Below are 56,481 nucleotides of genomic sequence, written 5' to 3' on the forward strand. Positions count from 1 at the left end.
TCGTAGCTCGTAGCTCGTAGCTCGTAGCTCGTAGCTCGTAGCTCGTAGCTCGTAGCTCGTAGGCAGCATACCCCCAGCCCTTTTCGGGTCCAGGGGGTTCTTACCGCTTATAGCTTAAGGCTTACAGCTCCGGGCGAAGCCCGGTTACAGCTCCCGGCGAAGCCCGGGGGTCAGCCCAACGCCAGCCAGAAGCCGACTCCCACCATCAAGGTGCCGGCAATGCGGTTGAGCAGGCGCACGTTGCGGCTCTTGCCCAGCAGGTGGCGCAGGGTCTGGCCGCCGGTGGCATAGGTGACCAGCGCCAGGAACTCGATGGTGAGGATGAGCGCGATCAATATCGCCAACTGCCCCGCCAGAGGCCGGGACGCGTCGAGAAACGGCGGCAGCAGGGCCACGAAGAAGGCCCAGCCCTTGGGGTTGGCCACCGCCGTGACGAACCCTTGCACTGCCAGCTCGCGGCGACCCGCCGTGGCCTGGGTATCCAGGTCTTCGGGAACCGCCATGCGCCCCCTGGAACGCCACATCATCACGCCCAGATAGATCAGGTAGGCACCCCCGAGCCACTTGAACACGGCAAAGATCTCGGGCTGACGCAGCATCAGCGTCGCCACCCCCGCCCCGGCGGCGGCCGCCACCAGCCCGACCCCGGCGAGCTCACCGAGCATCATCCACAGGGTCCGCCGCACCCCCTGGGTCATTCCCAGCACCATGGCCAGCGTCATGCACATGCCGGGCGTCAGAGAAACGAGCAGAAACGTCGGCACGAAGACCGAGAGAAGGGAAACATTGAGCATGTCCATATCCTTATGGCCCGGACAGGAGCCCTGTAGAAGCACTTGCTTCGAAGAGGGTGTTTACAAATTACTGCGCTCGACCATACTGCGTTGAAATTCGGCTCGAAATGCTCATTTAGTACGGATAAACTCCGCATTCTCGCCTAATTTCGCCTTGTCTGGCCGTCGCTCGTGACTTTTGTAAACACCCTCGAAGGAAATACTGAACAAATCGCCCCCGTTACGGCGATTCGCCCCAGCGCGGCATCAACCGGTGCGTTATCCCCAGTTGGTTGAGGATCCGCGCCACGATGAAGTCGATCATGTCCTCGACGTCACGCGGTCGATGATAGAACCCCGGCGCCGCCGGCATCACTACCACCCCCTGGCGGGTCAAGGCCAGCATGTGCTCCAGATGGATCGCCGACAAGGGCGTTTCCCGAGGCACCAGCACCAGGGTACGGCGCTCTTTCAGGGCCACATCCGCGGCGCGCTCGATGAGGTTGTTGCTGGCACCACAGGCAATGGCCGAGAGCGTGCCGGTGGAGCAAGGGCAGACCACCATGGCCGAACTGGCGCCCGAGCCGGACGCCACCGGCGCCATCCAGTCCTCGCGGCCGAAACAGCGAATCTGGCCGGGCCGTGCGCCGAAACGCTCGGCGAGCGCCTTCGTCAAGCGCTCGGGTCGTGCCGGCAGCTCGCTGTCCGTCTCCGTGGCGATGACCATATGGGCGGCCTTGGAGATCATCACCCAGACCTCATGCTCGGCAGCCACCAGCACCTCGATCAAGCGCAGCCCGTACTGGGCCCCGGAAGCACCGGTGATGGCCACGGTGACAGGTGGTTGAAGCTCATCGGCCATGGGAATCCTCCAGCGCGGCCAGCAGTCGTTCGTGAATGCCGCCGAAGCCCCCGTTGGACATCACCACGATACGATCTCCGGCCCTGGCCTCGACGACCAATGCGGCCACCAGGGCGTCCAGGTCGTCGTATTCACGACTCGGCGTCGAGGCAGCCTCGATCATTGGCGCCAGCGACCACTCCAGTTCCGGCGGCTGGTACCAGTAGGCCAGGTCGGCACTCGTCACACTGGCGGCGAGACGCTCGCGCAACGAGCCCAATCGCATGGTGTTGGACCGAGGTTCGATCACCGCCAGCAGCCGCCCGCTGTCTTCAGCGGCACGCATGCCGTCCAGGGTGGCAGCGATCGCCGTGGGGTGATGGGCGAAGTCATCGATCACACGAATGCCCGCGACATCTCCTCGCAATTCCTGGCGGCGCCGAGGGGTCTCGAAACGAGTCAGCGCCTGGCTCCCTCTGGGCAAGGGCATTCCGAAGGCATGCGCGACAGCCAGGGCGGCCAGTGCATTGCTGGCGTTGTAGGTACCACTCAAGGCCCAGTCGACCGTGGCCTGCTCGTCGCCATGCTCGACCCTGAAGCGACTCGCATCACCGCGCTCGAGCACCAGTCGCCAATCGCTGCCCGGGGACTGCCCGAAACGCTCCACCGGTGTCCAGCAGCCCGCTTCGAGCACGCGATCCAGCGCCGGCTCGTCGTCGGCCACCAACAGCTTCCCCTTGCCGGGCACGGTGCGCACCAGGTGATGGAACTGGCGCTCGATGGCCGCCAGGTCGGGAAAAATATCGGCATGGTCGAACTCGAGATTGCCCAGCACGGCGATCTCGGGACGGTAATGGACGAACTTGGAGCGTTTGTCGAAGAAGGCCGTGTCATATTCGTCGGCCTCGACCACGAAGGGCGCATTCCGCGCCCCCAGACGTGCCGAGATGCCGAAGTTGCGCGGCACTCCCCCGATCAAGAACCCCGGCGACCACCCTGCCGACTCCAGCAACCAGGCGACCAGGCTCGCCGTCGTTGTCTTGCCATGCGTCCCGGCCACGGCGATGACGCGACGCCCTGGCAGCACATGCTCCGCCAGCCACTGAGGGCCCGACACATAGGGCACGTCCAGATCGAGCAAAGCCTCCACTTCGGGATTGCCGCGCGACAAGGCGTTGCCGACCACGACCAGGTCGGGGCGCGGCTCGAGATTGTCGGCCCGGTAACCCTCCATCAGGGTGATGCCGGCTTCCTGCAATTGCGTGCTCATGGGGGGATAGACGCCCGCATCGGAGCCGCTGACCCGAACCCCCTGCTCTCGGGCCAGCAGGGCCAGGCTACCCATGAAAGTGCCACAGATGCCGAGGATGTGAAGGTGCATGCCGTCTCCGCAGGAAATTCGTGCCAGACTGCGACTGCCTGGCGGAAAGCGGCAGACTAGCATGGCACCCGCGCCCCCTCCAGCCATCGCGGGGCGAGCAGGGCGAGGCCATGGGATGCAGCGACCCGGTCGATGGGCTAGAATCCCCGCTTGCTCCGAACCCTCGGCGGCGCCGACATGCGACAGGAACGTCGCCGGCCGCACGCCCTCGATGCGACATCAACAGGATAGCTCCATGGCTCAGCACAACGCCTTTTATGCCCAGTCCGGCGGCGTCACCGCCGTGATCAATGCCAGCGCCTGCGGCGTCATCGAAGCCTGCCGTCGCCACGACGACCGGATCGGCAAGGTCTACGCCGGGCACAACGGCATCATCGGCGCCCTGACCGAGGACCTGATCGACGTCAGCCAGGAGAGCGACGAGGCCATCGCGGCGCTGCGTCATACCCCGGCCGGCGCCTTCGGCTCCTGCCGCTACAAGCTCAAGGATATCGAGACCCACCGCGCCCAGTACGAGCGCCTGATCGAGGTCTTCCGCGCCCACGACATCCGCTACTTCTTCTACAACGGCGGCGGCGACAGCGCCGACACCTGCCTCAAGGTCTCTCAACTCTCCGAGAAGATGGGCTATCCGCTGACCGCCATCCACGTGCCCAAGACCGTGGACAACGACCTGCCGATCACCGACAACTCGCCGGGCTTCGGCAGCGTGGCCAAGTACATCGCCACCTCCACTCTGGAAGCGTCGCTGGACATCGCCTCCATGTGCGCCACCTCCACCAAGGTGTTCGTGCTCGAGGTAATGGGCCGCCACGCCGGCTGGATCGCCGCCGCCGGCGCCCTGGCCGGCCAGGGCGAGGGCGACCCTCCTCATCTGGTGATATTCCCCGAGATCGATTTCGACCGCGCGGCGGTCATGGCCCGCGTCGAGGAATCGGTCAAGCACTACGGCTACTGCGTGATCGTGGTCTCCGAAGGGGCCCGCTATGAAGACGGCACCTTCCTGGCGGACTCCGGCAACACCGACGCCTTCGGCCACCGCCAACTGGGCGGCGTGGCACCGACCCTGGCCGGCATGATCAAGCAGGACCTCGGCTACAAGTACCACTGGGCGGTGGCCGACTACCTGCAACGCGCCGCACGCCACCTGGCCTCCAAGACCGATGTCGACCAGGCCTATGCCGTCGGCGAAAAGGCCGTGGAGCTGGCACTGGACGGTCAGAACGCCCAGATGCCCGCCATCAAGCGCACTGGTGACGCACCCTATGCATGGACCGTCGAACCGGCGCCGCTGGCCGACGTGGCCAACCGCGAGAAGTTCATGCCAAGGGATTTCATCCGCGAGGACGGCTTCGGTATTACCGAAGAATGCCGCCGTTACCTCGCCCCCTTGATCCAGGGCGAGGACTTCCCCCCCTTCGAAAACGGCCTGCCGAAGGTCGCCAAGCTCGCCAAGCACCGCGTCGAACGCAAGCTGCCCGAGTTCAAGCTATAAGCTTGCGAGCTACGAGCTACGAGCTGCGAGATTCTCGTATCGTGGCTCGTGGCTCGTGGCTCGTGGCTCGTGGCTCAACGCAGCAACCAGGACAACACCAACAACAGCAACAGGATCCCCGCCACCCCCTGCCAGAAGAGGGCAGGCTCGCGAGATGACACGCGCTCCTCCGAGGCGTCGTTCGTCTCCTTGGCCGGCCCTCGCAAGGCATGGAGAAACTCGGACAGCCGACGAAACCGCAGGGCACGCTGAGGTGCCAGAGCTCGACGCAGGGTATCGTCCAGTGCCGGCGACACCTCGGGATTGAGGGTCCGAGCACTGCGATAGGTCATCTGCTCCAGGTCGGTGTGTCGCAACAGGTCCTTGGTCGGCAACGAATAGGGCAGTTCACCGGTGAACAACCAGTACACCGTGGAAGCCAGCGAGTACTGGTCACTGCGCCGCCCCACCTCGTCGTCCAGTGCATACTCCGGGGCACTGTGTTCGGTCAGTCCGACCTGACGCACCAGAGTGCGCGAGCGCCGGTGGCCATCGACGTCGCGCAGATGGCAGGCACTGAAATCGGCCAGGACTACCTGACCGTGCTTGTCGATCAGCACATTGTCGGGATGTACCTGCTGGTGCAGCAGGTCGCGGTGATGCAGTGCCTGCAGGGCCTTGCCCATCTGGATAGCGATATCGAGACGCTGCGCCAGACTCGCCTGGGGGTGGCGGCGCGCCCAGGCAGTAAGCGTCTCGCCTTCGACATAGGCCATCAGGTAATAGAGAAAACGGCGTGGCCGAGAGGGCTCCATGACCTTGACCACGAAGGGCGAATGCACCCGCTCCACCACCCACTGCTGCAGCAGGAAATGCTCCAGATAGGCATTGCGAGTGGACAGTTCAGGACTCGGCGCCTTCATCACCATTTCCCGGTCGCTGCGCAGATCACGCACGCGATAGACGCGAGACTGCGCCGTCCGCGACAGTACCGACAGCACCTCGAGACCATCCAGTCGCTCTCCCACCGACAGCTCCGGTGGAATCGGCAGGTCGCCATAGACCTTGCCGGGCCTGTCCTCTTCCTCTTCGGGCAACTCGTCGATGCGCACCAGCTGGAAGCAGAACTGGTCGCCACCGTAACCACGCTCCTGGGCGCGTTCTCGAGCGGTCTGGGCCAGCCGCTCACAGGCGGCATCCAGGTCACTGGCGTCCTGGCGGATCAAGCCGACGTAATCGGACGGCATCAGGGTGCCCTGTACCGCCTGGGTGGTGAACAGAAAGATATCGCCCTGCTTGAGGGGCAGTCGCACGTAATCGATATCGATGCTGGCATCCATGCCCAGCGCCCGGGACGGATAACGATACCCGCCAAGGTCAGTGACGTGATCGCGCGAGAGCTGCTCGAACTCGGCGCCACGCAGACGAAACACCAGGGTATCGCCCATGTGGAAGAGATGTGCCTCGCGCCCGCGATAGACCATGGCGGACAACGAACTCACATAGCTGCCATCGCTCACCTGGCGACTCTGACCGAAGCACCAGCCATTGAGCGAGCGCAACACTCGATTGGCCGACGCCTTCACGTCCCAGTGATCGGGCGTCGAGAAGTAATCGGCCAGAAAGCCGCGTACGCTGATGTCACCGGCTTGCTTGGCCAGGGTATTGCGGGTGGTGGAGTCGCTGATCAGGGCACAGGCACCCTTGGTCGACAATTGCAATGCCTCGGGCGTGAGGACCGACATCGAACTGCGATGCCGGCGCCGCTCCGGCGCCACAAAGGCCTGACCATGACTCAGAGACAGTTGCGCGGATGCCAAGACATTCTCCTCGGGCTCGCAGCGACTCGCCGGACATACCGGCGGTTCAACAGGGGGCCATCATACACGTCGTCCGCGACGCTGGCTCGCCCATCAAGGCCGTAACATCCTCGACACCATCCGGGGGGATTGGTAATCGCCCCGGTGGCTTCGTATAATTCGCCGCATTTGCTCCACTCGACCCGGACACTCGCCAGAGAAGGACCCCCTCATGAACTTCGATAACATCCCCGCCGGCAAGGATCTGCCCAACGACGTCTACGTGGCGATCGAGATCCCCGCCAACCATGCGCCGGTCAAGTACGAGATCGACAAGGACATGGGCGCGCTGCTGGTCGACCGTTTCATGGCCACGCCGATGTTCTATCCGGCCAACTACGGCTTCATCCCCCACACCCTGGCCGATGACGGCGATCCCCTCGACGCCCTCGTGGTGACACCCTATCCGGTCACCCCCGGCAGCGTGATCCGTGCCCGCCCGGTCGGCATCCTCAACATGACCGACGAGGCCGGCGAGGACGCCAAGCTGGTATGCGTGCCGCATCCCAAGCTGTCCAGCCTCTATGATGACATCCAGGAAGTCACCGACCTGCCGGAACTGCTGCGTCAACAGATCGCCCACTTCTTCGAGAACTACAAGGATCTCGAGAAGGGCAAGTGGGTGAAGGTGGAATCCTGGGAAGGCGCCGACGCCGCTCGCAAGGCCATCGAGAAATCCGTGGCCGCCTACGACAAGGCGTGATCGACCTGATGGCGCACTGACGACGAAGGGCCGCCCGAGGGGCGGCCCTTCGTCGTCGAGTCGCCCTTTTCTCTCTCAGCCTTCACTCGACCGAGTGGCAGCGCCCTCTTCCACTCCACCATCAAGGGCCCCGGATTCGCTCGAACCGGATTCGGCCGCTTGCGTCTCTGCCGGTTCCCCACCGTCTCCCATGCCCTCACCCGGGCCGGGCAGCTCTTCGGCCAGCTCGCGCACCAGATCTCTGGCCCTCAATACATGGCTGGCCATCACCAGTGAGTGGTTGGCGAAGATGCCGAACCCCGAGCCGTTGAGCACCACCGGACTCCAGAGGCGACGCTGGCTACGTTCCAGCTCGACGGTCAAGGCATCCCAGCGTTCGGACAAACCGGCCGCTTCCAGCACATCCGCCTGATCGCGACGCACCGCCGCCAGCAGATGACGCAGCGCCCAGGCCTGTCCCCGGGCCTCGAAGAAGACATTATCGACTCGATACCAGGGGGTCGACTCAGGCAGCGACGCCGCCGGCACCCCCAGTTCGGCAAGCCGCTCCTTGTCGCCGACGCTGGCGGAGAGCCGTCCGCCGAGGCCGTCGAGTGCCTCGGCGACGCCTGACAACCAGGTAGCGAGCCCCTGCCCACCGTCACCGAAACCGGCGCTTCCGGATTCCTCGAACCGCATCAGGTAGGCATCGAGCTCATCGAGGGCCTGGCGTAGATGATGCTCCGTGGAGGGATAAAGCCAGTCACGGCCATCGCCGCGCAGGCTGGTCGCCGCCGACTCGGGTGCCTCGGTCGAGCCATTCGCCATGGCCGGCATCGCCGCCACCAGGCCACGTGCCTGACGGAGTACGCCGTGTTCCCAGGCCGGCATATTGTCGAGCCAAAGGCCCGGCGGCGCGACATCGTTGCGCAGATAGCCCCCTGGCTTGTCGAGCAGGGTCGCCAGGGTGGTCCGAAGGCCCGCGACGGTCACCGCACCGCGCGCAGCCGTACCGCTCCCGCGTTGCTCGGCAACGGCCTGTTCCACATCGAAGTTCGCCGGCGTCCGGCTCCACCACACGCCCAACGCCAGCGTCACCACCAGATACAGAGCCAGAAGCACCAGCAATGGCTTCCAGATCCAGCCATACTGTGGCCGCTCAAGCACCTCGACCTTGCTGCGTCGACGAATCGAGCCCTTTCTCGCCAATCCCATTTGCGTGTTTCCCTGTCGTAAGATTATGGAGATGAACGACCATGGTCATGACGCCATGCCGGTCGACTGCGTTTGAGCATAGCGGCACAATCTCGGAACCCCAAGCCACATCATGAGTCTCAACCGCGCTACCCATGTCTCGGAGAAAGGAAACCCCGTGTCACAGCTTCGCTGCTTCGCCGGCCTCATCCTGCTGCTGCTCCCCTTGATGGCCCAGGCCGACTGGTTCTCCTCGGACGATGAATCGGACTTCCTGCCGGTCATGGAGGCCTTCCAGCCCAGCGTCTGGCATGACGGCGACACGCTGAAGGTCGGCTTCGAAAACGCCGAAGGCTATTACCTGTATCGCCATCGGTTCGATATCGCCACCCGAGACACGGACACCACCCTGGGCGAGTTGAAGCTTCCCCCGGGCGAGCCCAAGACCGACGAGTTCCTCGGCGACGTCAATGTCTACTATGATCGCGTGGTCCTCGAGGCCCCGATCGATACGCCTCGGCAGGGCCCTCTGGACCTGGCACTGACCTTCCAGGGGTGCGCCGACGCCGGGCTCTGCTATCCGCCCGAAACCATCGAGCTCCAGGCGCCGGAGGGCCAGGCGCCAGCTGCCTTCACGGATTGGCGACCGCCATCGCAGAGCGACGGGGCAACGCCACGCGCCACCACTCCCGAGGGGGGCGGCGCAACGGCGAAGCAAGCGCCACGCAGTGAAGATGGCCAGTTCAGCGCCCTGATGCACGACGCCAGCCTGCCTCTGGTGCTGGGACTCTTCCTGATCGCCGGCCTCGGCCTGACCTTCACGCCCTGTGTGTTGCCGATGATACCGATCCTGTCATCGATCATCGTCGGCCAGAACCCCAGCCGTCCTCGCGCCTTCGCACTATCGGCCAGCTACGTGGCCGGCATGGCCGCCACTTATGCCGTGGTGGGCGTGCTCATGGGCCTGTTCGGTGCCGGCCTGAATCTTCAGGCCCGGCTTCAGTCGACACCGATACTGACCCTCTTCGCCGCCCTCTTCGTGCTCTTCGCGCTGGCCATGTTCGGCACCTTCGACCTGCGCCTCTCCCCTCGCCTGACGCGCCGACTCGATGCCTGGCAGGACAAGGCCCAGCGCAGTGGCCCCATGGGACTGGCACTGGCCGGCGCGCTCTCGGTCCTGGTGGTATCGCCCTGCGTCTCCGCTCCGCTGGCCGGCGCCCTGGTCTTCATCTCCTCCACCGGCGATGCCCTGGTCGGCGCCGCCGCCTTGCTTGCCCTGGCCCTCGGCATGGGGATTCCCTTGCTGCTGGTCGGCACCTTCGGCGCCACCCTGCTGCCACGCACCGGTCCCTGGATGAACGGTGTCAAGATCGCCTTCGGTATTCTGTTGCTGGGGGTAGCGATCTGGTTGATCGAGCGCCTCCTGCCGGGCACTGTCGTCCTGTTGCTGTGGGCCGCTCTGGCCACCGGCACGGCACTGGCACTGGGCGCCCTGAGTCTCGACCAGCCCCAGGGCTGGCCGCGGGTTCGACAGACCGCCGGCCTGTTGCTGCTGGCCTGGGGCATCATCCTGGTGATCGGTGCCTCCAGAGGCGCTCAGGACCCGTTGCGCCCTCTGGCTCCGGCTCCGGCCACGACCGCCCTGTTGCCATCATCGGCCGGCCAGACCGCTCGCCAGGACGTCACCGTCGTCGAGACTCTCGACGGGCTGCAGAAAGCTCTGACCACCACCGACACGCCCGCCATGGTCAATGTCACCGCCGAGTGGTGCATCTCCTGCACGGTCATGGAACGAGAGGTCTTTCCCGCTCCCACCGTGGTGGCCGCCCTCACGGACTTCCGGCGGATCGATGTCGATGTCACCGAAACCAGCGAAGCGAGCCGCGAGCTGCTCGACCATTTCGGCCTGTTCGGCCCGCCGAGCCTGCTATTCTTCGATGGCAGCCGCGAACTGCGCGAGGCGCGAATACAGGGCGAAGTCGATGCCCCCGACCTGGCCACGCACCTGAACGAAGTGGCCACCTGGTTGCAACGAGACCAGGCCGCATCAGGCACCGTGAAAGCACTAAACGAACAGCGTTCGTTGCTGGCTGGACAACCACGCTGATTTTCGGCAAACTTCGCTGACATCAGCCATCGCGGCTCCTGGAGACGGTAAAGCACGCCAATTTGCCGCGATCTATTCAGAAATCGCCCGGGTTGACAGCGCCGGGCGGCCCCAGAACCCACCGATCGAGACAACGTCATGGATATCCGTAAGGTCAAGAAGCTGATCGAGCTATTGGAAGAGTCGAACATCAGCGAGATCGAGATCCAGGAAGGCGAAGAGTCGGTTCGCATCAGCCGTCACCCCAACGGGACGGAACAGCCTCAGCCCGCCGCCCCCGCCTGGCCGCAACCGGCCGCTGCGCCAGCACCGCAACCGACCTCGACACCGGCGGAACCCGCCGCCGAGGCAGACGCGGGCCCCGGTTACCAGGGGCAGGCGATCCTTTCTCCCATGGTCGGCACCTTCTATCGGGCACCGGCACCGGGCGCCAAGGTCTTCGTCGAACTCGGTCAGAGCGTCAAGAAAGGCGAAACCGTGTGCATCGTCGAAGCGATGAAGATGATGAACCAGATCGAAGCCGACCGTGACGGCGTGGTCGAAGCGATCCTGGTCGAGGACGGCGAGCCGGTCGAGTTCGAGCAACCGATGGTCGTCATTTCCTGATCTTCCCACAACACTGGCGGATTCCATCATGCTGGACAAGGTTCTCATCGCCAATCGCGGCGAGATCGCCCTGCGCATCCTGCGCGCCTGCAAGGAACTGGGCATTCGGACAGTCGCGGTCCACTCCAAGGCCGACCGCGAGCTGATGCACGTACGCCTGGCCGACGAGGCCGTCTGCATCGGCCCCGCTTCTTCGGCCCAGTCCTATCTCAACATCCCGGCGCTGATCAGTGCCGCTGAAGTCACCGATACCAGCGCCATCCACCCCGGCTACGGTTTTCTCTCCGAGAACGCCGACTTCGCCGAGCAGGTCGAGCGCTCGGGTTTCACCTTCATCGGCCCGACTGCCGAGACCATCCGCCTCATGGGTGACAAGGTCAGTGCGATCAGTGCCATGAAAGAAGCCGGCGTCCCGACGGTTCCCGGTTCCAACGGTCCGCTGGGCGACGACGAAGGCGAGATACTCGCCACCGCCCGACGCATCGGCTACCCGGTCATCATCAAGGCCGCCGCTGGCGGTGGCGGCCGCGGCATGCGCGTGGTGCACACCGAAGGCCACCTGCTCTCAGCGGTCAACGTGACCCGCACCGAGGCGCATTCCTCCTTCGGCGACGGCACCGTCTACATGGAGAAGTTCCTGGAGAATCCTCGCCACGTCGAGGTCCAGGTACTGGCCGACGGCCAGGGCAACGCCATCCATCTCTACGACCGGGACTGCTCCCTGCAGCGCCGTCACCAGAAGGTCCTCGAAGAAGCCCCTGCCCCCGGCCTGGACCAGCAGGCCCGCCATCAGGTCTTCGAGGCGTGCCGGGATGCCTGCATCAAGATCGGCTACCGCGGGGCCGGCACCTTCGAGTTTCTCTACGAGAACGGTGAGTTCTTCTTTATCGAGATGAACACGCGGGTACAGGTCGAGCACCCGGTCACCGAGATGGTGACCGGTGTCGACATCGTCCGCGAACAGCTGCGCATCGCCTCCGGACTTCCGCTATCGATCCGCCAGGAAGACGTTGAGCTGTCCGGTCATGCCTTCGAGTGTCGTATCAACGCCGAGGACCCCAGGACCTTCATGCCGTCCCCGGGCCGGGTCACGCTCTATCACCCGCCCGGTGGCCTCGGGGTGCGCATGGACTCCCACGTCTACACCGGTTACTCCGTGCCGCCCCACTACGACTCGTTGATCGGCAAACTGATCACCTGGGGCGACGACCGCGAAACGGCACTGATCCGCATGCGCAACGCCCTGGACGAACTGCTGGTCGAAGGCATCAAGACCAACACCGACCTGCACAAGGACCTGGTCCGCGATGGCTATTTCCAGCAGGGCGGCGTCAACATCCACTACCTGGAGAAGAAGCTCGGGCTCTGAGGAAACCCTGATTTATGGCTGCGCTCGCGGCATAAATCAGCGCTTTCCCAAGCTCGGCCGATACTCCACCGGCGCGGGGCGGCCAACGCCGCCTCGTCGTCGTTTCCCACCACCGCGCCAATCACCCGGGAGTCCCCATGCCCTGGCTGCAACTCAAGGCCCGCATCGCGCCGGAACATGCCGAATTGCTCGAGGAACTGTTGCTGGACGAAGGCGCCACTGCCATCACCCTGCAGGATGCCCAGGATGAACCGCTCTTCGAGCCAGAGCGCGGCACCACCCCGCTATGGGACGAGACCGTACTCACCGGCCTCTATGATGACCTCGAGGGACTCTCGGCCATGCTCGAGCGCCTGGCCGCCGCCTGGGCGGAGGCCATGCCGGGTGAGCCTTGCCCCGAGATCGAGCATGAACTGCTCGCCGATCGCGACTGGGAGCGGGAATGGATGGCCGACTTCGAGCCCCTGCGCATGGGCAAGCGTCTGTGGATCGTGCCGAGCTGGCACCAGGTGCCGGATCCGCAGGCGGTCAACCTGCTGCTGGACCCCGGCCTGGCCTTCGGCACCGGCACTCATCCCACCACCGCGCTATGCCTCGCCTGGCTGGATGCCCTCTCCGTGGACGGCACACTGACGGATCGAGACGTGCTCGACATGGGCTGCGGCTCCGGCATCCTGGCCATCGCCGCCCTGAAGCTCGGCGCCCGCCACGCCACGGGCACCGACATCGACCCTCAGGCCCTGACCGCCAGCCGCGACAATGCCGAACGCAACGGCATCGACGAACCGGCATTGCGCCTCGAATATCCCGAGTCGCTCGAGGCCGAGGCGAGATTCCCGCTGGTGGTCGCCAATATCCTGGCCGGCCCCCTGGTGGAACTCGCCGACGAGATTGCCGAACGCGTTGCCCCCGGCGGCCGACTGGCTCTGTCCGGCATCCTGGAAACCCAGGCCGATGAGGTACTCGCGACCTACAGCGCGCGCGGCCTGGTGATGGATGAGCCGGAGGTGCGCGAAGGCTGGGTGCGTCTGACCGGACGACGTTCGACCTGAGTGGCCTTCACCCAGAATGGCGGGGGGCGTATGATGTGTCCCCCCTTTCAAAGCAGCCGATCGAAAGCATGTCCGACGCCAGCCCACTGCCACGCATTGGTCGCCATACTTTGCCCAACCGGGCCATTCTGGCCCCCATGGCCGGCGTGACCGACCGCCCCTTCCGGGCGCTCGCTCGTCGCCTGGGCGCGGGCCTGGTAGTGGGCGAGATGGTGACCTCGGATCCTGGCCTGTGGCATACCCGCAAGTCGCGGCTGCGCATGGACCATCGCGGGGAACCCGGCCCTCGAGCCGTACAGATTGCCGGCGGTGATGCCGCCATGCTCGCCGAGGCCGCTCGGCTCAACGCCGAGATGGGTGCCGAGATCATCGACATCAACATGGGCTGTCCGGCCAAGAAGGTCTGCAACAAGGCAGCCGGCTCGGCCCTGCTGCGCGACGAAGGCCTGGTCGCCGAAATCCTCGAGGCCGTGGTCGGCGCCGTGGACATACCGGTGACACTGAAAATCCGCACCGGCTGGTGCGCCGACAGCAACAATGGCGTGCGTGTGGCGAGGCTGGCCGAGTCGGCGGGTATCCAGGCGCTCGCCGTGCATGGCCGCCATCGCCAGCAGCGCTACGGGGGCGAAGCGGAATACGACACCATTGCCGCCATCAAGTCGACCGTGGATATTCCGGTGTTCGCCAACGGCGATATCGATTCTCCCGAGAAGGCTCGCCACGTCCTCGACTATACTGGGGCGGATGCGGTGATGATCGGTCGCGGCGCCCAGGGAAATCCCTGGATCTTTCGCGAGATCGACCACTACCTGCGCCATGGCCGACGAATGGCGCCCCCCGACGATGCCGAGCGCGTCGCGGTATTGCGCAGCCACCTGTCGGCCCTGCATGACTTTTACGGTGAGCACATGGGCGTGCGCATCGCGCGCAAGCACATCGGCTGGTACCTCGCCGGTGATGCCCGCTTCGACGACGCCGCACGCAAGCACCTTCGTGCCACCTTCAACGGCCTGGACAACGCCGACGACCAGTGCCGCTTCATCGACGAACTGTTTCGTCATGGTCCCGCCGACACGAAGTCAGAGGTCGTTCGGGACATGACATCGGATGGAACCTGTGCCGCATGACCAGCAGCCAAGCCTTTACCCAGTCCTCCGCGCTGCCTGAGATCGAATCCCGGGCCTCTCGCGACACCGCCAATGACGGCGCTCCCGCGCCCGGCGACGATATGCTCCTGCGTGATGCCGTGGATGCCGCCATGCGCCGCTACTTCGCCCACCTGGATGGCTGCGAGGTGACCGACCTGCACGCCATGGTGATCGCCGAAGTGGAAGCCCCTCTGCTCGCCTCGGTACTGGAGCACGCCCAGGGCAACCAGACCCGTGCCGCCGAGATGCTGGGGCTCAATCGGGGTACCCTGCGCAAGAAACTCAAGCACTATGGATTGATCTGAACACGAGGGCGCCCAGGCGCCCTTGCTTCTTTTCCCGTCACGCTCCCATGCCCGCAACAGAGTGATCTTCATGGCCCAATCCACTTCCTCCGTCGCCCCGGTACGTCGCGCCCTGATCAGCGTGTCCGACAAGACCGGCATCGTCGACTTCGCGCGCGGCCTGCGCGACCGAAACGTCGAGCTGCTCTCCACGGGCGGCACCTATCGCCTGCTGCGCGACAATGGCGTTCCCGTCACCGAGGTTTCCGAGCACACTGGCTTCCCGGAGATCATGGACGGCCGGGTCAAGACACTGCACCCCAGGATCCACGGTGGCATTCTCGGCCGGCGCGGCCAGGATGACGCCGTCATGGCCGAGCACGACATCACGGCCATCGACATGGTGGTGGTCAACCTCTATCCGTTCGCCGCTACCGTGGCGCGGCCCGACTGCACCCTCGAGGACGCCATCGAGAACATCGACATCGGCGGCCCGACCATGGTGCGGGCCTGCGCCAAGAATCATGCCCATACCACCATCGTGGTCAATGCCGACGATTACGGCCGAGTCATCGAGGAACTTGACCAGGGCGGTATCGGCGAGGCAACCCGTTTCGACCTGGCCGTGAAAGCCTTCGAGCACACGGCCGGCTACGATGCGGCCATCGCCAACTACCTCGGGGCCCGCGCCGAGGGTGGCGAAGCAGGCTTTCCGCGCACCTACAACCTGCAGTTCCACAAGAAACAGTCCATGCGGTACGGCGAGAACCCGCACCAGGCCGCCGCCTTCTATGTGGACCCCGCCAGTCGTGAGCCCGGCGTTGCCACGGCGCGCACCCTGCAGGGCAAGCCTCTGTCCTTCAACAATGTCGCCGATACCGATGCTGCCTTCGAGTGCGTCAAGGGTTTCGACGAGACCGCCTGCGTGATCGTCAAGCATGCCAACCCGTGTGGCGTCGCCGTCGGCGAGAGCGCCCTGTCGGCGTATGACAAGGCCTTCGCCACCGATCCGACCAGCGCCTTCGGCGGCATCATTGCCTTCAATGTCCCCCTCGACGCCGACACCGCTCGGGCCATCATCGACCGCCAGTTCGTTGAGGTGATCATCGCGCCCGGCGTGGAGGCGGCAGCCTGCGAGATCGTCGCCGAGAAGAAGAACGTGCGCCTGCTCGATGTCGCCGAGCACTGGCCGGGCGAACGCGAACGAGGTCACGACCTCAAGCGCGTCACCGGCGGCCTGCTGGTCCAGGACCGCGACCTGGGCATGGTCGGTCGGGACGATATCAGCGTGGTCTCGGAGCGTGTACCGACGGAGCAGGAAATGCGTGACCTGACCTTCGCCTGGAAGGTCGGCAAGTTCGTCAAGTCCAATGCCATCGTCTACGCCAAGGGCGGCCAGACCATCGGCGTCGGTGCCGGTCAGATGAGCCGGGTCTACTCGGCCAAGATCGCCGGCATCAAGGCGGCCGACGAAGGCCTGTCAGTGCCCGGCTCGGTCATGGCCAGCGACGCCTTCTTCCCCTTCCGCGATGGCATCGACGCCGCCGCCGCATCCGGCATCACCGCCGTCATCCAGCCTGGCGGCTCCATGCGCGACCAGGAAGTCATCGACGCCGCCAACGACGCCGGCATCGCCATGGTGTTTACCGGAATGCGGCACTTCAGACACTGACGCCTGCGGCGAGCCGTAAGCCGTAAGCCGTAAGCCGTAAGCCGTAAGCCGTAAGCAGATCGTAAAAAGCCCCATCGGACATACTCGATGGGGCTTTTCGCTTTTCTTACAGCTTAAAGCTTATAGCTTATAGCTTATAGCTGATTCAACCGAGATCAATGCACAGGTACTTGGTCTCGAGGAATTCCTCGATGCCCTGGTGACCGCCTTCGCGACCGAGCCCGGAGGCCTTGACGCCACCGAAGGGCGCCGCGGCGTTGGAGATCAGGCCGGTGTTGATGCCGACCATGCCGTATTCCAGAGCATCGGCCACGCGCCAGACGCGCCCCAGGTCGCGGGAATAGAAGTAGGAGGCCAGGCCGTATTCGGTGTCATTGGCCATGCGCACAGCGTCTTCTTCGTCATCGAAGGGGAAGACGGCAGCCAGAGGTCCGAAGGTCTCTTCGCTGGACACCTTCATGCCATCATTGGCCTCGGTAATCAGCGTCGGCGTGAAGAAGTTGCCGCCCAGCGGGTGCGGATGGCCGCCCAGCAGCAGTTCGGCGCCATGTTCGACGGCATCCTGCACATGCTCGGAGACCTTCTCCACGGCCTTCTCGTCGATCAGCGGACCGATATTGACGCCTGCCTGAGTGCCGTCGCCGACCTTGAGTTCGCTGTTCATGGCCACTGCCAGCTTCTCGCAGAAGGCATTGACCACGCTCGATTGCACCAGGAAACGGTTGGTGCACACGCAGGTCTGGCCAGCGTTGCGGAACTTGGCGGCCATGGCGCCTTCCACGGCGGCATCCAGGTCGGCATCCTCGAAGACGATGAAGGGCGCATTGCCGCCTAGCTCCAGGGAAATCTTCTGCACGTGACGCGACGCCTGGGCCATCAATTGACGCCCCACCTCGGTGGACCCGGTGAACGTGATCTTGCGCACTGCCGACGACGCGGTCAGGGCATCGGCGATTTCCGAGGCACGGCCAGGCACCACGTTGAAGACCCCGCGTGGAATACCGGCCCGCTCGGCAAGCATGGCCAGGGCAGTGGCCGAGAACGGTGTCTGGCTGGCCGGCTTGGCCACGAAAGTACAACCCGCCGCCAGTGCCGCACCGGCCTTGCGGGTAATCATCGCGGCCGGGAAGTTCCAGGGCGTGATGGCACCCACCACCCCTACCGGCTGCTGGGTGACCACGATACGCTGATTGGAAGAGGACGCCGGGACCGTCTCGCCGTTGATGCGGCGCGCCTGTTCCGCGAACCATCGCAGGAAACTGGCCGCATAGGCGATCTCGCCCGCGGCTTCCTTGAGGGGCTTGCCCTGCTCGTGGGTCATGATGGTGGCCAGGTCGGTCTGATGCTCGAGCATCAGATCATGCCATTTCATCAGCGCATCGGCGCGCTCCAGAGCGGTCAAGGCCTTCCAGGCCGGGAAGGCGGCCTCGGCGGCGGCGATGGCTCGCTCGGTCTCCGCACGCCCAAGACGAGGCACACTGCCCACGGTATCGCCGGTGGCCGGGTTGACCACCTCGATCTGCTCGCCACTATCGGCGGCAACCCAGCTCCCATCGATATAGGCAAAAGGGCAATACAGCTGGGTTTCCTTCAGGTTCTCCTTCAGGGCTTCCATGGTCGACTCCTGGCGTCAAGGCGCTTGGTGAGGATTGATCTCCATGCTAAGCGCATGGAGGCTGGCACGCCAACCATTCGACGTCGTCGCCACGGCGCCCCGGGGTTCAGCTTCCCCGCTTCGGCTCCCGAGAATCCGACAGAGTGATCGACACGGAGTCGGCGAAGCGCAGGGCATGGGGCTTGTCGATCTCCACCTGGGCGGTAAGCACCTGCTCGAAGCTCATGATCAGATCGAGCACTTCCCGCGTCATTCGCTCCAGCAGCTGGAAGCGATTGTCTTCCACATGGGCGATGACCTGCTTGGTGATGGTGCGATAATTCAGCGCCTGCTCGATATGGTTGAACGCCAGCGCCTTGTCGGCGCGATAGCGAATCACCGCATTGACCACCACATCCTGTCGATTGCGGATCTCGTCTTCCTTGATGCCGATATAGGTCCGCAGCCGCAGATTCTTGATGCGTATGGTGGCCAGCTCATGGTCGAGGTGCTGATCATCCAGGGCGAGCATTGCCATATTGTCTCCTACCTACCTTGAACCAGGGTCAGGAATTCCTGCCGTGTGCTCTGCGATTCTCGGAAGGCGCCCAGCATCACCGAAGACGTCATGCTCGAGTTCTGCTTCTCGACCCCCCGCATCATCATGCACAGGTGGTGCGCCTCGATCACCACCGCCACACCGCGGGCACCGGTGACCTGCTGAACCGCTTCGGCGATCTGGCGTGTCAGGTTCTCCTGAATCTGCATGCGTCGCGCGTACATGTCGACGATGCGCGCAAACTTGGAGAGTCCCAGCACTTTGCCGCTGGGCATGTAAGCGATATGGCACTTGCCGGTGAACGGCAGCAGGTGATGCTCGCAGATCGAATACAGCTCGATGTCCTTGATCAGCACCATCTCATCGGTATCCGACTCGAAGACGGCGCCGTTGACGATCTCTTCCAGGGACTGAAAATAACCGCGATTCAGGAACTGCATGGCCTTGGCGGCACGCTTGGGCGTATCGCGCAGGCCCTCCCGATCAGGATCCTCTCCGAGTTCCTGAATGATCTGGCGGTAGTGGTCGGCGAGTTGTTCGGTCATCCTCAGGCCCCATGCAGTGTCATTATTGCGGTGCGTCGGCGCGGCCACCACGCCTTGCCATCGAAGTGTCACCCCGTGGTCATCTTCCCGGGGTCAAGGGGGCACGATTCTAGCGCATGCCATCCGCCAGCGCAGTCCCGAAGCGACATCTTGCCGTCCCCGACTACCTGCCGATGGCCGTCGGCGTGTTTCACGCTCGCCCGGATGTCGTGACATCCAGCACCCGTCGCTGTTGCTCGAGCTGGCGGATGTGGTCATCCCAGTAACCGGCATCGGCCAGCCAGGGGAAGGCCACCGGGAAGGCGGGATCCTCCCACCGTGCCACCAGCCAGGCACTGTGTCGTATCAGACGAAAAGCCCGCAGCGGCTCGATCAGGGCCAGTTCGCCTCGATCAAAGTCACGGTGCTGTTCGTAGCCTTCGATCACCTCGGAAAGCTGCATCTGCCACTCCCCCTCTTCCTGCCCGGTCAGCAGCATCCAGATATCCTGCACCGCCGGGGCCATCAGGCAATCATCGAAATCCACCAGGCCGAAGGCTTCATCGCGCCCCAGCATATTGCCGAGATGACAATCGCCATGCACGCGGATGCTGCGCTCCGGCGCCCAGCCACGATCCGCCAGGGCGCTGCGCAGGGCATCGGTCACCCGGGTATAGGCCCGGCGTTGGCGCCGGTCGAGCCAAGGGCTGGACAACACGCCATCGCATGCTTCCGTCACCATGTCGCCCAGATTCAAGGTGCGGCGGTGGGCGAACCGACGGGTTTCCCCCACGGCATGCATGGCGCCGATGACTTCTCCCAGGGCGAATAGATGGGCCGGATTTTCCAGCTCGGGCGCCTGCCCCGGAAGTTGCGGGTAGAGCGCGAAACGAAATCCCTCGGCATGATGCAGACTGGTGCCATCCCCGTCACGCCAGGGGGCGGCAACCGACACCCCCGCTGCCGCCAGTTCGGCCAGGAAGTCGTGCTCTTCCTGAATCTCGACATCGCGCCAGCGCCCCGGCCGATAGAACTTGACCACCCAGCGCCGGCGCTCGTCGTCATGCACCAGATAGACCCGATTCTCGTAGCTGTTCAGGGCAAAGGGTTCACCGGGCAGCCAGAACCCCAGGGACTCCACAGCGGCCACCACCCTGGAGGGCTCGAGGCGGGCAAAGGGATGGATCGAGGTTTCCATTCGGCGCTCCTGATTCAATCGATTATCGAGCATGCTAACAGAGCGCCAGGCCTCGAGTCGGCGTCATGCACTGGCGCGACCCGACAGGCGGCCCATCATCGAGCGAACGGGGCCAGTCAAGGCAATGGCGTGCGCGCCACGGCCCAGGCTTCGACGCGCTCGGCCCCGGCCTGACGACAGGCACGGGCCAGGGCGTCGAGCGTCGCGCCGGTGGTCATCACATCATCGAGCAGCGCCACCTCGGCCGGCAGTGACGTCTCGACCCGGAAGGCCGCGTGCAGATTGCCGCGTCGCCGTCGTCGATCCAGTCCCCGCTGGCTCGGCGTGTCGCGATGTCGCTGCGCCACTGCCAGGGGAATATCCAGACGCGCCGCTAACCGCTCGGCCAGCCAGCGCGCCTGATCGAAGCCCCGTTGCCGAGCACGCCGACGATGCAACGGCACTGCCAGCAATGCCTGGGGGCGTGGTGTCTCCCGCAGCGCCTCCTCCATCAGTTCAAGCAACACGCTGCCGGCGCGCGGCGAGGCCTGGAACTTGAAGCGTTGCATCACCTTTCTCGCCTCGTCTTCGTAACGCAACGGAACGCGAGCCGTGTCGAAGGCCGGCATCCGCTTCATGCAGCGACCACAACGACGACCTTGCAGCCTCCCGGGCTGCGGCTCCGCGCACGTCGGACAGGCCGGTAGATTCCATGGCAACGCAAGGTGACAGGCCTGGCACCAGGGAGCCGTCGACTCACAGACCGCAAGACAGAACGCACAGCGACCGGGAAGCAGTCGCCGCAACCATCCGTCAACCCTGAAATCATGAATGGTTGACATGAAACGACGACCGCTTACCCTATTCGTCAACCGTGACAACCCCGAAAAGTTGACCAAAAGCGAGCCCTCCATGCCAGCCAATAGCCCCGACAGCGCGGCGTTTGACCTGAACCTAGACGCCCGCTCCGAAGTACGCCACAACTGGCGTCTGGAAGAGATCGAAGCCCTGTTCGCCCTGCCCTTCAACGACCTGCTGTTCCGCGCTCAACAGGTGCATCGGGCGCATTTCGACCCCAACGCCGTGCAGGTCTCGACGCTGCTGTCGATCAAGACCGGTGCCTGCCCCGAGGACTGCAAGTACTGCCCCCAGTCCGGGCACTACAACACCGGACTCGGCAAGGAGAAGCTGCTCGAGATCGAGAAGGTGGTGGAGCAGGCTCGCGCTGCCAAGGAGGCCGGTGCCAGTCGTTTCTGCATGGGTGCCGCCTGGCGCAGCCCCCGGGAGCGCGACCTGGAGGTGGTGCTGGAGATGGTCGGCCGGGTCAAGGCCCTGGGCCTGGAGACCTGCATGACCCTGGGCATGGTCGACACCGACCAGGCGAGCCGTCTGGCAGAGGCGGGCCTGGATTACTACAACCACAATCTTGACACCTCGCCGGAGTACTACGGCGAGATCATCACGACCCGCTCCTACGCCGACCGCCTGGATACCCTGTCCAACGTCCGCGATGCCGGCATGAAGGTCTGTTCGGGCGGCATTCTCGGCATGGGCGAGGCTCCCCGGGATCGCGCCGCTCTGCTGCAGCAACTGGCGCGCCTGGAGCCACACCCGGAGTCGGTGCCCATCAACATGCTGGTCAAGGTACCGGGTACGCCGATGGAAAACGTCGAGGACCTTGACCCGCTCGAGTTCATCCGCGCCATCGCGGTGGCCCGAATCCTCATGCCAGCGAGCCACGTCCGCTTGTCCGCCGGTCGCGAGCAGATGGACGAGTCGACCCAGGCCATGGCCTTTCTCGCCGGGGCCAACTCCATCTTCTATGGCGACACCCTGCTGACGACAGGCAACCCCCAGGTCGAACGTGACCGGGCGTTGTTCGACAAGCTCGGCCTGCACCCGGAGCAACGCGACACGCGTACCGACGATGAGCGTGCCGAAACCGCACTGGCCCATGCCATCCAGCGCCAGCGTGATGATGGGCTCTTCTATGATGCCGCCCAGGCCTGAACCGTGATGTCGCGTATGGACCTCTGGCCGAAGCGCCTGGCGAGTGCCGCGGAACAGCGGCACACGGACGGAGGCTGGCGACAGCGCCCCGTCCTGGATGAGGCCGCCGGCCTCATCGACTTCGCCGGCAACGACTACCTCGGCCTGGCCGGCGACCCACGCCTCGCCGAAGCCCAGGCCGAGGGCGCGAGACGCTTCGGCGCCGGTGCCAGGGCCTCGCACCTGGTCTCCGGGCATCACGCGATCCACGAGCGACTCGAACAACGCCTGGCCGACCTGACTGGACGCCCGCGCGCCCTGTTGTTTTCCACCGGCTACATGGCCAACCTTGGCGTGCTGCAGGCGCTGTGCGACCGCCATACCCGGGTGTTCCAGGATCGTCTCAACCACGCCTCGCTGCTCGACGGCGCCCGCCTGGCCGAGGCGCCCTCGCGACGCTTTCACCACCGCGATCTCGTGGACCTCGAACGCCTGCTCGACCGCGCGCCCCATGACGCGCCGGCGCTGGTCGCCAGCGACGGTGTCTTCAGCATGGATGGCGACACCGCCGACATCACCGGCCTCGCGAACACCTGCCGGCGTCAGGGCGCCTGGCTGATGGTCGACGATGCCCATGGCCTGGGCGTGCTCGGCGAAGATGGCGACGGCTGCGTGGGACGCCTCCATGACCACCACCAGGTGCCGATACTGGTCGGCACGCTCGGCAAGGCACTGGGCAGCGCCGGGGCCTTCGTGGCGGGCGATGCCGCCCTGATCGACCACCTGATCCAGTTCGCCCGTCCCTACATCTATACCACGGCCCAACCACCCGGCGTGGCGGCGGCCACCCTGACGGCCCTGGACATCCTCGAGCAGGAGACCGAACGTCGCGACCACCTTCATCAGCATATCGCCGACTTCCGACGCGAAGCCGCGAGGCTCGGCCTGCCGCTGACCGACTCGCTCACCCCCATCCAGCCCATCGTGCTGGGTGACAACGCACGCGTCATGCGCTGGGCCGAGCGCCTGGCCCGGGCCGGGCTACGCGTCGGGGCCATCCGCGCACCCACCGTGCCACGCGGGCAGGCGCGCCTGCGGATCACACTGAGTGCCGCCCACGACACGCCGGCGCTCGACGCCCTGCTCGACTCACTGGATGCCTGTCGACGCGAGGAGGCCTCATGACGCACCTGGTATTGCTTGGCGGCTGGGGCTGCAATGCCCGGATCTGGCAACCTCTCGCCCCCTGTTGGCCCTCTGAGCTCGACGTCGAGACTCCGGACTGGCCCGGCTACGCCGATCGCTCACCACTGGCCGATCCCGCCTCGCTGGACGAGCTGGCCACGTCCATGGCCGAGGACCTGCCGGCCGATGCCGTCTGGGTCGGCTGGTCGCTCGGCGGCCTGCTGGCCGGCGCTCTGCTCGACCACCTGCCACCGCCGCGAGCCCTGATACTGCTTGGCATCGGCGACCGCTTCGTCAATCCCCGGGGAGTGAGCGACACGGCTCTGGCCGATTTCCAGCGCGCCCTGCAACGCTCCCCCGATACCGCCCGGGAACACTTTCTGCGCTGGCAACTCGGCGGCGAGCCCGACCCCGGTCGCACCCGCCGCGACCTGCGCCAACTGCTCGGCACCGCTCCCCCGGCCTCCGTCAGCACTCTCGACGCCGGCCTCGACCATCTCGCTCGCCTGGACAATCGTCACCGCCTGAGTGCCGCCCCTTGTCCGGTGTACCGCATCGCGGGCACACGCGACCCCTTGCTCGCGCCCGAGGCCCTCGCCGGCGCCGACCAGCATATCGAGAACGCCGGACACTGTCCGATGCTCAGCCGACCGCAACACCTGGCAACACGGCTGGCAAGCATCGCCGCCGCGTACACCCTCGAGCCCGAACGACCGGAGCCGACACCATGACGACCGCCGCGATGGCCACTGAACCAACCGATCATGCCGATGCCGCCGGCTGGCGCGCCCGTGTTGCTCACGCCTTTTCCCGCGCCGCACCGCACTACTCGAGCCGCGCGACCGCCCAGCACATCATGAGCGAACGCCTGCTGACCCACCTGCCCGACAAGGCCGAGTGCCTGCTGGACCTGGGCTGCGGCCCGGGCGATCTGACCGCCCGGCTGGCCCGACATTATTCCGACCATCAGCGTGTCGAAGGTCTCGACCTGGCGCCGGGCATGCTCGATGAAGCGCGTCGACGCCATACCGAATCGATCCACTGGATCTGCGGCGACGCCGGCATGCTGCCCCATGCCGACGCCAGTTTCGATCTCGTCGTCTCCAACCTGGCGATCCAGTGGTGCCCGGACCTCGACTCTGTGCTCGCCGACATTCACCGGGTGCTGAAGCCCGGGAGACGGGCCCTGCTCAACACCCTGGCGCCCGGCACCTTGCGCGAAGTAGGCCTGGCCTGGTCACACCCCGGGCGCCCCGCCGCCTTGCTCGACTTCCATGACGTCGCACGACATCGCCTGGCTGCCCGGCGAGCCGGCTTTCGCCATATCGACCTGGAGCAACGCGAGGAGCGCTTCCACTACCCCGACCTGAACGCCGTGATGGCCTCCATCAAGGGCGTCGGCGCCCAGGTGGCCCGACCGGGAAGACGACTGACCCGAACCGACCTCGCCCGCGCGAGGTGTCGCTACGAGACGCTGCGCGAGGCCCCCGGCCTGCCCGTCACCTATCACCTGTTGACCCTGATGCTGGAGCGCTGACATGGGAGCCTATTTCGTCACCGGCACCGACACCGACGCCGGCAAGACCCTGGTGGCCAGCGGCCTGCTGGCCCTGGCCCGACGCCGAGGCCAGACCACCCTGGGGCTCAAGCCGGTGGCCTCGGGCTGCGACGTCACCTCGCAGGGACTGCGCAACATCGATGCCCTGACCCTCGGCGAACAGAGCACACCCGAGGTGCCGTACGACGTCCTCAACCCTTACGCCTATGCACCGGCCATCGCCCCCCACCTGGCCGCCCGGCGTGCCGGTAACGTCCCGACGCTGGACGACCTGGTCGCGGCCACCGCCGACCCGTTAGCCTGGCGACGCGACCTGACCCTGGTGGAAGGTGCCGGCGGCTGGCGCGTCCCCCTCAATGACCATGAGGATCTTGCCGGCCTGGCCAGACGGCTCGAGCTTCCGGTGATCCTGGTGGTGGGCCTCCAGCTCGGTTGCCTCAACCACGCCATCCTCAGTGCCGAAGCGATTCGTGCCGACGGCCTGCAGCTGGCCGGTTGGGTGGGCAACCTGATCGAGCCGGGCCTGTCCTTCGACGAGGCCAGCGACGCGGCCCTGTACCACGACAATCTCGATACCCTGACGCGCCGGCTTCCGGCCCCGAACCTCGGCATCCTTCCGCGTCTGGACGGCGAGAGCCCGACCGCCCGCGCCGAAGCCGCCGCCGAGCACCTGCATCTCCCCGAGATTGATTGACTTGCCGGAAGCGGTCCGTAAAATATGGACGCCTGCCTGACCCGTGCGGATGTGGTGGAATTGGTAGACACGCCAGATTTAGGTTCTGGTGCCTTCGGGCGTGGGAGTTCAAGTCTCCCCATCCGCACCACCTACCCCTTTTTTCAACCGTTTAGCAGCCTTTCCAGCGCCTGATCGGGCCTGAACATGCCTGGTCTGAAGAGGGTGTGGTCACGTGTCTGGTATCGAGCGATACCGGCAATGAATACTTCACGCCAAGGTGAAACCCCTCACCCCCTCCTCCCGTAACTGCAGGCACGCCTACCGCCTCTCTTCACTTGCTTCGGCGGTACGGCAGCTCACATGACGGGAGGTGCACCATGAAAGATGTCATCCAAGCCGCAGCACTGATAAGTACATTGGCCCTGCTCTCCAACATGGCCATGGCAGACCACCATGGTGGCAACATGTCCGGCGAAGGGCATGATGTGGAAGCTCACGAGATGTCCGGAGTGAGCGGCAACGACGGAGAAGCCCTCGTCAAGGATGGTGGCGTGCAATCCGGCTACAACGCCCAGAGGGAGACTACCGGCGGCATTCTCGATGATGAAGCCATTGTCAGGGATGGCGGCGTGCAATCCGGCTACAACGCCCAGAGAGAGACTACCGGCGGCATTCTCGATGATGCCCCCATCGTCGAAGATGGCGGCGTGCAGTCCAACTATAATCCCGTGGCTCCTATGTGACACTGGCGGACGACTGCCGAAAGACAAGCGCATGGAACACAACGGGACCGGTCATGAACCTGCCAACATCCCGGTAAGATGACACTGACCTGTTCGCCCCTGCTCTCGGCAGGGGCGGCAGTGCCTTGATGATGGGCTTCGCCCGCCCCCTCCCAATCGACGCTCCACACGCCTCACTCTCTCGTTCCTGCGTCATCCAATGCCGAGCGGAGTGGTGCACGACGGATCGTGGCGGCGCCCCGTTGCGAAAGAGCCACCGGTCTCGACGACTGCGACCAAGTCGATGACATTGTCGATTATGCGGTGCCCCGTTCGACGACTGGATGCAAGACGGCAAATCTGGAGGATAAGCGCATGCGGAAAGTGATTGTCGGCGCCTTCGTGTCACTGGATGGCGTCATGCAGGCACCCGGCGGGCCCCGGGAAGACCCGACCGGGGGATTTCACTACGGCGGTTGGGTGATGCCGCTGATTGACGAGGTGTTCGGCGAGGAAGTCGACAAGCTGTTCGCTCAACCGTTCGACCTGTTGCTCGGACGGAAGACCTACGAGATCTTTGCGGCCCACTGGCCGTACGCCGAAGGCGGTCCCGACGACGCCATGGCCAGAACCTTCAATTCGATCACCAAGCATGTCGCGACCCGCAAGGGCCTGGACCTGACCTGGAAAGGCTCGGTGGCCCTCCGTGACGCGGCCCTCGATGTCGCCGGACTGAAGCGGGAAGACGGACCGGCGCTGATCACTCAAGGCAGCAGCGACCTGATTCGAACGCTGCTCGCCAACGATCTCGTCGACGAGATCAACCTGTTCACCTTTCCGGTCGTGCTCGGGAACGGCAAGACACTGTTCGACGATGGCGCGAAGGCGACGGCCTTCAAGCTGACTGACCATCGGGTGTCCCCCAACGGGATCGTGATCACGCGGTATGAGCGCGACGGTGCGGTGAAAACCGATGACTATGCCATGGATCCTCCCTCACCGGCTGAAGTCGCACGGCGCGAGAAGATGCAGCGTGAGGGGTAGCCGGTCTCCGCAAAAGGCGGGGCGTCGTGCCCTGAACAAGGTAGGCATTGCTACGCATCCAGGCAGCGAGGCCAGTGACACCGACAACACTTCGACTTTATCGAATAATTTATGGATTTTAAGTCTCTTTTGTTCGGCCAGACAGATCTATTAGCATACTAATTATTGAGAGGAAGGCCTCTCGAGACACACCGAATCAAAGGAGACGCACCATGAAACTCAAGCCGATGTTCTCAGCACTGCTTATCGCCGCTCTGCCGATCGCCGCCCAGGCCGGCCAGGCATCCGCGCTCACCATGCAGCTGAACGAGCCGCTGTCCGCGCCCAGCCAGGCAGCAGACCAGGATGTTCAGGGCCATGCGCCGGTGGCGGATGCCTCATCCGATATCGTGGCAAGCGGAGGCAGCGACGCCATGGCGAAAGCCCGCCTCAAGCTCCGCGCAGAGCAGCAGCACAAGACCGATATCGCGGTAAGCGAGGATCCCCTGGCACCGGCCCGGGAAGCCACTACCTGAGAAAGCTGGCGAGATACTGCACCACTCGCCGGGGCATTCGAGCAACCGGCACCGAAGCGCACAGGCACCGTACCGCCCCGAGGCGGACGGTGCCTTTGTCTGTTGGCGTCCCCTTCCTGATCGCCTCCTCAGACGCGCGTCCGCTCCCATCGACCGGGGAGCCATCCATCGGGCCACCGGGCCATGGCGAAGATGACCAGGCAAGCAAAGAGCAGCCGGGCCCAGAGCACTCCGGTCAGGTCCGCCCCCAGTACCAGAATCAGCAGGGTATCCTCGATGACGCTATGGCAGAGCCCGAGAAAGCAGAGCGCCAGGAAGCTGTCACGTCGATTCATGACGCCGGCGTCGACATCGCGAATCAGCAGGCCGGCACCATAACTCAGCCCCAGCGTGAAGCCGATCACGGTGGTATTGGCCGCCGACCGACCGATGCCCAGCATCCCCAGGAGCGGCGCCAGGGCCAGGTGAATCAACCGCTCGAGCCTCAGGTGACGCAGCACCGCCAGAAGCACCATCAGCCCGAGGATGATCAGATAGATCATCGCCAGGGTACGCAGTTGCGCCATCCCCCAGGCCAATGGCCCCTCCGGGACAGGCGCCGGACGCCAGGCGATCTCGGCGGCTTCCTGGAGCAGACCGCCCGTCGCGTAGACCCAATGCAAGATACCGCCCAGGGCCAGTGCTCCCCCCATGCGCAGCACCAGCGTGACCCACCAGGGCACTCCGGCGCGCTTGGCGACGGCCCCTTCCACGGGCAGGGAATGCCCCACCAGCATCAGGACGCCGAGCACCGTGACCTGCGCCACGCTCAGCGACATGTCACCGGCCACCTCGAAGAACACCACCAGTCCCGTGAAGATATTGGTCAGGAGTGTTGCCGCCCAGACCACGCCCATGGCATCGGGAAGGCCCAGCCACCCCATCAGCGGAGACAGCATCTCGCCGAGCCAGCCGATGGCGCCGAGCCACTCCAGCCCTTTGACGATCAACAACGCCGGTACCATCACCTTGAGCAGGGTCGCATAAACGAAGAGGGCATCGCGCACGAGTTTCCAGGCGGCATTGGCATAGCGACGGACCTGCATAGCGGACTCCATGTCAGCAAGTGAGGCATCATCCTAGCCCGCCTGGTACAGAATCTTCTGTTCAATAACGAGAATTCGACATATATCCTATCGAATCACCCTCCAATATCCGAAGATCATGTCACTGGATAATCTCGATCGTCGCATTCTCGACCGCCTGCAGCGCGACGCCGACATCACCAACCAAGCGCTGGCTGATGAGGTAGGCCTGTCTCCCTCGGCCTGCCTGAAACGCGTCAAACGACTGCGGGAAAGCGGCATCATCGAGCGTCAGGTCGCCCTGTTGAGTCCCGACGCCATGCCGCCCTGCCTGCACATGGTGGTGGAGGTCACGATGGAGCGGGACCACAAGTCGCTCTATCAGCGTTTCCTGCATCGGGCCATCGCCGCCCCGGAGGTCAAGCAGTGCTATCAGGTCACCGGCGAGTGCGATTTCGTGCTGATCGTCGTGGTGCCCGACATGGATGCCTATGATCGCTTCTGCGACACGGTTCTCTATGCCGACGACAATATGCGCAAGTTCCGTACCCTGCTCTCCCGCAAGCGCAGCAAGTTCGACACCTCCGCCCTGATCCCGGGCTGAGCGGTGGTCGACTCCGGTCGGGCCCCAAAAGGTAAACTCTTAAAAAAAATCCGGTTTACATGTAAAGTGCGAGGCACATTCGCATGGCCTGCCCGGAGATCCGATGAGTGCTTCCGCTTCCCCCGTCTGGCATCCCTATGCCCATCTCAAGACCCAGTCCCCCGCCCCCAGGGTGGTCGGCGGCGATGGCCCTCGCTTCACCCTGGACAGCGGCGAGTCACTGCTGGATGCCACCTGTTCCTGGTGGTGCATGATTCATGGCTATCGCCATCCCCGACTGGTACGTGCCATTCAGCAGCAGGCCGATGAACTCTGCCATGTGATGCTCGGCGGCCTGACCCACGATCCCGCCGACCGGTTGGCCCGAGAACTGGTGCGCATCACCCCGGAAGGCCTCAACCACGTCTTCTATTCGGACAGCGGCTCGGTGGGCATGGAGGTCGCCATGAAGATGGCCGTGCAGTACCAGTATCTGCGTGGCCAACCCGGCAAACATCGCATGCTGTCGCTGATGAAGGCCTATCACGGCGACACCGCCGGTTGCATGGCGGTCTGCGATCCCGAGGAAGGCATGCACTCGCTGTTCGCCGGTTTCCTGCCGCAACACCACTTCGCCCCGGCGCCCACCGCCTCGTTCGATGCCGGGGATGACGCCGTGCAGGCTGATCTCGATGCCCTGCGGGCAGTCCTGGAAGCCCACCACCACGAGATCGCCGCCCTGCTCATGGAGCCGCTGCTGCAAGCCGCCGGCGGTCTCAACATGACCTCGCCGGGCTACCTGCGCGGGGCCCGCGATCTCTGCGAGGAATTCGATGTCCTGCTGATCCTCGACGAAGTCGCCACCGGCTTCGGTCGCACGGGGCGCATGTTCGCCGCCGAGCATGCCGAGATAACACCGGACATCATGGTGCTCTCCAAGGGGCTGACGGGAGGCTATCTCGGTCATGCTGCCACCCTGGCCACCGACCGCGTGCACGATACCTTCATCGGCGACAGCGAGCTTCATGCCTTCATGCACGGCCCGACCTTCATGGGCAATCCCCTGGCCTGCCGTGTCGCCCTGGAGAGCCTGGCGGTCTTCGAGGAAGACGACTACCTGGGACGCATTCAGGTGCTCAACGACGTTCTGCGCGAGGAGTTGCTGGACGATACAGCGCTAGGTGCCCATCCGACCGTGGCCGATGTACGCGTGCTGGGCGTCACCGCCGCGATCGAGGTCCACGACGCCGCATCGCTCGAGGGCGCGGCGGCTTTCGCCAGACGCCAGGGTGTCTGGCTGCGTTCCTTCGGCCGCTGGCTATACACCATGCCCGCCTATATCACGTCCCCAGAGGAGATGCGCCAAATCACCGAGGCGATGAAAGGCTGGTTTCGGTAGCATGGCGGAACACTCTCTGATCGTGCCCAGTTCATGACGTCACTCAGCAAGACCCAGTCAAGCTTCTATCGCCGCCTCTACGTGGCTCACCTGATTGCCGCCGGTACCGACAGCGTGCCGGCGATCGTCGCCGCCACGGGCATGCCGAGGCGCACCGCCCAGGACACCCTGTCGGCACTGGCCGAACTGGATATCCGTTGCGAGTTCGAGCCCGCCCCCGGACAACGCCACAATATCGGCCATTATGTGATTCGCGACTGGGGCCCCATCGACCCCGACTGGGTGGCCAACCACGCCGAGCGGATACGCCTCGTCCTGGGGTATCCCTCTCCGGAGGACAGCGCCCGGTAGCACGACCAGGCCTTACCCCGGGCCAGGGCCTGTCACCTTCCGGCCGGGCTGATATCCTCGAGAGATATCCGCAACGCGAAGGAGCCTGTCATGTCCCTGACACCTTCCCGCATGACCGAACTGCAAAGCCCCCTGCCCGCCTTCCGCCTGCCCGACACCGCAGGCCACCTGGTGAGCAGCGAGGACTACGCCGACCGACCGCTGCTGGTCATCTTCATGTGCAACCATTGTCCTTTCGTGAAGCATCTGGCCGATGCCCTGGCCGACTTTGCCAACGAGTACCAGGCACGAGGCCTGGCGGTGATCGGCATCAACAGCAACGATTTCCAGGCCCACCCCGAGGATCGCCCCGACTGCATGCTGGAAGAAGCCCGAGAACGCGGCTATACCTTCCCTTACCTGGTCGACGAGACACAGGAGGTGGCACGGGCCTTCGAGGCGGCCTGCACCCCGGACTTCTTCCTGTTCGATCGCCATCACAGGCTCGCCTATCGAGGCCAGTTCGACGACAGCCGCCCGAGCCACGATACACCGGTGACCGGTCGCGACCTCCGCGAGGCCGCCGATGCCGTGCTGGCCGGGCGAGCCCCCAGCGAGCCGCAGACCCCCTCGATGGGCTGCAATATCAAATGGAAATGACCCGGACTGCCAGCACCCGGACATATCGGAGGTTGCATGACGACCCATCTCTACTTCGAGATTCAGGCCGAGTCGCCTGACCGTGCCCGCCACTTCTATGGCGAACTCTTCGGCTGGGCGTTCACTCGAGTCGAAGGGTTACCGGTAGCCTACTGGCGTATCGACACCGGCGGCATGCAAGGCGGCCTGCTGCAACGTCCCGCCGCCACGCCACCGGATGAATGCGGCACCAACGCCTTCACCTGCTCCTTCGAAGTCGACGACATCCACGCCAGCGCCGAACGCATCGCCAGCCTCGGCGGCCAAGTCGCCCTGCCGATCTTCGCCATACCCGGTACCTGCTGGCAGGGCTACTTCATCGACCCCGAAGGCAATACCTTCGGGCTCTTCCAGGTCGATGAACAGGCGGGCGATTAACCCGGCAAGCTTTCATGTCGGGTTAATCGCGGCACAGGGACGTGCCGCCGCCGGCCGTCAGGCCGTCAGGCCGTCAGGCCGGCGCGAGCCTGCGCCACACCAGAAGAGCCACGCCTCTGCGCCAGCGTGGTGCGGGCGACAATCCAATAGATCAGGACGATCTATTTGATTGCCAGGTTAATAATCGGGAGACCAGCCCCTCGCCGTCACGCATTCGCGGACCATACTGCGACAGGATCGTCCGGTACGTCAGGATACAGGGCCCGTCACAACAACGCCGCTACCCGCTCGAGCTCATGCTGGCTGAAGACGTCCACGCCATGCCGTGCCAGCAGCGCCGAGGTCACGCCCATGCCAGCCATCGTGCGACCGGCGAAACCGCCATCGTAGATACGCTGGCTGCCACAGGAGGGGCTGGCCTCGGTGAGAATGGCATAACGGATGCCATGGCGCTGACAGAGCGCCAATGCCAGCTCGGCACCACGTAGAAAGGCCGGGGTGACATCCTCGCCATCACGGGCAATGACGCGAGCGGTGCCATCGAGAACATCGCGGCCGTTACCCGCCTGGATCTCCGCCGGCTCACGGGGCGTGGCGAGCCCGGCCTGCACCTCGGGGCATACCGTCACCAGCCGCCCTTCCTCGCGCCAACGCGTCAGGATCGGGCTTTCCTGTGTCTTGGCGCGGCCATCGTAGCGCACCGGCTGGCCCAACAGGCAGGCGCTGATCAGGATTTTCTCCACGGGTCCCCCGAATTTTTCTTACCAAAGCTTTCGACGTCTTGATCACGCTGGATACCGCCTCATCACCCGATGTCACTCACCCCTTGAGCAGGCGACATTTCATGCACCAGCATGCCGTATACCAGGTGCGTCACGGGTTGCTCGCCGAGCCATTCACACTCCCGCAACCGACCTTCCTCGGTAAACCCCAGGCGCTCGGCCACGCCACGGCTCTTCGCGTTGTGCTCGCCGCAATGCAGCTCGATGCGATGCAGCCGCAGCTCGCCGAAGCCGAGTGCCAGCAACTCGTGCACACAGGCGGTGACGATGCCGCGGCCGGTGACGTCATGGGCCAACCAATACCCCAGCGCCGCCAGGCGCCGACGCGCCACGATTCGATTGAACCCGCAGGCACCTACCAGTCTGCCCCGCCACAGGATGGCGAAATGCATGGCGGTACCGGCCTGCCACTCCTCCAAGGCCGAGTCGATGAAGGCACGGCTATCGTCGACCGACCGGGTGGCATCCACCCAGGGCAGCCACTCACGCAGCGTGGGCCGGTTGGCATCGACGGCGTCGAAAAGCGCCGAGGCATGATGGCGCCCCAATGGCACCATGGTGATCTCGTCGGAGACCTCGCGAGGTCGTGACGGCCTGACAGTCATGATGCGCTTCCTCCTTGAATCGCTTGAAGGTTCAAGCATGCCATCGTCGACTTCGCTCCGCGAGCCGCCGGCCCCACCCTGTCACTCTTCTCTTGCCGTCATGGGCTTGCCGTCACTAGCTTGTCGCGACGCGGCCACGCTTTTTGTTAGAGTGCTATCTATTAAGCTCATGAGACGTGATCGTGGACTCAAGGAGGCTTCCATGCAGATCGACCTGACCGGCAAGACTGCCATCGTTACCGGCTCAACCGGGGGCATCGGTTTCGCCATCGCCAAGAGCCTGGCAGACAGCGGAGCCAGCGTGGTGTTGAACGGTCGTCGACAGAGCGCCGTCGACGACGCCCTGGAGCGCCTGCGCCAGCAGGTACCGAACGTCGAAGCCCGCGGCGTGGCCGCCGATCTCGGCAGCGCCGATGGCTGTGACGCCATGCTCACCGCCGAGCCCGATGTCGATATCCTGGTCAACAACGTCGGCATCTTCGGCCCCCAGGACTTTTTCGACACCCCGGACGACGAATGGCAGCGCTTCTTCGACGTCAACGTGATGTCCGGCGTACGCCTGTCGCGCGCCTATGCGGGCGGCATGGTCGAGCGCGGCTGGGGACGTATCCTCTTCCTGTCGTCGGAATCGGCGCTGAATATCCCCGACGACATGATCCACTACGGCGTGACCAAGACCGCCTATCTGTCCCTGTCGCGAGGACTGGCCAAGCGTCTGGCCGGCACCGGAGTCACGGTCAACGCCGTACTGCCGGGCCCCACCCTCTCCGAGGGCGTTCAGGAGATGCTCGCCGAGCAGCAGAAGGAGAGCGGCAAATCGATGGAAGACACCGCGCGGGACTTCGTGATGGCCCAGCGACCCAGCTCGATCATCCAGCGCGCCGCCACTGTCGAGGAAGTGGCCAACATGGTCGTCTATGCCGCCTCGCCCCAGGCCTCGGCCACCAGCGGCGCCGCCCTGCGGGTGGACGGCGGCGTGGTGGACAGCATCGCCTGACGCCCATATTGAGGCCTCCTTGCCCGTCCATGGCCGGGCAAGGAGCATGCGAGACCCCGAGTCAGCCCGCCGACGGGGGCTCATGGCTGCCAACCAAGCGACCGCCGTCAAGCTGATCCTCGGATGATATCGATACCCTTGCTCCCATCGCCACAGCCTGGCGATGGTGAGCATCGACCCGCCCGGACATAAAAAAGCGGCGGGCCAGGCCCGCCGCAACACCGATCAGAGCGCCTGATCAGAGAGAGCCACAAGGATTAGATTTCGAACCCGCGACCAAAGTCGTCGGGCGACAGTGCCATCAGCGACTCGCCACCGGCCTGGACCATCCGGGCATGGGCACGGGTACGCGGCAGCAGTCGCTCGTAGAAGAAACGTGCAGTGTTGATCTTGGCGCGATAGAAGGCGGCATCATCGGTGCTGGTGTCCAGCGCCGTCCGGGCCTGCTTCACGGCACGAGCGAACAGGTAGGCAAGCGTCACGTAGCCGGCATACATCAGGTAATCGACGCTGGCCGCCCCCACTTCCTCGCGGTCGTTCATGGCCTTCATGCCCACGCCCATGGTCAATTCGCCCCATTCGGCATTGAGCTTGGCCAGCGGACGCACGAACTCGGCCATGTCGGGATTGCCTTCCTCGGCCTGGCAGAATTTATGGATCTCCTTGGTGAAGACCTTGAGCGTCTCGCCCTGGCTCATCAGCACCTTGCGTCCCAACAGGTCAAGGGCCTGGATGCCCGTGGTGCCCTCATAGAGACGAGTGATACGGGCGTCACGCACCAGTTGCTCCATGCCCCATTCCTGGATGAAGCCATGGCCGCCGAACACCTGCACACCCTCGTTGGTCGCCTCGAACCCGACCTCGGTGAGAAAGGCCTTGACGATGGGCGTCAGCAGGCCGAGCAGGGTCTCGGCGTGCTCGCGCTGCCCGGCATCTTCACTGCGCTCCACCACATCGACCATCTGTGCCGTATAGAGCACCAACATGCGGCCGCCTTCGGCGAAGGCCTTCTGGGTCAGCAGCATGCGGCGGACATCCGGGTGCACAATGATCGGATCGGCCGGTTTGTCCTCGGCCTTGGCGCCGGAAAGCCCACGCATCTGCAGGCGATCCCGGGCATACATCAGGGCATTCTGGAAGCTGGCCTCGGTGAGCCCGAGTCCCTGGATCCCCACCCCGATACGGGCGGCATTCATCATGGTGAACATGCAGGCCAGTCCCTTGTGCGGCCTGCCGACCAGGAAGCCCCGAGCGTCATCGAAATTCATCACGCAGGTGGCATTGCCGTGAATGCCCATCTTGTGTTCGAGAGACCCGCAACTCACGCCGTTCCGCTCGCCCGGGTTGCCGTCGGCGTCCGGCACGAACTTCGGCACCACGAACAGGGAAATCCCCCTGGAGCCGGCCGGCGCATCCGGCAGTTTGGCCAACACCAGGTGAACGATGTTCTCGGCCAGATCGTGCTCGCCGGCAGAGATGAAGATCTTCGTTCCGGTGACGGCAAAGCTGCCGTCATCCTGAGGTACCGCTCGGGTCTTGATCAGCCCCAGATCGGTGCCGCAATGCGGTTCGGTCAGACACATGGTACCGGTCCACACCCCCTCGACCAGCTTGGTCAGGTAAGTGCTCTTCTGCTGTTCGGTGCCATGATGACGCAGGGCATCGGCGGCCCCATGGGACAGCCCGGGATACATGCCCCAGGCCAGGTTGGTGGCACAGATCATCTCCGAGAGCACCATGGCCAGCGAGGGCGGCAGTCCCTGCCCACCCTGCTCCGGATCCGCGGCCAGGCCCGGCCAGCCACCTTCCACGTACTGCTGATACGCCTCCTTGAATCCCTTGGGCGTCTTGACCTCGCCACCCTCGAGAAGACAGCCTTCCAGGTCGCCACTCTGGTTCAACGGCAACAGTTCTTCCCGCGCGAAGCGCGCGCCCTCCTCGAGGATCGCCCCCACCACATCGGGCGTCGCCTCCTCGCCACCGGGCAATCCCGCGTAATGGGTCGGATAATCGAGCATCTCGTCCATGACGAAGCGCAGGTCACGCAAGGGGGCCTGGTAGTCGGGCATTGTCTCTCTCCTCGAACGTGGACGCCGGAAGCAGCCTATCGCTGGCCAACCATTTTTCAAACATTTGTTTGAAATTACGCTCGCAAAGCATGACAGTCAAGCGTTCGTTTCAATCCAGGAGCGTGAGGCGTGAGGCGTGAGGCTGGAAGCTGGAAGCTGGAAGCTGGAAGCTGGAAGCTGGAAGCTGGAAGCTGGAAGCTGGAAGACAGCATGAACCCCGACAGCATGGGGTCAAGGTTTTTTCTTCCAGCTTCAAGCTTATGACTTCAGGCTCCGGACGAAGTCCGGTCGGGTTTTCTTCCAGCTTATAGCTTACGGCTTACAGCTCCCGGCGAAGTCGGGTCATTGCATCCTGATCCCGCCGTCCAGCCGGATCACCTCGCCGTTGAGCATCGGGTTGGTAACGATCTGCTCGGCCAGGCGGGCGTACTCGTCGGGCTTACCGAGCCGTTTGGGGAAGGGAACGGCGGCGGATAACGCGGCCACGGCATCTTCCGGGATGTCGCTCATCATCGGTGTCTCGAACACACCGGGGGCGATGGCCATGACGCGAATGCCGTGCCGCGAAAGCTCACGGGCTGCCGGCAGGCTCATGCCGACCACGCCGGCCTTGGAGGCGCTGTAGGCGCACTGCCCCACCTGGCCGTCGAAGGCGGCGACCGAGGCGGTGTTGATGATCACGCCCCGCTCGCCGTCCTCGAAGGGGTCATTCTTCGACATCGCCGCCGCGGCGAGGCGCATCACGTTGAAGGTGCCGACCAGATTGATCTGCACGGTACGCGCATAGGCATCGAGATCGGCGGGATTGCCCTCGCGATCCAGGAGCTTGGCCACGCTGACCACACCGGCGCAGTGAATCACCCCGGCCAGCCCCTGCTGGCTTCCCCCCTTTTCTCCCAGGGCCACGGCCGCCTCCACGGCGGCTTGCATGTCCTCCTCGCGAGTAACGTCCCCACGTATGGCCCGGGCCGCCTCGCCGAGCCGCTCGGCGTGCGACTCGACCGCCTCGCTGAGATCACACAACACCACACGGCCGCCGGCCTCGACGATACGCTCCGCGGTGGCGGCGCCCAGTCCGGAGGCGGCACCGGTGATCAGAAAGGCGTTGTCCTTCAGCTGCATCGAACGTTCTCCATGGTCATTGCGCGGTCGTCTCCGCCTTGTCGGCGGCGTCCGAGCGCAGCTTGAAGCGCTGGATCTTGCCGCTGGGTGTCTTGGGCAAGGTATCGACGAATTCGATCACCCTGGGAAAGGCATGGGTCGAGAGGCGCTCGCGCACCTGCTGGCGAATCTCGTCGGCGAGCGACTCGCTGGCCTCGAAGCCCTCTCGCAGGACCACATAGGACTTGATGATCTCGCCGCGAATCTCGTCGGGCTGCCCCACCGCGGCGGACTCCGCCACGGCCGGATGCATGAGCACCGAGTTCTCCACGTCGGTGGGCCCGACCCGATAGCCGGCCGTGGTGATGATGTCATCGTCCCGACCAGCGAACTGGAAGCTGCCATCCTCGTTGCGTTGCACGACGTCACCGGTCAGGTAATAGCCTTCGACGAAGGGGTCCTTCTCCTGCCAAGTGTAACCGGTAAAGAAATGGGCTGGAGAGCGGGCGATATCGACCGCCAGCACGCCGGGCTCACCCGGCGGCAGCTCATTGTACTCGGCATCCAGAATCGCCAGGCGATAGCCGGGCATCGGCACGCCCATGCCACCGACATGCTTGGGATGCGCCAGGACATGGTGATTGCAACAGGTCATGCCGGTTTCGGTCTGTCCGTAGTGATCCATTACCGAACAGCCCAGCGCCGTCTCCACCCAGTTGACCACCTCGGTATTGAGCGGTTCGCCGGCGGAACTGGCACGACGCAACGCGAGTCGCTCATGGGCATCGTCGAACAGTCCCGAGGCCTTCATCAGCCGGTAGGCCGTGGGCGCGGCGGCGAAGTTGGTGATGCCGTGACGCGTCATGAAGTCCAGGGCGCCTTCGGCACTGAAACCGGCCTCGCAGAAATAGGTTGTCACGCCCAGCAGCAACGGGCCGGTGATGGCGTAGTAGAGACCATAGGCCCAGCCGGGGTCGGCCATGTTCCAGAAACGATCACTGTCATCGAGCCCGATGGCCAGTTCCATGTAGAGCGCGAAGGCCGGCATGGCAGCGAGCGGCACGGCAACCCCCTTGGGCTTGCCCACCGTGCCGGAGGTAAACATCTGCAGGAAGGGGGCGTCGGGCGCCTGCCGCGGCGCCCTGGCTTCGATGGGAGAATGCGCCAGGGCGGACGCCCAGTCCAGATCATCGCCATGATCGACGTCGGGTCCGCCCACGGCAAGCACCGGCGGACACTGAGCCAGACCATCGAACTTGGAGCGATTGTCGCCATCGGTGATCACCAGGCGAGTGTCGGCGCGCTCCAGTCGGTACGCCACCGAGTCGGGGCCGAAGGCGGTGAACAGCGGCTGGTAGACCGCGCCGATGCGCCAGCTGGCCAGGATCGCGATCAGCAGCTGCGGTGAGCGGGGCAACATGCAGGCAATGCGATCACCCTCCCCCAGGCCACGTTCGGCGAGCCAGCCGGCAAGCTTTTCGCTCTCGGTGGCCAGTTCACCATAGCTCAGCGTGTTGACTTGTCCTCCGGTAGCCTCGTGGACCAACGCCGTGACCTCAGCTCGCCCCTCGCGCAGGTGACGCCCGCAACAGGCCTCGAAGGCGTTCAACCTGCCATCGCGATGGTCATCGAGACGAGCGATGACATCGTCGACGGAAAAGGTGTCGAGATAGGCATGGTAGTCGGAAAGGGTCGTGGTGGTGCTCATGAACAGCCCTCTTGTGCTCGTCTGCCCGTCGCCCACGGCGACGCCGCATCTTGTGGTTGTTGTCGGAACCGGCTTTTCGTTGACGTAAGCGTCAACCTATCAAGCGCTAGGGTCAAGCTAGAGGCTTCGACTCGGCAGGGCAAGCGCCGAGAGCCGTAAAGGGACTAGACCATGGTCGACGCCATGGTCAGTCGTCAGGCACCGTCAGTCGGCAGGACGGGCCAGCATGGCGACGAGTTCCCGGGCGAGCTCGTCCGGGGTCCGCTCCCCGTCGGGGTCATACCAACGAACGGTCCAGTTGAGCGCGCCCATCACGAAGCGCGAGACCAGAAAACGGTCCCCTCGAATCAAACCGGCAGCCAGGGCCTCGTCGATCACCTCTTCCCAGAGCGCCTCGTAGGCATCGCGCAAGTGGCTGAGATGGGAGCGTGCCGGTGCGTCCAGGCGCCGCCATTCGTAGAGTGCCACCACATGGGCATTGCGGTCGGTGAGCAATGTCTCCAGATGGGCCCGGGCCATGGCATGCAACCGAGAGCCGGGATCGCTGTCGCAATCATCGAGGGCTGCCCTCGCGATACCGAGGGCATTTTCGGTGCCCTCCTCGATCACCGCGGCCAGGATCTCCTGCTTGTCGCGGAAATGGTGGAACAAGCTGCCCGACTTGATGCCCATTTCCTCAGCCAGCATGCGCACCGTGGTGCGATCGAAACCTTCCTGGACGAAGAGCTGAGCGGCCTGGCGCGTCAGTTCCTTGCGGCGCGGCGAGTCATTCATTACATTCATCGACATTTACACTAGCGCTTGCTTGGTTGACCCTGAGAAGACCATAGCCCCGCCGACGGGTCAACGCACCTGACCAACGCGCCTTCACAACCACAATGATCAATGATCGGGAGATACCTCATGAGCCATGCCGACGACATCGTATTTCTCTCCGCGACCCGGACGCCCATGGGGGGCATGCTCGGCAGCCTCTCGTCCCTCACCGCGCCGGAGCTCGCCGCCACGGCAATCCGGGCGGCCATCGAGCGCGCCGGCATCGACGCCTCGGCCATCGACGAAGGCATCATGGGCTGCGTGCTGCCCGCCGGGGTCAAGCAAGGGCCGGCACGGCAAGCCATGCGTCAGGCCAGCATTCCGGACACCATCGGGGCCACCACCATCAACAAGTTGTGCGGTTCCGGCATGAAGGCTTCCATGCTGGCCCATGACCTGATCCGTGCCGGCAGCGGCGAGATCCTGCTCGCCGGCGGCATGGAATCCATGTCCAACGCCCCTCACCTGTTGACCCGGGCACGCACCGGTTACCGCCTGGGACATGGCGAGCTGAAGGACCACATGTTTTTCGATGGCCTGGAGGACGCCGAGACCGGCCAACTGATGGGCGGCTTCGCCCAGCAGATCGCCAGCGAACGTGGCTATTCCCGCGAGCGCCTCGATGACTTCGCCATCGCCTCGCTGGAACGCGCCATGGAGGCGACCAATGCCGGTCATCTCGATGCCGAGATGGCGCCCGTCACGGTCAAGGATCGCAAGGGCGAGACCCGGGTCGAGCACGACGAGCAGCCCTTCCAGGCCCGGCTCGACAAGATTCGCGAACTGCGCCCGGCCTTCAGCAGGGACGGCACCATCACCGCCGCCAACTCGAGCTCGATCTCCGACGGCGCCTCGGCGCTGATCCTCGCCAGCGGCGCCGCCGCCCATCGCGTCGGCGCCCGCCCCATCGCCCGCCTGCTGGGTCACAGCACCCACTCGCGCCATCCGAGCGAGTTCACCATCGCCCCGGTGGGGGCCATCGACACCTTGATGCACAAGCTCGGCTGGGGCGTCGACGATGTGGACCTGTTCGAGATCAACGAGGCCTTCGCCGTGGTCACCCTGATGGCCATGGACGACCTGGACCTGCCCCATGACAAGGTCAATGTCTTCGGCGGCGCCTGTGCCCAGGGTCACCCCGTCGGCTCCACCGGGTCGCGGATCATCGCCACCCTGATCCACGCCCTGCGCACCCGAGGCGGCAAGCGCGGCATCGCCAGCCTGTGCATCGGCGGCGGTGAGGCTACCGCCGTGGCCGTGGAATTGATCGACTGAACGTTCCGGCGACGCCGAGTCGGCCTCCTGGCGCCATGATGTGCCGGCCACCCTGGAAAACATGGCCGGCACCAGCCATCAGCACAAGGCGGCACGACGTGCGGGGCGATCCCCCATACGGTCGAGACGCGCCTGGAGCGCTTCGAGGCGTGCGGCCTCGCCTTCCGCCCCGGCCGCCAGGATATCCGATGCCCAACCGGGAAGATCGAGGGCAATGCCATAGTAGACCCACTGACCGTCACGCCGATCCGACAACAGCCCACACTGACGCAGCTGCGCCAGGTGGCGCGAGACTTTGGGCTGCGACGTTTCCAGGGCATGCGTCAACTCACAGACGCACAGGTTGCCTTCACGCTGGATGAGCAGCGTCAGCATCAGGCGGGTCTCGTCGGCCAGGCACTTGAAGACGCGTAGCGGTTCCAGATGGTTCAAGATCGTGGTCTCCGTGAATGCTCGTATGCGACGCCACCGTTCGCCCGCCCGATATCACGTCGTCTGCTGACGGCCCGGCAGTGCCAGGGCCATCAGGGCGCTGGCCGCCACCAGCGCCGCCGACACCCACAGGCAGGCAGAAAGGCCATGCACCTGGTACAGCCAGCCCGACAACATGGTTCCCACGAGCCGACCCATGGCGTTGGCCATGTAGTAGAAGCCCACGTCCATGGAGACGCCATCGGCGCGCGCGAAGTGGACGATCAGGTAACTGTGCCAGCTGGAATTGATGGCGAAGGGCACGCCGAAAGCCAGCAGGCCCGCCACCAGCCAGCCCACCTCGGACAGCGGCAGCAAGGCCAGCAATGCCGGCAAACCGGCCAGCATCGAGGCCCAGAATGCCGTGACGGTTCGCGGCCCACCCTTCACCAGCCCGGTCAGGCGCGGCGCCTGGGTCTGGACGCCACCATAGCCGATCACCCAGATCGCCAGCAGGCCACCCACCGTCCAGTGACTCCAGCCGTGCTGGTCATACAGGAACACCGGCAACGCCACCACGAACCACACATCGCGCGCGGCAAACAGACAGAATCTGGCCGCCGACAGCACATTGATGGCGCGTGACTTGGACAACACCTCGGTGAACTTCGGCTTGCGCTTGCCGCGGCCCAGGTCGGCCTTGAGCCTGACCAGCGACAGCCCCAGAACGGCGACCAGCATCACCGCCATGGCGATGATGGCGCCGCGAAAGCCGAGCAAGGTGAGCAAGGCCCCACCCAGGAAAAACCCGACACCCTTGAGCGCGTTCTTGGACCCCGTGAGGATCGCCACCCATCGATAGAGAGCACTGCCGGCACCGGCACTGTCCTTGGGCACCAGCACCTTGACCGCGCTCTTGGCGCTCATCTTGTTGAGGTCCTTGGCGATCCCCGAAAGCGCCTGCGCCGCCATCACCCAGGGCACGGCCAAGGCGGCGGACGGCACCATCAACATGGCCAGGGCCACGATCTGCAGGCCGAGCCCGAGGTTCATGGTCCGGTTGAGCCCGAGACGCGCCCCTAGCCAGCCCCCCACCAGGTTGGTGACCACGCCGAAGGCCTCGTAGAAGAGGAACAGCAGGGCCACCTCCAACGGGGTATAGCCCAACTGGTGGAAATGCAGAACCACCAGCATGCGCAGGGCGCCGTCGGTCAGGGTGAAGGCCCAGTAATTACCGGTGATCAGCAGGTATTGTCGAATCTCGAAGGGCAGTGCCCTGAGACGCACAGCAAGCGATTCAGCCACGGCACACCTTCAGCGCCAAATCGGCCGTACGGTTGGCATAACCCCATTCGTTGTCATACCAGGCGTAGAGCTTGAGTTGAGTGCCATTCACCACCATGGTGGAGGGCGCGTCGATGATCGAACTGCGCGGATCGGTGCGATAGTCGATGGACACCAGCGGACGCTCCTCGTAACCGAGGATACCGGCCAGTTCACCTTCCGCCGCCCGCTGCAGGGCGGTATTGACCTCCTCCACTGTCACCTCGCGCTCGAGTTCGAAGACCATGTCGGTGAGCGAGGCATTGGCCAGCGGCACGCGCACGGCATGGCCATTCAGCTTGCCGGTCAGCTCCGGGAAGATCGCGGTGATCGCCTTGGCCGAACCGGTCGTGGTGGGAATCAGGCTCATGCCGCAGGCACGCGCCCGACGAAGATCCTTGTGAGGGGCATCGAGGATGGTCTGGGTATTGGTGATATCGTGCACCGTGGTCATCGAACCATGACGGATACCGAAGACGTCCTGAATCACCTTGACCACCGGCGCCAGGCAGTTGGTAGTGCAGCTGGCCGCCGTGACAATGCGATGGGCATCCGCATCATACCGATCATCGTTGACGCCCATCACCACATTGAGCACCTCGTCATCCTTGAGCGGCGCGCTCACGACCACCCGCGACACGCCCTGCTCGACATACGGCGCCAATTGCTCGCTTTTCTTGGCAGTGCCCGAGGCTTCGATCACCACCTCGCACCGCGACCAGTCGCTGTCGCCATAGCCGCGCGCTCCGCTGAAGGCGATACGTCGACCATCGACCACCAGGACATCATCCTCGGCCTGTATGCCCTGCCCCGGCGCCCAGTGGCCATGCACCGAATCGAATTCCAGTAGATGGGCGAAGGTGGCAACGTCACCGCCCGGGTCGTTGATCCTCGCAATCTCGATGTCGCCGGCTTCGACCCTTGCCCAGAGACTCCGCAGGGTCAGGCGACCGATGCGCCCGAAGCCGTTGATCCCGATGCGCCGCGTCATGATGCTCTCCCGTCAGGCTGTATGGATATATGGAATTCCATATATACCCTCTCCAGATGTCAACGTCATGACGCTCGAACACGACAACGGGGAGACGATATTGCGCCTCCCCGTTGCGGTTCCCTCTTCGACCCTGCAACTTAGGGAGACACTGAATAAATGCCTGTGCATGCAAATCGCGTCGTTGCGTGGTGCTCGAAAACTCGCCTAACAACCCGTTATGTCTCGTTTTCTGTGCTCCATGCGCCTTGCGCTTTACTATGCTCGGCGACTTATTCAGCGTCTCCTTAGCCGTAACGGCCAGTGATGTAGTCCTCGGCCTTCTTGGTGGCCGGATTGGCGAACATCGTCTTGGTATCGTTGTACTCGACGATCTCGCCCAGGTGAAAGAAGGCCGTGTAGTCGGCCACTCGGGCAGCCTGCTGCATGTTGTGGGTCACCGTGATGATGGTGAACTGCTTCTTCAGCTTGTCCATCAGATCCTCGATGGTCGCCGTGGAAATCGGATCCAGGGCCGATGTCGGCTCGTCCATCAGGATGACATCGGGACGCACGGCGATGGCCCGAGCGATACACAGGCGCTGCTGCTGCCCTCCGGACAGCGACGTACCGGGTTCCTGCAGCTTGTCCTTGACCTCTTCCCAGAGTCCGGCATCGCGCAGGGCTCGCTCGACCAGCTCATCGGAGTCGGCCTTGCGGCTCACCAGGTCGTGCATGCGCGGCGCATAGGCGACGTTTTCATAGATCGACTTGGGAAAGGGATTGGGTTTCTGGAAGACCATGCCGACCCGACGACGCAGCGCCACCTCATCCATCTTGGCGTCGTTGACGTCACGGCCATCCATCTCGACCAGCCCCTGGATGCGCACGCTGGGAATCAGGTCGTTCATGCGATTGAGGCAACGCAGGAAGGTCGACTTGCCGCAACCCGAAGGGCCGATCAGCGCCGTGATATTCTTCTGATAGATATCGATGTCGATATCACTGAGAGCCTGGTTCTTGCCGTACCAGAGATTGAGATCGCGCACACGGATGCTCAGCTCATGGTTGGCGTCCTCGTTTCTTGTCACCGGCTCTCCGGCGGTATGACCGGTCATGGATATCGTACTCCGCTGGGCAACTTGTATATTCATCATTGCATTACCTATATTAGGCCGCGGGATTACCAGCGACGTTCGAATTTCTTGCGCAGCACCACGGCAGTCGCATTCATGAAGATCAACACCGCCAGCAATACCAGAATGCCGCCGGATGTCTTCTCGATGAAGGCCCGCTCCGGTTCGCCGGCCCAGGTAAAGATCTGTGCCGGCAGTACGGTGGCGGCCTCGGTGAAGGAGCCCGTGATATCCGGGATGAAGGCCACCATGCCGACGATGATCAGCGGCGCCGTCTCGCCCATTGCCTGGGCCAGCCCGATGATCGAGCCCGTCATGATCCCCGGAAAGGCCACCGGCAGCACATGGTCCCTGACCATCTGCCAGCGCGAACATCCCACCCCGAATGCCGCATGACGAATGGCATCCGGCACGCTGCGCAACGCCGAACGTGTCGAGATGATGATCACCGGCAGGGTCATCAGTGCCAACGTCAAGCCACCCACCAGGGGTGACGAACGCGGTACGCCGAAGAAGCCGATAAAGATGGCCAAGCCGAGCAGACCGAACAGAATCGACGGAATCGCCGCCAGATTATTGATATTGATCTCGATCAGTCGGGTAAAGCGATTGTCCGGCGCAAACTCTTCCAGATAGACCGCGGTCATCACGCCGATGGGAAAGGCCACCGCCAGCGTCACCAGCAATGTCATCACCGTACCGAACGCCGCCGAAGCAATGCCGGCGAACTCAGCCATCTTGGAGTCGCCCTTGCTGAAGAAGGTCGTGTTGAACTTGAGTTCGGCACGTCCCTGGGATGCGAGGCGATCCACCGTCGATTGCTCGTCGGCCCCGAGATTGGTGTGATGGCCCTTGAGATACTGGTCCACTGCACTGTCGGCCAGCACCCACTCGGTGCGCGTCGTACCCTGCAGATCCGGGTTGCCCTCCATGCGTTGAGGTATCAGGCGCAGGTAGCCACGACTGACCAGTGGACGCATTTCCTCACTGAGCGCCGCCAGCGGAATCTGGCTGGCCTGCTCGCTGTAATCGACTTCCACTTGAATCTGCGCCTGCTGAAAGGCCGGCAGCCCCTTGACCAGCATGTCGGCGAAGAACAGGACCAGAAACATGCCGGCCAGCCCCAGGGCGCCCATGGACATCCATCTCAAGCGTGCCGACTTGCGGTGACGGCTCTTGAGCTGGGCACTGATCTCATCGAAAGATTGGTTCATCGGTCACGACTCCCGGCTTAGAGGTTGTTGATGCGGTACTTTTCGCGGAACCGGCGGATCATGATCACCGAGACGAAATTCAGGGAAAGGGTTACCGCGAACAGCACCAGCCCCAGGGCAAAGGCCGACAGGGTTTCGGCACTACCGAACTCCAGATCGCCTGTCAGTGCCGAGACGATCCGGACCGTGACCGTGGTCATGTCCTCGAAGGGGTTGGCGGTCAGGTTGGGGCGCATGCCGGCAGCCATCACCACGATCATGGTCTCGCCCAACGCTCGCGAGACGGCCAGCAACGACGCGGAGATGATGCCGGGCATGGCCGCGGGAACCACAACGTCACGGATCATTTCGCTCCGGGTCATGCCGAGCGCCATGGCCCCCTCGCGCATGCTGCCGGGCACCGAACTGATGACATCGTCGGACAGCGAGGAGATGAAAGGAATGATCATGATGCCCATGACGATACCGGGTGCCATGGCATTGCTGAAGGAAGCCTCGATACCGAAGAAGGCCGCGACCGCCACGACGATGGGCGCCACGGTGATGGCGGCGAAAAAGCCATAGACCACCGTCGGGATGCCGGCCAGCACTTCGAGAACCGGCTTGGCCACGGTGCGCACTTTCTCGGGGGCAAACTCGGCCATGTAGATCGCCGACAGCAGGCCCACCGGAATGGCCACCAGCATCGCGATCAGGGTGATCATGAAGGTCCCGGCGAACAGCGGCACCGAGCCGAACTGGGCCGCACTGGACGCTTCATCACCGCGCCCCGCGGCTTCCAGGAAACTGGCACCGGGGTTCCAGGTCGTTCCGGTGATGAAATCCCAGAAACTTTGCATCTGGAAGAAGCGGATCGCTTCCCCGATGATCGAAATCAGGATGCCGAAGGTAGTGAAGATCGACACCATCGCCGCGCCGGCCAGCAGAAAGCGCACCACGGCTTCGATGGCCTTGCGGGCATGGAAATTGGGTTTGACCAGATAGATACCGGCCATCAGCCCGACGCAGGCAACGGTCAGGCTGCCGGCCAGCAGATAGAAGGTCGGAATGTCTCCGCCCAGCAGCAGCATCACGAAGGCACCGACGGCGCCTACCAGCACCGCGGGCCCCGCCGTGGATAGAACGGTGAACCAGCCATACTGGTCGGGCTGAGCGTGCATGGAGGTACCTGCCGCACGCACCCTGGAGGCCTTGGACCGTCCCAGGAAGAAGGCTATCAGACCCAGCACCAAGAGAGTGCCGCAGAAGATGGCGAAGATTTGATTGGTCTGCATAGGATTCTCTCGAAGGAGTTCATCGACGGATCATCCGTCTTAACGTGAGCCGGCCGACAGCCCTGGCTGTCGGCCGGTTCAAGGCAAGCCCCGGTCGACTTACTTCAGGTCAGCCAGTTCCAGCGGCTCCTGGTTCTTGATGGCATTGCGCTGCTCTTCACGCAGATCTTCCGGAGCGGGGATCAGGCCGATACCCTTCAGATATCCCATGTCGCCGATCATCTTCTCGCTCATGAACAGGTTGGCATACTCCATCATCGCCGGAACGTCTTCGGCATGCTGGTTCTTGGTGTAGAAGAACAGCGAGCGAGACACCGGGTATTCGCCGCTGCCGATCGCTTCCGGAGTGGGCTCGACGCCATCGATGCTGGAACCGACCAGCGTATCGGCGTTCTCTTCCAGGAAGGAGTAGCCGAAGATGCCGAAGGCATCGGTGTTCTCGGAGAGACGCTGCACGATCAGGTTGTCGTTCTCGCCGGAATCGATGTAGGCACCATCGGAACGGATATCGGTATAGGCCTCGCCATAGGCTTCCATGTCCTCGGAAGCGGCTTCCATGACCAGTTCCTCGAAGGCGTCACGGGTACCGGAGGTGGTCGGCGGACCATAGACGGCGATCTCGCGATCCGGCAGGGAGTCGTCGATATCGCTCCATTGCTGGTACGGGTTGTCGACCAGCTCGCCGTCGACCGGCACCTGCGCGGCCAGGGCCAGGAAGAGCTGCTCACGGGTCACCGACATGGCATCGTTCTCGCTGGACTGAGCGAAGGCGATACCGTCATAGCCGACCATGGCTTCGGTGATGTCCGTCACCCCATTTTCCTGGCAGCGCTCGAACTCGGACGGCTTCATGCGACGCGAGGCATTGGTGATGTCCGGCGTGTCATTGCCCACACCATTGCAGAACAGGCGCAGACCGCCGCCGGAACCGGTGGACTCGATGACCGGCGTCGCGTATTCGGTGGTAGCACCGAACTCTTCGACCACATAGCTGGCGAACGGATAGACGGTGCTGGAGCCCACGATACGCAGTTGCTCTTGCTCTTGGGCCTGGGCGACACCGGCCACGCCAACGGCGGCAGCAATGACGGTGGTCTTGAAAGTGCGGCTATTGAGGATGCGGTTCATGGAGTAGAGCTCCTGTTCATGGAAGTATTCATCCTGCGCGAGACACAAGATGCCCCACGAAAATGACAGCTTCATGACAGGTGCTCGGTCGTTACGAAAAATCCTGCGGCTTCCCCTTCACTCCTCCTGGCACACCGGCTCCGACCGGCCGGCGTGGCCGGCCAGCACGCGCAGCGCCAGGTTGCCGGCCAGGGAGACAAACAGCATGGTCAGCACCATCGGCCAGGCACTGTCGATCTCGAAAGCACTCACGACCACGCCGGCAAGGGCGCCGCAGGTGAACTGAATACTGCCCAGTAACGCCGTGGCCGTGGCACTCATGTGGCTGAAGTGTTCAAGGGTCGAGGAAATGGCGTTGGGGGTGATCAACCCCACCATGCCCATGAACAGCATGATCAGGGGCACCACGCTGAAGGGAGAATCGAGACCGGTGGCCACCAGCAGGATCAGGCACAGTGCCACGGCCAACTGCACCCCCATGCCCAGCCGCATGTTCTGTTGTGGGGTGCGTCGGCGCAGCAGCCGGATATTGAGCCGATTCGAGCCGGCCATCACCACCACATTGGCGCCGAAGACCAGCGGATAGATCGCCGGCGACAATCCGTAATGGGTCATGTAGAGAAACGGGGAGGCCGTCACGAAGGCGAACATGCCGGCAAAGGTCGAGGCCACCGACAGCACATATCCCATGGCCTCGCGATGGCGCAGTACACTGGCATAGTTGCGCAACACCTGGCGCGGCGAAGCGCTGGGCGTATCCGGCGCCCGGGTCTCCGGCAGGCGCGTTCCCATCAGCCACAGCAGAAAGGCGGCATAGGCCGCCAGGAAGACGAAGATCAGCCACCAGTCGGCCAGATACAGCAGGCCGCTGCCCACCGCCGGTGCCGCCAGGGGCGCCAGCATCATGATCATCGCCATGGTCGACATGACCTTGGCGGCCTCTCGTCCGCTGAAGCAATCGCGCACGATGGCCGCGGAGTTGACCACGCAAGCACCGCCGCCAAGCGCCTGGACGAAACGAAGGCCGAGCAGATCGACGAGCGAATCGGCCTGGGTGATCATCAGGCTAGCCAGCAGGAACACCACCAGCCCCGTCAACAGCACCGGGCGTCGCCCCAGACGGTCGGACATGGGGCCACCGGTCAGTTGCCCGAGGGCGAAACCCGCCAGGAAAACACTGATCGACAGCTCGGTGTGGTGAATACTCGCTCCCACCGCCTCGGCCAGCGCCGGCATCGCCGGCAGATAGGCATCGATGGCGAAGGGGGCCAGGGCGGTATTGGCCGCGACCAGCAAGGCGGTGCGTCTAGCATCGAGGATCAAGGAGCCTCCGCAATCTTCCGTGACAAGTCCGCCATGATAACGTCAATTCGACCTCCCTGCCGGCCGCGCCGATGCTCGCCATGACGGTCGCCCGGTATATTCGCTCATTCGGCCTTGTTAGAGTAAAGGTCAGTTCGAGCGATCCACACAAGGGGTGCCCCATGGCAGATGACCTGCTTTCACAACTCAAGACCATGACCACCGTCGTGGCCGATACCGGCGACCTGGAAACGATTCGCCGCTTTCAGCCCACTGATGCCACCACCAACCCCTCGCTGATCCTGCAGGCCGCCCAGCAGCCGGATCGCCGCGCGCGGTTGGCGGAGATCGCCCGTGGTGCCACCGATATCGACGACGCCCTGGATGCCGTGGCGGTGGAAATCGGCAGCGAGATCAGCGAGCTGGTGCCCGGCTACGTTTCCACCGAGGTCAGCGCGCGACTGTCCTTCGACACCGATGCCTCGTTGACCCGGGCCCGTTCGCTGATCGAGCGCTACCAGCGCCATGGCGTGGACCCGTCGCGCATCCTGATCAAACTCGCTTCCACCTGGGAGGGCATTCGCGCCGCCCAGGTGCTGGAACGCGAGGGCATCCACTGCAACCTGACGCTGATGTTCAGCGTCGACCAGGCCCGCGCCTGTGCCGATGCCGGTGTCACCCTGGTCTCGCCCTTCGTCGGTCGCATCCTCGACTGGCACAAGGCGAAAGAGCCCGATGCCGACTTCAGCGGCGAGCGTGACCCGGGCGTGCAGTCGGTCAAACGCATCTACGAGCACTTCAAAGGTCACGGTTACGAGACCGTGGTGATGGGGGCCAGCTTCCGCAACAGCGGCGAAATCCTGGCACTGGCCGGCTGTGATCGACTGACGATCTCGCCCGCCCTGCTGGGCGAACTGGCCGAGACCCGCGCGCCGCTGGAACGCCAACTGACGCCACTGGATGCCGAGTCACAGGCGCCCGAGCCTCAGGACGAGGCCGAATTCCGCTGGGCATTGAACGAGGACGCCATGGCCACCGAAAAACTGTCCGAAGGCATCCGCAAGTTCATGGGCGATCAGCGCAAGCTGGAAGCCCTTCTCCGAGACCTCCGTCAGTCCTGACGGCGGCATGACACCTGAGGGCTATCGCCGTTGGATCTGGCAAGGAGCGCCGGGGACAGCCCGAGCGACAACGCTTGACGGCGGCGATAGCCCTGCACGGACACCTGCCCTGGGCGTCTCGGGGCACGTCAGTGATGCCCGGTGGCGGCGCCCTGGGCCTCCAGCATCTCCACCAGGGGCTGGAACTGTTCTCGATTGTGCTCGTTCATGCGCATCAGGATACGGTGCGCTTCGAGCACGCGTTCGCGCGTGTCCGTCTCATCGGCGGGGACTTCGTTCAGGTCACGCAACTCATGGGGCTCGGTGATGGGCGACTCGACCAGGGTGTAGTAACTGGCAAAGCCCATGACATCCAGCATGCGCCTCACATCAGGGTTGTCGACGACGATAGTGGGCGCCTGCTCGAGCCGCCCACGCAAGGCCATGGCGACCTTGGCCAGAAAGCCAAGCGCGGTGGAATCCACATTGGTCGCCTCGCGCAGGTCGACCATCACCGTCTCGAGTCCCGGCGTATCGGCCAACTGCTGGGCCTGTTGATCGAGTGTCGCGCACAGCGTCAGGCGCACATCGCCACACAGCTTGAGCACGAAGACACCGGAATCGAACGCCGCCTTCAGGCGGCCTTCATGCATCATCATCGCCAAATCCGCTCAACATCATGATCGTCAGGTCGTCGGGCAGCTCGTCATGTCCGGGCGCATCCGCGGCGATATCTCCATCCTCCTCCGCCATCTTGCCCAACGCAAGACCTTCCTTGAGCCCCGCCAGCGTGCGGCTGACCAGCGCACGGCGCTCGAGTTCCCCCAATCTGTCGTTGAGCGTCTCACCGGGCAGGCACTCCAGAATGCCATCGGAGCACAGCCAAAGCTTGAAGCGTTCGGGCAATGGACACCCCAGGCGGGGATATTCGACATCGGGAAAGAGCCCTACCGGCATGCCTTCCCCGGCCAACGGCGAGACATCGTCGCCGGCGACCAGCACGGGCATGGGAAGCTGAGCGCCCAGCGAATAGTGCAGATAGCGGCGCTCTCGGTCAATCACCCCCACGAACAGGGTCGCATGCTTGCCGATACCGGTATCAAGCAGCTCGCGATTGAGCGCCGCCAGCCAGCGAGGACCGAGATCCTGAGGGTCACGACCATCCCACTCGCCCTGCCAGCGATTGAACAGATACTTGAGCAGCACGGTCACGAAGGCCGACGAAGCGCCATGCCCCGATACATCGGCGAAATAGAACAAGGTGTAGCGATCGTCGTAGTGCTGGAAGTCCAGAAAATCCCCGGAAAGATACAGGGAGGGAGCGAGCCAGTAGTCGCAGCTGACACTGCCGGAACGTTGCGGACGTGGAGGCAACAACTTGCGCTGGATCTGCCCCCCGGCCTGCTGGTCGAGCCGCAACATGGCCAGGTGGGTCTCGAGATGCTCGTTGAGCTCGGCCAGGCGTCGACGGTCCTGCTCCCGCTCGCCGGCCAGCCGGTTGATCTCGATGACCCGACGAATCATCCGCCTCAGCAAGTGACCATGCCGCAGCGGGTCGATGACATAATCCACCAGGCCGGCATCCACCGCCGAGATCAACTCGTCATCCTGACGATCATCGCTGACCACCAGTGTCGGCAACCGTCGGCACAGTTCGGGCCATGACGCCGGCGGCACCGCACGCGAGTGGGCCACTACCAGCGCGGTTTCGTCGGGCAACTGCTCGACACTCTCCACCGCAAACACCGCCAGGCCGTCCTTGGCGATGGCTTCGGCCAGGGCATCGCGCTGCTCGCCCGGCGTGTCGACCACGCCGATCAACTGGTTGTCGCTCGGCATCCCGTTATCGCCTCACTCGGCGAAGGCATCGTCGAAGTCGGTGCCTTCCAGATCGAAATCGTCGCTGGCGAAGGGATCCTCCCCCAGCTCTCCGTCACTGACTTCGAAGCGTCGGCGCTGCAGCCAGCTGTCGCGGATGAAGCTGTAGCGATCACCGCGAATCAGGTCTTCCTGGTCGAGCAGCCCTGCCCGGGTATCGACGAGCCGCAACCCGGTCAACGAGTAGCGCACCGCATCATCCTCGACATAGGTCACCGGATAGGTATACATGTCCACCGGCAGGCCGCCGGTATCACGCACCGTGCTCGGCCCCAGCAGGGGCAGTACCAGGTAGGGCCCGGCGTCGACCCCCCAGACGGCCAGCGTCTGCCCGAAATCCTCTTCCCTGGCCATCAAGTCCATGTGCGAAGCCACATCGAAAAATCCGAGCACGCCCACGGTGGAGTTGATCAGGAAACGTCCCGTTGAGGCACCGGCATTGTCCGCCTTGCCCTGAAGCAGACTGTTGAGCGTGGTACGAATCTCGCCGAGATTCGAGAAGAAGTTCCCCACGCCGGTTTCCACCGGATCCGGCGTCACGAAGCGATACCCCTGGGCCACCGGCTTCAGGGCATAACGATCGAGGGTGTCATTGAAGGCAAAGACGCCACGATTGAAGCCCTCCCAGGGATCATCGGGATGCGCTTCAGTGCTGCCCGAGGTAGTCGCGCAACCGGAAAGCGCGACGATGGCCAGTCCGGTCAGCAAGGCACGCCCGAGGCGCGGAGCAAATTGCGTGGATGGTCGATTCATTGACTCAGCGATCTCCCTGCACATCATGATCATGTCTATTCCTGGCCATCAGCGGCGACGCACCACGACATTGCCGGCACTGTAGCCCGCGCCGAAGGAACACACCACCCCCAGGGCGCCCGGCGCCAGGTCGGCGCGATGCAGGTGAAAGGCAATGATCGACCCGGCGGAGCTGGTATTGGCATAGCGGTCGAGAATGACCGGCGCCTCTTCCGGTGAGGGGTCCCGACCCAGCACGCGCCGGGCGATCAGGTCGTTCATATGGCGGTTGGCCTGATGCAACCACAGACGCGACAGGTCGTCGCTGCTCAGCGAGAGGCTTTCCAGGTGCTCATCGATCAAGCCGGCAACCAGAGGACAGACCTCCTTGAACACCCGGCGCCCTTCCTGGATGAACAGCTTGTCGGCAGCCAGGGGATCACTGTCGGTGACACGGTTGAGGAACCCGGCATTATTGCGAATGGCATTGGAAAAACGCGTCACCAGGCGCGTGCCGAGCACCTCGAAGCGGGATTCGGCCGTGGCCACGGCACCGTCTTCCAGTACGATGGCCGTGCAGGCATCACCGAAGATGAAGTGGCTGTCCCGGTCGCGGAAATTGAGATGCGCCGAACATACCTCGGGGCTGACCACCAGTACGCGACTGGCCGAGCCGGCGCGAATGGCATTGGTCGCAGCGTCGATGGCGAAAGTCGCGGACGAACAGGCGACATTCATGTCATAGGCATGACCACCGGCGCCCAGTGCCGCCTGCAGTTCCACGGCCACGGCCGGATAAGCACGCTCCAGATTGGAACAGGCCACGATCACCAGATCGATATCGGCGGCCGTCACGCCGGCCGCTTCCAGGGCTTCGCTGGCGGCGGCAACGCCCATTTCTCCCTGGAGAGAAAGCGCTTCGTCGTCACGCGCCGGCAGCCGTGGCCGCATCCGCTCGGGGTCCAGAATGCCCTCGGCATCCAGTACATAGCGGCTGTGAATGCCCGATGCCTTGACGATGAAGGCTTCACTGGACGGCTGAAGCGGCTCTTGATCGCCCGCGGCGATGGCCTCTGCCTGGCGGGTATTCTCGGATTCCACCCAGGCATTGAAGCTCTTCACCAGGGCAGCATTGTCGATGGCATTCGGTGGCGTGAAGAGCCCCGTGCCGGTAATCACCACGTGTTTCATCCTGTCTCCTCGGGCCCACCGCCATCCTCCAGCGGCGCCGATAGCCTCCTGTGCCTGATTCAGGCCCGTCCTGTCAGCTCGGCCCAGCGACGCTCCAGACGCTTGGCCGATACCGGCATTCTGGTACCCAGTTGCTGGGCAAACAACGAAACCCGCAACTCCTCGATCCACCAGCCGAACTCAACCAGTGCCGGGTCCTCCACCTCGCCGCGGCGTTCGCTCTCGCGCCGCGTGGCCAGGCGTGCTTCGAAATCCTGTATCTCCTGCATGTGCATCTGGTCCCGCATGCGCTCCCTCGGTGCCTTTTCCAGGCGAATACGGGCGGCTTCCATGTAGCGAGGATACTCCTCCAGCCATTCCCCCGCCTCACTGACAAAACCGGGATACACCAGGCGCTGCATCTGGGCCTTGAGATCACTGTATACCAGGGCCAGGGACAGGTTCAGATTGCCCTTCAACGCCTTGGTCACCGACAGGTGTCCCTCGAGCGCCTTTTCCAGGGTGGCCAGCAGCGACTCGGCCCTGGGCACCAGATCCGCACGGCATGCCGAAAGGCGCTGCTCGAGCTCGTCGGCCGAGCGTGGCAACGGGTCCACCGCCGCGACCTGACGAAAGGCCGCTGCCACGACATCGTCGCTGAGCTGTCGTTTGCTGCCGACCTTGGTAAACAGCAGGGCACAGGGCTTCATGCCGCCTAGGCGCTCGATGGCCCTGGCCTGATCGGGCAGGCGCGTCATGGCGGCTCTTACCACGCCCCGTCGATGCGCCTCCCGGGCCTTGTCGGGATGATCGAAGAGCTCGATGTCCAGGGCATCGCCTCGAGGGACCACTGCCGGGAAGGCCTCGACGCGAATGCCCGCCTGGGTGGTGACTCGGGATTCGGGCAGTGCCGTCTCCGGCAGGGTGTCGAGCGTTCGCCCTTCGCTGGTCTGCTCGGCCAGCGCCTGGGCACCTTGCCCGGCCGCTTCCTCGAAGCGTCGCTCGAGCTCGCGGACATCGCGTCCCTGCCCGAGCTCTCGGCCTTCGTGATC

The 56,481-nt window shown here is 64.2% G+C and carries 55 protein-coding genes, 1 tRNA gene and 1 pseudogene (1 of these 57 only partly in view); 26 read left to right on the forward strand and 31 right to left on the reverse strand.

Going from position 1 to position 56,481, the window contains the following annotated elements:
- Positions 1-170: 170 nt before the first annotated feature.
- The 3 genes from RSO41_RS15835 to mpl all read right to left on the reverse strand — a co-directional run bounded on the left by RSO41_RS15835 (position 171) and on the right by mpl (position 2,995).
- Positions 171-794: a LysE family translocator gene (locus RSO41_RS15835; protein WP_315620164.1), complete on the reverse strand. Its 624-nt coding sequence runs from the start codon at positions 792-794 to the stop codon at positions 171-173.
- A 220-nt stretch (positions 795-1,014) separates the two neighbouring features.
- Positions 1,015-1,635, reverse strand: a complete 621-nt coding sequence (locus RSO41_RS15840; RefSeq protein WP_315620165.1) for a flavin prenyltransferase UbiX — start codon at positions 1,633-1,635, stop codon at positions 1,015-1,017.
- Positions 1,625-2,995, reverse strand: a complete 1,371-nt coding sequence (gene mpl, locus RSO41_RS15845; protein ID WP_315620166.1) for a UDP-N-acetylmuramate:L-alanyl-gamma-D-glutamyl-meso-diaminopimelate ligase — start codon at positions 2,993-2,995, stop codon at positions 1,625-1,627. The genes RSO41_RS15840 and mpl overlap by 11 nt, the downstream gene beginning before the upstream one ends.
- Before the next feature lie 235 nt (positions 2,996-3,230).
- Here mpl and RSO41_RS15850 point away from each other — a divergent pair, with 235 nt between their 5' ends.
- On the forward strand, positions 3,231-4,490 hold the full coding sequence (locus RSO41_RS15850) for a 6-phosphofructokinase (RefSeq protein ID WP_315620167.1): 1,260 nt from the start codon (positions 3,231-3,233) through the stop codon (positions 4,488-4,490).
- Between the two features lie 74 nt (positions 4,491-4,564).
- Here the strand turns inward: RSO41_RS15850 and RSO41_RS15855 are convergent, their stop codons facing one another.
- Positions 4,565-6,289 (reverse strand): protein kinase domain-containing protein, encoded by a 1,725-nt coding sequence (locus tag RSO41_RS15855; protein WP_315620168.1) that lies wholly within the window; start codon positions 6,287-6,289, stop codon positions 4,565-4,567.
- A gap of 211 nt (positions 6,290-6,500) precedes the next feature.
- On the opposite strand from RSO41_RS15855, the gene ppa reads away from it, so the two are divergent.
- The gene (gene ppa / locus RSO41_RS15860; RefSeq protein WP_315620170.1) at positions 6,501-7,031 is read left to right on the forward strand and encodes an inorganic diphosphatase; all 531 of its coding nucleotides are present in this window, start codon (positions 6,501-6,503) and stop codon (positions 7,029-7,031) included.
- Positions 7,032-7,106: 75 nt separating this feature from the next.
- Here ppa and RSO41_RS15865 read toward each other — a convergent pair whose 3' ends face one another.
- Positions 7,107-8,225 carry a DUF2333 family protein gene (locus tag RSO41_RS15865; RefSeq protein ID WP_315620171.1) on the reverse strand — a complete coding sequence of 373 codons (1,119 nt, stop codon included), beginning with the start codon at positions 8,223-8,225 and terminating at the stop codon, positions 7,107-7,109.
- Between the two features lie 208 nt (positions 8,226-8,433).
- Between RSO41_RS15865 and dsbD the strand changes: the two genes are divergently transcribed.
- The 7 genes from dsbD (at position 8,434) to purH (ending at position 16,442) form a co-directional block, all read left to right on the forward strand.
- Positions 8,434-10,311, forward strand: a complete 1,878-nt coding sequence (gene dsbD / locus RSO41_RS15870) for a protein-disulfide reductase DsbD (protein ID WP_315620239.1) — start codon at positions 8,434-8,436, stop codon at positions 10,309-10,311.
- A gap of 138 nt (positions 10,312-10,449) precedes the next feature.
- A complete protein-coding gene (gene accB, locus RSO41_RS15875) occupies positions 10,450-10,917 on the forward strand; it encodes an acetyl-CoA carboxylase biotin carboxyl carrier protein (RefSeq protein WP_315620172.1) in 468 nt (155 codons plus the stop codon).
- Between the two features lie 28 nt (positions 10,918-10,945).
- Entirely contained in the window at positions 10,946-12,286 is a 1,341-nt protein-coding gene (gene accC, locus RSO41_RS15880) for an acetyl-CoA carboxylase biotin carboxylase subunit (protein ID WP_315620174.1), read from the forward strand.
- 137 nt (positions 12,287-12,423) lie between these two features.
- Positions 12,424-13,338, forward strand: a complete 915-nt coding sequence (prmA, locus tag RSO41_RS15885; RefSeq protein ID WP_315620175.1) for a 50S ribosomal protein L11 methyltransferase — start codon at positions 12,424-12,426, stop codon at positions 13,336-13,338.
- Positions 13,339-13,406: 68 nt separating this feature from the next.
- Complete coding sequence (dusB, locus tag RSO41_RS15890; protein WP_315620177.1) at positions 13,407-14,465, forward strand: tRNA dihydrouridine synthase DusB; 1,059 nt, start codon at positions 13,407-13,409, stop codon at positions 14,463-14,465.
- Complete coding sequence (fis, locus tag RSO41_RS15895) at positions 14,462-14,791, forward strand: DNA-binding transcriptional regulator Fis (protein ID WP_410000346.1); 330 nt, start codon at positions 14,462-14,464, stop codon at positions 14,789-14,791. Before dusB ends, fis begins: the two co-directional genes overlap by 4 nt.
- A 70-nt stretch (positions 14,792-14,861) precedes the next feature.
- Positions 14,862-16,442, forward strand: a complete 1,581-nt coding sequence (gene purH, locus RSO41_RS15900) for a bifunctional phosphoribosylaminoimidazolecarboxamide formyltransferase/IMP cyclohydrolase (protein ID WP_315620179.1) — start codon at positions 14,862-14,864, stop codon at positions 16,440-16,442.
- Positions 16,443-16,587: 145 nt separating this feature from the next.
- On the opposite strand, the gene RSO41_RS15905 is transcribed toward purH, so the two are convergent.
- The 6 genes and pseudogenes from RSO41_RS15905 to RSO41_RS18530 all read right to left on the reverse strand — a co-directional run.
- Positions 16,588-18,057 carry an NAD-dependent succinate-semialdehyde dehydrogenase gene (locus RSO41_RS15905; RefSeq protein ID WP_315620180.1) on the reverse strand — a complete coding sequence of 490 codons (1,470 nt, stop codon included), beginning with the start codon at positions 18,055-18,057 and terminating at the stop codon, positions 16,588-16,590.
- A gap of 106 nt (positions 18,058-18,163) precedes the next feature.
- Positions 18,164-18,574, reverse strand: a complete 411-nt coding sequence (gene folX / locus RSO41_RS15910; protein ID WP_315620181.1) for a dihydroneopterin triphosphate 2'-epimerase — start codon at positions 18,572-18,574, stop codon at positions 18,164-18,166.
- 8 nt (positions 18,575-18,582) lie between these two features.
- The gene (gene folE / locus RSO41_RS15915; RefSeq protein ID WP_315620182.1) at positions 18,583-19,140 is read right to left on the reverse strand and encodes a GTP cyclohydrolase I FolE; all 558 of its coding nucleotides are present in this window, start codon (positions 19,138-19,140) and stop codon (positions 18,583-18,585) included.
- Between the two features lie 190 nt (positions 19,141-19,330).
- Positions 19,331-20,317 (reverse strand): serine/threonine protein kinase, encoded by a 987-nt coding sequence (locus RSO41_RS15920; protein WP_315620184.1) that lies wholly within the window; start codon positions 20,315-20,317, stop codon positions 19,331-19,333.
- A 116-nt stretch (positions 20,318-20,433) separates the two neighbouring features.
- Positions 20,434-20,934: a ComF family protein gene (locus tag RSO41_RS15925; RefSeq protein WP_315620185.1), complete on the reverse strand. Its 501-nt coding sequence runs from the start codon at positions 20,932-20,934 to the stop codon at positions 20,434-20,436.
- 57 nt (positions 20,935-20,991) lie between these two features.
- A pseudogene (locus RSO41_RS18530) lies at positions 20,992-21,210 on the reverse strand (ComF family protein); the annotation flags it as partial.
- On the opposite strand from RSO41_RS18530, the gene bioB reads away from it, so the two are divergent.
- The 9 genes from bioB to RSO41_RS15970 all read left to right on the forward strand — a co-directional run bounded on the left by bioB (position 21,209) and on the right by RSO41_RS15970 (position 27,985).
- Positions 21,209-22,306 (forward strand): biotin synthase BioB, encoded by a 1,098-nt coding sequence (gene bioB, locus RSO41_RS15930; RefSeq protein ID WP_315620186.1) that lies wholly within the window; start codon positions 21,209-21,211, stop codon positions 22,304-22,306. The pseudogene RSO41_RS18530 and the gene bioB sit on opposite strands and share 2 nt — an antisense overlap.
- 3 nt (positions 22,307-22,309) lie before the next feature.
- A complete protein-coding gene (gene bioF, locus RSO41_RS15935; protein WP_410000347.1) occupies positions 22,310-23,470 on the forward strand; it encodes an 8-amino-7-oxononanoate synthase in 1,161 nt (386 codons plus the stop codon).
- Entirely contained in the window at positions 23,467-24,201 is a 735-nt protein-coding gene (locus tag RSO41_RS15940) for an alpha/beta fold hydrolase (RefSeq protein ID WP_315620190.1), read from the forward strand. The genes bioF and RSO41_RS15940 overlap by 4 nt, the downstream gene beginning before the upstream one ends.
- Entirely contained in the window at positions 24,198-25,007 is an 810-nt protein-coding gene (locus RSO41_RS15945) for a methyltransferase domain-containing protein (protein ID WP_315620191.1), read from the forward strand. The genes RSO41_RS15940 and RSO41_RS15945 overlap by 4 nt, the downstream gene beginning before the upstream one ends.
- A gap of 1 nt (position 25,008) precedes the next feature.
- Entirely contained in the window at positions 25,009-25,722 is a 714-nt protein-coding gene (bioD, locus tag RSO41_RS15950) for a dethiobiotin synthase (RefSeq protein WP_315620192.1), read from the forward strand.
- A 45-nt stretch (positions 25,723-25,767) separates the two neighbouring features.
- Positions 25,768-25,852 (forward strand) — tRNA-Leu (locus RSO41_RS15955).
- A gap of 229 nt (positions 25,853-26,081) precedes the next feature.
- Positions 26,082-26,447: a hypothetical protein gene (locus tag RSO41_RS15960; RefSeq protein WP_315620193.1), complete on the forward strand. Its 366-nt coding sequence runs from the start codon at positions 26,082-26,084 to the stop codon at positions 26,445-26,447.
- A gap of 228 nt (positions 26,448-26,675) precedes the next feature.
- The gene (locus RSO41_RS15965) at positions 26,676-27,470 is read left to right on the forward strand and encodes a dihydrofolate reductase family protein (RefSeq protein WP_315620194.1); all 795 of its coding nucleotides are present in this window, start codon (positions 26,676-26,678) and stop codon (positions 27,468-27,470) included.
- Between the two features lie 212 nt (positions 27,471-27,682).
- Positions 27,683-27,985 (forward strand): hypothetical protein, encoded by a 303-nt coding sequence (locus RSO41_RS15970; protein WP_315620195.1) that lies wholly within the window; start codon positions 27,683-27,685, stop codon positions 27,983-27,985.
- Positions 27,986-28,113: 128 nt separating this feature from the next.
- Here the strand turns inward: RSO41_RS15970 and RSO41_RS15975 are convergent, their stop codons facing one another.
- Positions 28,114-29,070 (reverse strand): hypothetical protein, encoded by a 957-nt coding sequence (locus RSO41_RS15975; RefSeq protein ID WP_315620197.1) that lies wholly within the window; start codon positions 29,068-29,070, stop codon positions 28,114-28,116.
- A gap of 118 nt (positions 29,071-29,188) precedes the next feature.
- Between RSO41_RS15975 and RSO41_RS15980 the strand changes: the two genes are divergently transcribed.
- From RSO41_RS15980 to RSO41_RS16000, 5 genes are all read left to right on the forward strand, one after another.
- On the forward strand, positions 29,189-29,653 hold the full coding sequence (locus RSO41_RS15980; RefSeq protein WP_315620199.1) for an Lrp/AsnC family transcriptional regulator: 465 nt from the start codon (positions 29,189-29,191) through the stop codon (positions 29,651-29,653).
- A gap of 103 nt (positions 29,654-29,756) precedes the next feature.
- Positions 29,757-31,031 (forward strand): adenosylmethionine--8-amino-7-oxononanoate transaminase, encoded by a 1,275-nt coding sequence (bioA, locus tag RSO41_RS15985; RefSeq protein WP_315620200.1) that lies wholly within the window; start codon positions 29,757-29,759, stop codon positions 31,029-31,031.
- Positions 31,032-31,064: 33 nt separating this feature from the next.
- Complete coding sequence (locus RSO41_RS15990) at positions 31,065-31,382, forward strand: winged helix-turn-helix domain-containing protein (RefSeq protein WP_315620201.1); 318 nt, start codon at positions 31,065-31,067, stop codon at positions 31,380-31,382.
- Positions 31,383-31,472: 90 nt separating this feature from the next.
- On the forward strand, positions 31,473-32,021 hold the full coding sequence (locus RSO41_RS15995; RefSeq protein ID WP_315620203.1) for a thioredoxin family protein: 549 nt from the start codon (positions 31,473-31,475) through the stop codon (positions 32,019-32,021).
- 36 nt (positions 32,022-32,057) lie between these two features.
- On the forward strand, positions 32,058-32,438 hold the full coding sequence (locus RSO41_RS16000) for a VOC family protein (protein ID WP_315620205.1): 381 nt from the start codon (positions 32,058-32,060) through the stop codon (positions 32,436-32,438).
- Between the two features lie 266 nt (positions 32,439-32,704).
- Here RSO41_RS16000 and RSO41_RS16005 read toward each other — a convergent pair whose 3' ends face one another.
- Together RSO41_RS16005 and RSO41_RS16010 are read right to left on the reverse strand one after the other, a co-directional pair.
- A complete protein-coding gene (locus tag RSO41_RS16005) occupies positions 32,705-33,181 on the reverse strand; it encodes a DUF523 domain-containing protein (RefSeq protein WP_315620206.1) in 477 nt (158 codons plus the stop codon).
- A gap of 62 nt (positions 33,182-33,243) precedes the next feature.
- A complete protein-coding gene (locus tag RSO41_RS16010) occupies positions 33,244-33,825 on the reverse strand; it encodes a GNAT family protein (RefSeq protein ID WP_315620207.1) in 582 nt (193 codons plus the stop codon).
- Positions 33,826-34,027: 202 nt separating this feature from the next.
- On the opposite strand from RSO41_RS16010, the gene RSO41_RS16015 reads away from it, so the two are divergent.
- On the forward strand, positions 34,028-34,822 hold the full coding sequence (locus tag RSO41_RS16015; protein ID WP_315620208.1) for an SDR family oxidoreductase: 795 nt from the start codon (positions 34,028-34,030) through the stop codon (positions 34,820-34,822).
- Between the two features lie 257 nt (positions 34,823-35,079).
- On the opposite strand, the gene RSO41_RS16020 is transcribed toward RSO41_RS16015, so the two are convergent.
- From RSO41_RS16020 to RSO41_RS16035, 4 genes are all read right to left on the reverse strand, one after another.
- The gene (locus RSO41_RS16020) at positions 35,080-36,891 is read right to left on the reverse strand and encodes an acyl-CoA dehydrogenase C-terminal domain-containing protein (protein ID WP_315620210.1); all 1,812 of its coding nucleotides are present in this window, start codon (positions 36,889-36,891) and stop codon (positions 35,080-35,082) included.
- A 342-nt stretch (positions 36,892-37,233) separates the two neighbouring features.
- Positions 37,234-38,013 (reverse strand): SDR family NAD(P)-dependent oxidoreductase, encoded by a 780-nt coding sequence (locus RSO41_RS16025; protein ID WP_315620212.1) that lies wholly within the window; start codon positions 38,011-38,013, stop codon positions 37,234-37,236.
- 16 nt (positions 38,014-38,029) lie between these two features.
- Positions 38,030-39,700 carry an AMP-binding protein gene (locus RSO41_RS16030; protein WP_315620213.1) on the reverse strand — a complete coding sequence of 557 codons (1,671 nt, stop codon included), beginning with the start codon at positions 39,698-39,700 and terminating at the stop codon, positions 38,030-38,032.
- Between the two features lie 204 nt (positions 39,701-39,904).
- Positions 39,905-40,474 (reverse strand): TetR/AcrR family transcriptional regulator, encoded by a 570-nt coding sequence (locus tag RSO41_RS16035; RefSeq protein WP_315620215.1) that lies wholly within the window; start codon positions 40,472-40,474, stop codon positions 39,905-39,907.
- A 129-nt stretch (positions 40,475-40,603) separates the two neighbouring features.
- Between RSO41_RS16035 and RSO41_RS16040 the strand changes: the two genes are divergently transcribed.
- Entirely contained in the window at positions 40,604-41,791 is a 1,188-nt protein-coding gene (locus RSO41_RS16040) for an acetyl-CoA C-acyltransferase (RefSeq protein WP_315620217.1), read from the forward strand.
- A 78-nt stretch (positions 41,792-41,869) separates the two neighbouring features.
- Here RSO41_RS16040 and RSO41_RS16045 read toward each other — a convergent pair whose 3' ends face one another.
- The 8 genes from RSO41_RS16045 to RSO41_RS16080 form a co-directional block, all read right to left on the reverse strand.
- The gene (locus RSO41_RS16045; RefSeq protein ID WP_410000349.1) at positions 41,870-42,166 is read right to left on the reverse strand and encodes a metalloregulator ArsR/SmtB family transcription factor; all 297 of its coding nucleotides are present in this window, start codon (positions 42,164-42,166) and stop codon (positions 41,870-41,872) included.
- A 111-nt stretch (positions 42,167-42,277) separates the two neighbouring features.
- The gene (gene arsJ, locus RSO41_RS16050) at positions 42,278-43,507 is read right to left on the reverse strand and encodes an organoarsenical effux MFS transporter ArsJ (RefSeq protein ID WP_315620218.1); all 1,230 of its coding nucleotides are present in this window, start codon (positions 43,505-43,507) and stop codon (positions 42,278-42,280) included.
- Positions 43,500-44,516, reverse strand: coding sequence for an ArsJ-associated glyceraldehyde-3-phosphate dehydrogenase (locus tag RSO41_RS16055; protein ID WP_315620219.1), 1,017 nt, complete (start codon positions 44,514-44,516; stop codon positions 43,500-43,502). The genes arsJ and RSO41_RS16055 overlap by 8 nt, the downstream gene beginning before the upstream one ends.
- 287 nt (positions 44,517-44,803) lie before the next feature.
- Positions 44,804-45,613, reverse strand: coding sequence for a phosphate ABC transporter ATP-binding protein PstB (gene pstB, locus RSO41_RS16060; RefSeq protein ID WP_410000348.1), 810 nt, complete (start codon positions 45,611-45,613; stop codon positions 44,804-44,806).
- Between the two features lie 65 nt (positions 45,614-45,678).
- Positions 45,679-46,845, reverse strand: coding sequence for a phosphate ABC transporter permease PstA (gene pstA / locus RSO41_RS16065; RefSeq protein WP_315620221.1), 1,167 nt, complete (start codon positions 46,843-46,845; stop codon positions 45,679-45,681).
- Between the two features lie 17 nt (positions 46,846-46,862).
- Complete coding sequence (gene pstC / locus RSO41_RS16070; RefSeq protein ID WP_315620223.1) at positions 46,863-48,119, reverse strand: phosphate ABC transporter permease subunit PstC; 1,257 nt, start codon at positions 48,117-48,119, stop codon at positions 46,863-46,865.
- A 99-nt stretch (positions 48,120-48,218) separates the two neighbouring features.
- A complete protein-coding gene (locus RSO41_RS16075) occupies positions 48,219-49,247 on the reverse strand; it encodes a PstS family phosphate ABC transporter substrate-binding protein (RefSeq protein WP_315620224.1) in 1,029 nt (342 codons plus the stop codon).
- 117 nt (positions 49,248-49,364) lie between these two features.
- Positions 49,365-50,570, reverse strand: coding sequence for a multidrug effflux MFS transporter (locus tag RSO41_RS16080; protein WP_315620225.1), 1,206 nt, complete (start codon positions 50,568-50,570; stop codon positions 49,365-49,367).
- Positions 50,571-50,731: 161 nt separating this feature from the next.
- Between RSO41_RS16080 and tal the strand changes: the two genes are divergently transcribed.
- Entirely contained in the window at positions 50,732-51,670 is a 939-nt protein-coding gene (gene tal, locus RSO41_RS16085; protein WP_315620226.1) for a transaldolase, read from the forward strand.
- A 128-nt stretch (positions 51,671-51,798) separates the two neighbouring features.
- On the opposite strand, the gene RSO41_RS16090 is transcribed toward tal, so the two are convergent.
- The 5 genes in view from RSO41_RS16090 to hrpA are tightly spaced (at most 59 nt apart) and all read right to left on the reverse strand, a layout consistent with a single transcriptional unit that may run on beyond the window.
- On the reverse strand, positions 51,799-52,308 hold the full coding sequence (locus tag RSO41_RS16090) for an STAS domain-containing protein (RefSeq protein ID WP_315620227.1): 510 nt from the start codon (positions 52,306-52,308) through the stop codon (positions 51,799-51,801).
- The gene (locus RSO41_RS16095) at positions 52,295-53,488 is read right to left on the reverse strand and encodes a PP2C family protein-serine/threonine phosphatase (RefSeq protein WP_315620228.1); all 1,194 of its coding nucleotides are present in this window, start codon (positions 53,486-53,488) and stop codon (positions 52,295-52,297) included. The genes RSO41_RS16090 and RSO41_RS16095 overlap by 14 nt, the downstream gene beginning before the upstream one ends.
- 12 nt (positions 53,489-53,500) lie before the next feature.
- Positions 53,501-54,280, reverse strand: a complete 780-nt coding sequence (locus RSO41_RS16100) for a VacJ family lipoprotein (protein WP_315620229.1) — start codon at positions 54,278-54,280, stop codon at positions 53,501-53,503.
- A 48-nt stretch (positions 54,281-54,328) separates the two neighbouring features.
- The gene (locus RSO41_RS16105) at positions 54,329-55,450 is read right to left on the reverse strand and encodes a beta-ketoacyl-ACP synthase III (protein ID WP_315620230.1); all 1,122 of its coding nucleotides are present in this window, start codon (positions 55,448-55,450) and stop codon (positions 54,329-54,331) included.
- Positions 55,451-55,509: 59 nt separating this feature from the next.
- Positions 55,510-56,481 carry the 3' portion of an ATP-dependent RNA helicase HrpA gene (hrpA, locus tag RSO41_RS16110; RefSeq protein WP_315620231.1) on the reverse strand. The gene runs 3,066 nt beyond the window's last position, so only the last 972 of its 4,038 coding nucleotides appear in the window; its start codon lies beyond the right edge, outside the window; its stop codon occupies positions 55,510-55,512.

Origin of the sequence: Halomonas sp. I1 (assembly GCF_032334135.1) — a bacterium.
Classification (GTDB): Bacteria; Pseudomonadota; Gammaproteobacteria; order Pseudomonadales; family Halomonadaceae; genus Halomonas.

Bases quoted from the DNA above. Each gene is read 5' to 3' on its own strand.
- RSO41_RS15835 (WP_315620164.1), bottom strand. From the start codon at position 794: ATGCTCAATGTTTCCCTTCTCTCGGTCTTCGTGCCGACGTTTCTGCTC.
- RSO41_RS15840 (WP_315620165.1), bottom strand. From the start codon at position 1,635: ATGGCCGATGAGCTTCAACCACCTGTCACCGTGGCCATCACCGGTGCT.
- mpl (WP_315620166.1), bottom strand. From the start codon at position 2,995: ATGCACCTTCACATCCTCGGCATCTGTGGCACTTTCATGGGTAGCCTG.
- RSO41_RS15850 (WP_315620167.1), top strand. From the start codon at position 3,231: ATGGCTCAGCACAACGCCTTTTATGCCCAGTCCGGCGGCGTCACCGCC.
- ppa (WP_315620170.1), top strand. From the start codon at position 6,501: ATGAACTTCGATAACATCCCCGCCGGCAAGGATCTGCCCAACGACGTC.
- RSO41_RS15865 (WP_315620171.1), bottom strand. From the start codon at position 8,225: ATGGGATTGGCGAGAAAGGGCTCGATTCGTCGACGCAGCAAGGTCGAG.
- dsbD (WP_315620239.1), top strand. From the start codon at position 8,434: ATGGCCCAGGCCGACTGGTTCTCCTCGGACGATGAATCGGACTTCCTG.
- accB (WP_315620172.1), top strand. From the start codon at position 10,450: ATGGATATCCGTAAGGTCAAGAAGCTGATCGAGCTATTGGAAGAGTCG.
- accC (WP_315620174.1), top strand. From the start codon at position 10,946: ATGCTGGACAAGGTTCTCATCGCCAATCGCGGCGAGATCGCCCTGCGC.
- prmA (WP_315620175.1), top strand. From the start codon at position 12,424: ATGCCCTGGCTGCAACTCAAGGCCCGCATCGCGCCGGAACATGCCGAA.
- dusB (WP_315620177.1), top strand. From the start codon at position 13,407: ATGTCCGACGCCAGCCCACTGCCACGCATTGGTCGCCATACTTTGCCC.
- fis (WP_410000346.1), top strand. From the start codon at position 14,462: ATGACCAGCAGCCAAGCCTTTACCCAGTCCTCCGCGCTGCCTGAGATC.
- purH (WP_315620179.1), top strand. From the start codon at position 14,862: ATGGCCCAATCCACTTCCTCCGTCGCCCCGGTACGTCGCGCCCTGATC.
- RSO41_RS15905 (WP_315620180.1), bottom strand. From the start codon at position 18,057: ATGGAAGCCCTGAAGGAGAACCTGAAGGAAACCCAGCTGTATTGCCCT.
- folX (WP_315620181.1), bottom strand. From the start codon at position 18,574: ATGGCAATGCTCGCCCTGGATGATCAGCACCTCGACCATGAGCTGGCC.
- folE (WP_315620182.1), bottom strand. From the start codon at position 19,140: ATGACCGAACAACTCGCCGACCACTACCGCCAGATCATTCAGGAACTC.
- RSO41_RS15920 (WP_315620184.1), bottom strand. From the start codon at position 20,317: ATGGAAACCTCGATCCATCCCTTTGCCCGCCTCGAGCCCTCCAGGGTG.
- RSO41_RS15925 (WP_315620185.1), bottom strand. From the start codon at position 20,934: ATGAAGCGGATGCCGGCCTTCGACACGGCTCGCGTTCCGTTGCGTTAC.
- bioB (WP_315620186.1), top strand. From the start codon at position 21,209: ATGCCAGCCAATAGCCCCGACAGCGCGGCGTTTGACCTGAACCTAGAC.
- RSO41_RS15940 (WP_315620190.1), top strand. From the start codon at position 23,467: ATGACGCACCTGGTATTGCTTGGCGGCTGGGGCTGCAATGCCCGGATC.
- RSO41_RS15945 (WP_315620191.1), top strand. From the start codon at position 24,198: ATGACGACCGCCGCGATGGCCACTGAACCAACCGATCATGCCGATGCC.
- bioD (WP_315620192.1), top strand. From the start codon at position 25,009: ATGGGAGCCTATTTCGTCACCGGCACCGACACCGACGCCGGCAAGACC.
- RSO41_RS15960 (WP_315620193.1), top strand. From the start codon at position 26,082: ATGAAAGATGTCATCCAAGCCGCAGCACTGATAAGTACATTGGCCCTG.
- RSO41_RS15970 (WP_315620195.1), top strand. From the start codon at position 27,683: ATGAAACTCAAGCCGATGTTCTCAGCACTGCTTATCGCCGCTCTGCCG.
- RSO41_RS15975 (WP_315620197.1), bottom strand. From the start codon at position 29,070: ATGCAGGTCCGTCGCTATGCCAATGCCGCCTGGAAACTCGTGCGCGAT.
- RSO41_RS15980 (WP_315620199.1), top strand. From the start codon at position 29,189: ATGTCACTGGATAATCTCGATCGTCGCATTCTCGACCGCCTGCAGCGC.
- bioA (WP_315620200.1), top strand. From the start codon at position 29,757: ATGAGTGCTTCCGCTTCCCCCGTCTGGCATCCCTATGCCCATCTCAAG.
- RSO41_RS15990 (WP_315620201.1), top strand. From the start codon at position 31,065: ATGACGTCACTCAGCAAGACCCAGTCAAGCTTCTATCGCCGCCTCTAC.
- RSO41_RS15995 (WP_315620203.1), top strand. From the start codon at position 31,473: ATGTCCCTGACACCTTCCCGCATGACCGAACTGCAAAGCCCCCTGCCC.
- RSO41_RS16000 (WP_315620205.1), top strand. From the start codon at position 32,058: ATGACGACCCATCTCTACTTCGAGATTCAGGCCGAGTCGCCTGACCGT.
- RSO41_RS16010 (WP_315620207.1), bottom strand. From the start codon at position 33,825: ATGACTGTCAGGCCGTCACGACCTCGCGAGGTCTCCGACGAGATCACC.
- RSO41_RS16015 (WP_315620208.1), top strand. From the start codon at position 34,028: ATGCAGATCGACCTGACCGGCAAGACTGCCATCGTTACCGGCTCAACC.
- RSO41_RS16020 (WP_315620210.1), bottom strand. From the start codon at position 36,891: ATGCCCGACTACCAGGCCCCCTTGCGTGACCTGCGCTTCGTCATGGAC.
- RSO41_RS16025 (WP_315620212.1), bottom strand. From the start codon at position 38,013: ATGCAGCTGAAGGACAACGCCTTTCTGATCACCGGTGCCGCCTCCGGA.
- RSO41_RS16030 (WP_315620213.1), bottom strand. From the start codon at position 39,700: ATGAGCACCACCACGACCCTTTCCGACTACCATGCCTATCTCGACACC.
- RSO41_RS16035 (WP_315620215.1), bottom strand. From the start codon at position 40,474: ATGAATGACTCGCCGCGCCGCAAGGAACTGACGCGCCAGGCCGCTCAG.
- RSO41_RS16040 (WP_315620217.1), top strand. From the start codon at position 40,604: ATGAGCCATGCCGACGACATCGTATTTCTCTCCGCGACCCGGACGCCC.
- RSO41_RS16045 (WP_410000349.1), bottom strand. From the start codon at position 42,166: ATGCTGACGCTGCTCATCCAGCGTGAAGGCAACCTGTGCGTCTGTGAG.
- RSO41_RS16055 (WP_315620219.1), bottom strand. From the start codon at position 44,516: ATGACGCGGCGCATCGGGATCAACGGCTTCGGGCGCATCGGTCGCCTG.
- pstB (WP_410000348.1), bottom strand. From the start codon at position 45,613: ATGACCGGTCATACCGCCGGAGAGCCGGTGACAAGAAACGAGGACGCC.
- pstA (WP_315620221.1), bottom strand. From the start codon at position 46,845: ATGAACCAATCTTTCGATGAGATCAGTGCCCAGCTCAAGAGCCGTCAC.
- pstC (WP_315620223.1), bottom strand. From the start codon at position 48,119: ATGCAGACCAATCAAATCTTCGCCATCTTCTGCGGCACTCTCTTGGTG.
- RSO41_RS16075 (WP_315620224.1), bottom strand. From the start codon at position 49,247: ATGAACCGCATCCTCAATAGCCGCACTTTCAAGACCACCGTCATTGCT.
- tal (WP_315620226.1), top strand. From the start codon at position 50,732: ATGGCAGATGACCTGCTTTCACAACTCAAGACCATGACCACCGTCGTG.
- RSO41_RS16090 (WP_315620227.1), bottom strand. From the start codon at position 52,308: ATGATGATGCATGAAGGCCGCCTGAAGGCGGCGTTCGATTCCGGTGTC.
- RSO41_RS16095 (WP_315620228.1), bottom strand. From the start codon at position 53,488: ATGCCGAGCGACAACCAGTTGATCGGCGTGGTCGACACGCCGGGCGAG.
- RSO41_RS16100 (WP_315620229.1), bottom strand. From the start codon at position 54,280: ATGAATCGACCATCCACGCAATTTGCTCCGCGCCTCGGGCGTGCCTTG.
- RSO41_RS16105 (WP_315620230.1), bottom strand. From the start codon at position 55,450: ATGAAACACGTGGTGATTACCGGCACGGGGCTCTTCACGCCACCGAAT.